The sequence below is a fragment of the Paenibacillus glycanilyticus NBRC 16618 genome (assembly GCF_004000805.1).
Taxonomy (GTDB): Bacteria; Bacillota; Bacilli; order Paenibacillales; family Paenibacillaceae; genus Pristimantibacillus; species Pristimantibacillus glycanilyticus.
The window spans coordinates 1-56744 of sequence record NZ_BILY01000024.1; the positions used below are offsets into that span (position 1 = coordinate 1).

At 53.8% G+C, this 56744-nt stretch carries 54 protein-coding genes (1 of these 54 running past the window's edge); 22 read left to right on the forward strand and 32 right to left on the reverse strand.

The features are described 5' to 3' along the window. Positions 1–108: 108 nt before the first annotated feature. The 6 genes from PGL01S_RS18755 to cls form a co-directional block, all read right to left on the reverse strand. Positions 109–594: a CcdC family protein gene (locus tag PGL01S_RS18755; RefSeq protein WP_127496118.1), complete on the reverse strand. Its 486-nt coding sequence runs from the start codon at positions 592–594 to the stop codon at positions 109–111. A gap of 109 nt (positions 595–703) precedes the next feature. After that, positions 704–1684 (reverse strand): aldo/keto reductase, encoded by a 981-nt coding sequence (locus tag PGL01S_RS18760; RefSeq protein ID WP_127496119.1) that lies wholly within the window; start codon positions 1682–1684, stop codon positions 704–706. 104 nt (positions 1685–1788) lie between these two features. Further along, entirely contained in the window at positions 1789–3246 is a 1458-nt protein-coding gene (locus PGL01S_RS18765; protein ID WP_127496120.1) for a catalase, read from the reverse strand. A 138-nt stretch (positions 3247–3384) separates the two neighbouring features. Further along, positions 3385–4152, reverse strand: a complete 768-nt coding sequence (locus tag PGL01S_RS18770) for a winged helix-turn-helix domain-containing protein (protein WP_164775511.1) — start codon at positions 4150–4152, stop codon at positions 3385–3387. Further along, the gene (locus PGL01S_RS18775; RefSeq protein WP_127496122.1) at positions 4137–4523 is read right to left on the reverse strand and encodes a Fur family transcriptional regulator; all 387 of its coding nucleotides are present in this window, start codon (positions 4521–4523) and stop codon (positions 4137–4139) included. Before PGL01S_RS18775 ends, PGL01S_RS18770 begins: the two co-directional genes overlap by 16 nt. 449 nt (positions 4524–4972) lie before the next feature. Continuing rightward, positions 4973–6421, reverse strand: coding sequence for a cardiolipin synthase (gene cls, locus PGL01S_RS18780; protein ID WP_127496123.1), 1449 nt, complete (start codon positions 6419–6421; stop codon positions 4973–4975). 155 nt (positions 6422–6576) lie between these two features. On the opposite strand from cls, the gene PGL01S_RS18785 reads away from it, so the two are divergent. Further along, complete coding sequence (locus PGL01S_RS18785) at positions 6577–7893, forward strand: deoxyguanosinetriphosphate triphosphohydrolase family protein (protein WP_127496124.1); 1317 nt, start codon at positions 6577–6579, stop codon at positions 7891–7893. Here PGL01S_RS18785 and PGL01S_RS18790 read toward each other — a convergent pair whose 3' ends face one another. Continuing rightward, positions 7894–8859, reverse strand: coding sequence for a nucleoside hydrolase (locus PGL01S_RS18790; RefSeq protein WP_127496125.1), 966 nt, complete (start codon positions 8857–8859; stop codon positions 7894–7896). A gap of 135 nt (positions 8860–8994) precedes the next feature. Between PGL01S_RS18790 and PGL01S_RS18795 the strand changes: the two genes are divergently transcribed. Further along, positions 8995–9150, forward strand: coding sequence for a DUF1540 domain-containing protein (locus tag PGL01S_RS18795; RefSeq protein ID WP_127496126.1), 156 nt, complete (start codon positions 8995–8997; stop codon positions 9148–9150). An 81-nt stretch (positions 9151–9231) separates the two neighbouring features. Here the strand turns inward: PGL01S_RS18795 and PGL01S_RS18800 are convergent, their stop codons facing one another. Next, a complete protein-coding gene (locus PGL01S_RS18800) occupies positions 9232–10164 on the reverse strand; it encodes a D-alanyl-D-alanine carboxypeptidase family protein (RefSeq protein ID WP_127496127.1) in 933 nt (310 codons plus the stop codon). A gap of 252 nt (positions 10165–10416) precedes the next feature. Here PGL01S_RS18800 and PGL01S_RS18805 point away from each other — a divergent pair, with 252 nt between their 5' ends. The 3 genes from PGL01S_RS18805 (at position 10417) to PGL01S_RS18815 (ending at position 14770) form a co-directional block, all read left to right on the forward strand. Beyond that, a complete protein-coding gene (locus PGL01S_RS18805) occupies positions 10417–12270 on the forward strand; it encodes an LTA synthase family protein (RefSeq protein ID WP_127496128.1) in 1854 nt (617 codons plus the stop codon). Between the two features lie 180 nt (positions 12271–12450). After that, a complete protein-coding gene (locus PGL01S_RS18810) occupies positions 12451–13545 on the forward strand; it encodes an S-layer homology domain-containing protein (RefSeq protein ID WP_127496129.1) in 1095 nt (364 codons plus the stop codon). A 136-nt stretch (positions 13546–13681) separates the two neighbouring features. Further along, on the forward strand, positions 13682–14770 hold the full coding sequence (locus PGL01S_RS18815; RefSeq protein WP_127496130.1) for an S-layer homology domain-containing protein: 1089 nt from the start codon (positions 13682–13684) through the stop codon (positions 14768–14770). 41 nt (positions 14771–14811) lie between these two features. Here PGL01S_RS18815 and PGL01S_RS18820 read toward each other — a convergent pair whose 3' ends face one another. Beyond that, complete coding sequence (locus tag PGL01S_RS18820) at positions 14812–15771, reverse strand: aldo/keto reductase (RefSeq protein WP_127496131.1); 960 nt, start codon at positions 15769–15771, stop codon at positions 14812–14814. Positions 15772–15923: 152 nt separating this feature from the next. On the opposite strand from PGL01S_RS18820, the gene PGL01S_RS18825 reads away from it, so the two are divergent. Then, positions 15924–16307 (forward strand): VOC family protein, encoded by a 384-nt coding sequence (locus PGL01S_RS18825; RefSeq protein ID WP_164775512.1) that lies wholly within the window; start codon positions 15924–15926, stop codon positions 16305–16307. A gap of 61 nt (positions 16308–16368) precedes the next feature. Here PGL01S_RS18825 and bcp read toward each other — a convergent pair whose 3' ends face one another. The 5 genes from bcp to ggt form a co-directional block, all read right to left on the reverse strand. Then, entirely contained in the window at positions 16369–16830 is a 462-nt protein-coding gene (gene bcp / locus PGL01S_RS18830) for a thioredoxin-dependent thiol peroxidase (protein WP_127496133.1), read from the reverse strand. 25 nt (positions 16831–16855) lie between these two features. Further along, on the reverse strand, positions 16856–17929 hold the full coding sequence (locus PGL01S_RS18835) for an asparaginase (protein ID WP_164775513.1): 1074 nt from the start codon (positions 17927–17929) through the stop codon (positions 16856–16858). Between the two features lie 109 nt (positions 17930–18038). Then, positions 18039–18893 (reverse strand): fumarylacetoacetate hydrolase family protein, encoded by an 855-nt coding sequence (locus tag PGL01S_RS18840; protein WP_127496135.1) that lies wholly within the window; start codon positions 18891–18893, stop codon positions 18039–18041. 3 nt (positions 18894–18896) lie between these two features. Beyond that, the gene (locus PGL01S_RS18845) at positions 18897–20084 is read right to left on the reverse strand and encodes an amidase (RefSeq protein WP_127496136.1); all 1188 of its coding nucleotides are present in this window, start codon (positions 20082–20084) and stop codon (positions 18897–18899) included. Between the two features lie 30 nt (positions 20085–20114). Continuing rightward, complete coding sequence (ggt, locus tag PGL01S_RS18850; protein WP_127496137.1) at positions 20115–21695, reverse strand: gamma-glutamyltransferase; 1581 nt, start codon at positions 21693–21695, stop codon at positions 20115–20117. A gap of 211 nt (positions 21696–21906) precedes the next feature. Here ggt and chrS point away from each other — a divergent pair, with 211 nt between their 5' ends. The 3 genes from chrS to chrA are packed head-to-tail and all read left to right on the forward strand — an operon-like array spanning position 21907 to position 23586. Continuing rightward, positions 21907–22389 (forward strand): chromate efflux transcriptional regulator ChrS, encoded by a 483-nt coding sequence (chrS, locus tag PGL01S_RS18855; RefSeq protein WP_127496138.1) that lies wholly within the window; start codon positions 21907–21909, stop codon positions 22387–22389. 1 nt (position 22390) lies between these two features. Further along, the gene (gene chrB / locus PGL01S_RS18860) at positions 22391–23050 is read left to right on the forward strand and encodes a chromate efflux transporter ChrB (RefSeq protein ID WP_507763297.1); all 660 of its coding nucleotides are present in this window, start codon (positions 22391–22393) and stop codon (positions 23048–23050) included. After that, positions 23050–23586: a chromate efflux transporter ChrA gene (gene chrA / locus PGL01S_RS18865; RefSeq protein ID WP_127496139.1), complete on the forward strand. Its 537-nt coding sequence runs from the start codon at positions 23050–23052 to the stop codon at positions 23584–23586. Before chrB ends, chrA begins: the two co-directional genes overlap by 1 nt. 65 nt (positions 23587–23651) lie before the next feature. Here the strand turns inward: chrA and PGL01S_RS18870 are convergent, their stop codons facing one another. Then, positions 23652–26846, reverse strand: coding sequence for an MMPL family transporter (locus PGL01S_RS18870; RefSeq protein ID WP_127496140.1), 3195 nt, complete (start codon positions 26844–26846; stop codon positions 23652–23654). Beyond that, positions 26843–27319 carry a MarR family winged helix-turn-helix transcriptional regulator gene (locus tag PGL01S_RS18875; protein WP_174806578.1) on the reverse strand — a complete coding sequence of 159 codons (477 nt, stop codon included), beginning with the start codon at positions 27317–27319 and terminating at the stop codon, positions 26843–26845. Before PGL01S_RS18875 ends, PGL01S_RS18870 begins: the two co-directional genes overlap by 4 nt. 206 nt (positions 27320–27525) lie before the next feature. Between PGL01S_RS18875 and PGL01S_RS18880 the strand changes: the two genes are divergently transcribed. Further along, positions 27526–28089 carry an FAD-dependent oxidoreductase gene (locus PGL01S_RS18880; RefSeq protein ID WP_127496203.1) on the forward strand — a complete coding sequence of 188 codons (564 nt, stop codon included), beginning with the start codon at positions 27526–27528 and terminating at the stop codon, positions 28087–28089. Positions 28090–28593: 504 nt separating this feature from the next. On the opposite strand, the gene PGL01S_RS18885 is transcribed toward PGL01S_RS18880, so the two are convergent. Continuing rightward, positions 28594–29499, reverse strand: a complete 906-nt coding sequence (locus PGL01S_RS18885) for a hypothetical protein (RefSeq protein ID WP_127496141.1) — start codon at positions 29497–29499, stop codon at positions 28594–28596. Positions 29500–29789: 290 nt separating this feature from the next. Between PGL01S_RS18885 and PGL01S_RS18890 the strand changes: the two genes are divergently transcribed. Further along, entirely contained in the window at positions 29790–31538 is a 1749-nt protein-coding gene (locus tag PGL01S_RS18890) for a methyl-accepting chemotaxis protein (RefSeq protein WP_127496142.1), read from the forward strand. Positions 31539–31652: 114 nt separating this feature from the next. Here PGL01S_RS18890 and PGL01S_RS18895 read toward each other — a convergent pair whose 3' ends face one another. From PGL01S_RS18895 to nirB, 6 genes are all read right to left on the reverse strand, one after another. After that, positions 31653–33677 carry an ABC transporter ATP-binding protein gene (locus PGL01S_RS18895; protein ID WP_127496143.1) on the reverse strand — a complete coding sequence of 675 codons (2025 nt, stop codon included), beginning with the start codon at positions 33675–33677 and terminating at the stop codon, positions 31653–31655. 22 nt (positions 33678–33699) lie between these two features. Next, the gene (locus tag PGL01S_RS18900) at positions 33700–35448 is read right to left on the reverse strand and encodes an ABC transporter ATP-binding protein (RefSeq protein WP_127496144.1); all 1749 of its coding nucleotides are present in this window, start codon (positions 35446–35448) and stop codon (positions 33700–33702) included. A 393-nt stretch (positions 35449–35841) separates the two neighbouring features. Then, entirely contained in the window at positions 35842–36618 is a 777-nt protein-coding gene (cobA, locus tag PGL01S_RS18905; RefSeq protein WP_127496145.1) for a uroporphyrinogen-III C-methyltransferase, read from the reverse strand. Continuing rightward, the gene (locus tag PGL01S_RS18910) at positions 36618–37493 is read right to left on the reverse strand and encodes a formate/nitrite transporter family protein (protein ID WP_127496146.1); all 876 of its coding nucleotides are present in this window, start codon (positions 37491–37493) and stop codon (positions 36618–36620) included. Before PGL01S_RS18910 ends, cobA begins: the two co-directional genes overlap by 1 nt. Before the next feature lie 90 nt (positions 37494–37583). Beyond that, on the reverse strand, positions 37584–37898 hold the full coding sequence (nirD, locus tag PGL01S_RS18915; protein WP_127496147.1) for a nitrite reductase small subunit NirD: 315 nt from the start codon (positions 37896–37898) through the stop codon (positions 37584–37586). A gap of 13 nt (positions 37899–37911) precedes the next feature. Continuing rightward, positions 37912–40350: a nitrite reductase large subunit NirB gene (gene nirB, locus PGL01S_RS18920; RefSeq protein WP_127496148.1), complete on the reverse strand. Its 2439-nt coding sequence runs from the start codon at positions 40348–40350 to the stop codon at positions 37912–37914. Between the two features lie 342 nt (positions 40351–40692). Here nirB and PGL01S_RS18925 point away from each other — a divergent pair, with 342 nt between their 5' ends. After that, positions 40693–41274, forward strand: a complete 582-nt coding sequence (locus tag PGL01S_RS18925; protein ID WP_127496149.1) for an ANTAR domain-containing response regulator — start codon at positions 40693–40695, stop codon at positions 41272–41274. 13 nt (positions 41275–41287) lie between these two features. Beyond that, a complete protein-coding gene (locus tag PGL01S_RS18930) occupies positions 41288–42346 on the forward strand; it encodes an anthranilate phosphoribosyltransferase (RefSeq protein ID WP_127496150.1) in 1059 nt (352 codons plus the stop codon). A gap of 472 nt (positions 42347–42818) precedes the next feature. Here the strand turns inward: PGL01S_RS18930 and PGL01S_RS18935 are convergent, their stop codons facing one another. The 4 genes from PGL01S_RS18935 to PGL01S_RS18950 all read right to left on the reverse strand — a co-directional run bounded on the left by PGL01S_RS18935 (position 42819) and on the right by PGL01S_RS18950 (position 45675). After that, entirely contained in the window at positions 42819–44036 is a 1218-nt protein-coding gene (locus PGL01S_RS18935) for a multidrug effflux MFS transporter (RefSeq protein ID WP_127496151.1), read from the reverse strand. 114 nt (positions 44037–44150) lie between these two features. After that, complete coding sequence (locus PGL01S_RS18940) at positions 44151–44381, reverse strand: cold-shock protein (protein ID WP_127496152.1); 231 nt, start codon at positions 44379–44381, stop codon at positions 44151–44153. Positions 44382–44582: 201 nt separating this feature from the next. Beyond that, positions 44583–44918 (reverse strand): hypothetical protein, encoded by a 336-nt coding sequence (locus PGL01S_RS18945; protein WP_127496153.1) that lies wholly within the window; start codon positions 44916–44918, stop codon positions 44583–44585. A 58-nt stretch (positions 44919–44976) separates the two neighbouring features. Further along, positions 44977–45675 (reverse strand): pirin family protein, encoded by a 699-nt coding sequence (locus PGL01S_RS18950; protein WP_127496154.1) that lies wholly within the window; start codon positions 45673–45675, stop codon positions 44977–44979. Positions 45676–45866: 191 nt separating this feature from the next. On the opposite strand from PGL01S_RS18950, the gene PGL01S_RS30900 reads away from it, so the two are divergent. Continuing rightward, positions 45867–46043, forward strand: a complete 177-nt coding sequence (locus PGL01S_RS30900; protein ID WP_164775514.1) for a hypothetical protein — start codon at positions 45867–45869, stop codon at positions 46041–46043. A 142-nt stretch (positions 46044–46185) separates the two neighbouring features. Here PGL01S_RS30900 and yidC read toward each other — a convergent pair whose 3' ends face one another. Next, the gene (yidC, locus tag PGL01S_RS18955) at positions 46186–47004 is read right to left on the reverse strand and encodes a membrane protein insertase YidC (RefSeq protein ID WP_127496155.1); all 819 of its coding nucleotides are present in this window, start codon (positions 47002–47004) and stop codon (positions 46186–46188) included. Beyond that, positions 46970–47299, reverse strand: a complete 330-nt coding sequence (locus PGL01S_RS18960) for a hypothetical protein (protein ID WP_127496156.1) — start codon at positions 47297–47299, stop codon at positions 46970–46972. Before PGL01S_RS18960 ends, yidC begins: the two co-directional genes overlap by 35 nt. A gap of 261 nt (positions 47300–47560) precedes the next feature. Between PGL01S_RS18960 and PGL01S_RS18965 the strand changes: the two genes are divergently transcribed. Further along, on the forward strand, positions 47561–49654 hold the full coding sequence (locus PGL01S_RS18965) for a multicopper oxidase family protein (protein ID WP_127496157.1): 2094 nt from the start codon (positions 47561–47563) through the stop codon (positions 49652–49654). Between the two features lie 158 nt (positions 49655–49812). On the opposite strand, the gene PGL01S_RS18970 is transcribed toward PGL01S_RS18965, so the two are convergent. Continuing rightward, positions 49813–50697, reverse strand: coding sequence for a LysR family transcriptional regulator (locus PGL01S_RS18970; protein WP_127496158.1), 885 nt, complete (start codon positions 50695–50697; stop codon positions 49813–49815). A gap of 131 nt (positions 50698–50828) precedes the next feature. Between PGL01S_RS18970 and dapA the strand changes: the two genes are divergently transcribed. Further along, on the forward strand, positions 50829–51695 hold the full coding sequence (dapA, locus tag PGL01S_RS18975; RefSeq protein WP_127496159.1) for a 4-hydroxy-tetrahydrodipicolinate synthase: 867 nt from the start codon (positions 50829–50831) through the stop codon (positions 51693–51695). Between the two features lie 3 nt (positions 51696–51698). Here dapA and PGL01S_RS18980 read toward each other — a convergent pair whose 3' ends face one another. Then, positions 51699–52112, reverse strand: coding sequence for a glycosyltransferase (locus tag PGL01S_RS18980; protein WP_164775515.1), 414 nt, complete (start codon positions 52110–52112; stop codon positions 51699–51701). A gap of 211 nt (positions 52113–52323) precedes the next feature. Between PGL01S_RS18980 and PGL01S_RS18985 the strand changes: the two genes are divergently transcribed. The 5 genes from PGL01S_RS18985 to PGL01S_RS19005 all read left to right on the forward strand — a co-directional run bounded on the left by PGL01S_RS18985 (position 52324) and on the right by PGL01S_RS19005 (position 55524). After that, positions 52324–53298, forward strand: a complete 975-nt coding sequence (locus PGL01S_RS18985; protein ID WP_127496161.1) for an aldo/keto reductase — start codon at positions 52324–52326, stop codon at positions 53296–53298. A 96-nt stretch (positions 53299–53394) separates the two neighbouring features. Next, complete coding sequence (locus PGL01S_RS18990; RefSeq protein WP_127496162.1) at positions 53395–53964, forward strand: TetR/AcrR family transcriptional regulator; 570 nt, start codon at positions 53395–53397, stop codon at positions 53962–53964. Positions 53965–54054: 90 nt separating this feature from the next. Further along, positions 54055–54597 (forward strand): NAD(P)H-dependent oxidoreductase, encoded by a 543-nt coding sequence (locus PGL01S_RS18995; RefSeq protein WP_127496163.1) that lies wholly within the window; start codon positions 54055–54057, stop codon positions 54595–54597. After that, positions 54594–55226 (forward strand): DsbA family oxidoreductase, encoded by a 633-nt coding sequence (locus tag PGL01S_RS19000; protein ID WP_127496164.1) that lies wholly within the window; start codon positions 54594–54596, stop codon positions 55224–55226. The genes PGL01S_RS18995 and PGL01S_RS19000 overlap by 4 nt, the downstream gene beginning before the upstream one ends. A gap of 49 nt (positions 55227–55275) precedes the next feature. Next, a complete protein-coding gene (locus PGL01S_RS19005; protein ID WP_127496165.1) occupies positions 55276–55524 on the forward strand; it encodes a tautomerase family protein in 249 nt (82 codons plus the stop codon). 71 nt (positions 55525–55595) lie between these two features. Here the strand turns inward: PGL01S_RS19005 and PGL01S_RS19010 are convergent, their stop codons facing one another. Beyond that, entirely contained in the window at positions 55596–56492 is an 897-nt protein-coding gene (locus tag PGL01S_RS19010; protein WP_127496166.1) for a LysR family transcriptional regulator, read from the reverse strand. Positions 56493–56619: 127 nt separating this feature from the next. Here PGL01S_RS19010 and PGL01S_RS19015 point away from each other — a divergent pair, with 127 nt between their 5' ends. Continuing rightward, positions 56620–56744 carry the 5' portion of a YeiH family protein gene (locus PGL01S_RS19015; RefSeq protein WP_127496167.1) on the forward strand. It continues 925 nt past the right edge of the window, so the window shows 125 of its 1050 coding nt (coding positions 1–125); it begins with the start codon at positions 56620–56622; its stop codon lies beyond the right edge, outside the window.

Here is a 56744-nt window from a genome sequence, read left to right on the forward strand (position 1 = left end):
TTACAGGACTACAGCACGGAAGGACTGTGTCCATGAATCGAAAATAAACGACTGCATCTTGATTGCGGTCAAAAAAAAAGAGCGTGCACGCGGCACGCCCCCCACTCCTTACATTTCTGCCTTTTGCAATCGCATATAGTCGCCAACCATGGCGAAACGCCACGGGAGAATCATCCCAAACGCGAGCAGGTAGAACAAAGCACCGGTCTGCGGGATCGACATATATTGCTCGACTACGCTGTGCAGCTCCAGCCGGATGGCCAGCAAGGTCAGCATGATAAAAATAAACGCCTTGGAACGGCGAACGAATATATCGGATTCGACTCTCTCGAGACGTGTCGTGACGATAAGCGGGAACGAGAAGATTAAGAGCCCCGTGCCGAAAGCCGATAACCCCCACAACCAGTGGATATGGGTAACCGGAAAAGCAAACATGATAAAGCCCGTCGACATGCCAAGCGGCGGTGCGATGATTTTACGCAGGTTCGTCGGCTGTTTGCCCGCCCGCATGCGAAGAATGATAAGCGTCAGACCGGCACATACCGAAAAAACGATGGACGCCACTTGAATGAGATGTGTATTTGCAGATAGCATCGTTATCTATCCTCATTTCAAAATAGGTTAGCTAGATCCATCGTACTGCAAAATTTTCAACAGTGCAAACGTTCCGCGCCCGCAAGTTATTGCTTGCCGGACGATCCAATCAGTACGATCCGCGGATAAACGGATGGACCTGTTCGTTATAGAATGCCGCCAGACGCTCGCGCTCTTCCGCCGTAAACGAAGGCACGTCCAAAGCCGCAAGATTGTCTTCCACCTGACGGACGTTCCGGAAGCCCGGGATCACGCAGGTGACGGCTTCATGGTCAAGCAGCCAGCGCAGCGAAGCGCGCGTCATATTGCCGCGGCCCTCCTCAATCCAGCGCAGCTGGTCGGCCAGCTCGACGCCTTTGGCAAAGCCTAGTCCGGCAAATGTCTCCCCCACGTTAAACGCTTCGCCGTTCTCGTTAAAGCGGCGGTGGTCATCCGCTTCGAAAGTGGACGAAGCCGTGAACTTACCGGTCAGCAGACCGCTCGCAAGCGGCAGGCGAACCAAGATTCCCACTCCGCGCCGATGCGCTTCATTGAGCAGCTCAAGCGGCTTCTGGCGGAAAATATTATAAATAACCTGAAGCGCGCGCACATTCGGCTGCTCCAGGCAGAAAAGACCTTCCTCCACCGATTCCACGCTTACGCCGTAATGACGGATTTTGCCTTCCTGCTGCAGCTTGTCCAGCACCTCGAACACGCTTCCATCCTTCAAGATCGACATTGGCGGGCAATGGATCTGGTACAGGTCAATCCGCTCGCGCGCGAGACGCTTCAGACTGGCTTCGCAATAAGCGCGTACCGAAGCCTCCGAGTAAGTCGTAGGATCATGAATATCTCCAGCGCGGCAAAATTTCGTCGCAATGTAAATCTGATCTTCGCGGCCTTTGGTCGCCTGCGCGAGCAGCTGCTCGCTGTGGCCGTCGCCGTACACGTCGGCCGTATCAAAAAAGTTGACGCCTTTATCGATGGCAGCCTCAAGCGCCAAGAGCGATTCCTTATCGTTGACGTTGCCCCAGGCACCGCCAATCGCCCATGTTCCGAAGCTGATCTCGCTAACTTTCAATTCCGATGAACCTAACCCGCGATATTGCATCCTCTCACCTCACTATGTAATCGGTTACGAGGATAGTGTAACAAAAATAACGGCCGAAGCTCAATCGTCAATCGATCGGCTTCGGCCGCTTAACTTTTCTATGATTAACGCTGGTGCTGCATATATGCGCTGATATCTACGCCAAGCCCTTTCGAAAGGCGGATACCGAATTCCACGTTAGCGCGGAAGAAGTTGCATACGGCACGCAGCTGGATATTTTCGCTTGTTTGCTTCAGGTCGTTTACCAGATTGCTGACCAGATGATCCCGCTGCTCCGGCGGCAGCGACAAGTAACGCTCCCCTGCCTGCGTGAAATCGTCGGTCTTGTCGATCTTCTGACGTCCGGCATAGCCATGCAACCGGGTGCTGCTGTCCTTGTACTCTTGAGCTTCCCGCGGGCTGCCGGAAGAGCTGCTTGGCTCATAGTTAACGGTTGAAGGATCGGCTTTCATCGTCATCGCGCCATCACGCTGATGGTTGCGAACCGGCGCGTAAGGGCAGTTGACCGGAATATGAAGATAGTTGGCGCCAAGACGGTAGCGCTGCGCATCCGGGTACGAGAACAGACGGCCTTGGAGAAGCTTGTCTTCCGAAGGCTCAATGCCTGGGACTACGGCGCTAGGCGAAAAAGCGGACTGCTCGACTTCGGCAAAATAATTGTCCGGATTGCGGTTCAGCTGCATAGTGCCGACAAGCTGCAGCGGGTACATATCCTCCGGCCAAATCTTCGTGGGATCAAGCGGATCGAACGAGTAACGGTCCAGATGCTCGACCGGCATCAGCTGTACATGCAAATCCCATTCGGGGTAGCGGCCTAGTTCAATGGAATCGTACAAATCCCGTGTCGCATGGTTGAAATCCTTGCCTTGCATCTCGCCGGCTTCGGCAGCCGTGAAGTTGCGGACTCCCTGCTTCGACTTCCAATGGTATTTCACATACGTTATTTTGCCATCCTCATTAATCCACTTGAACGCGTGAACGCCAAAGCCATCCATTTCGCGGTAGGAAGCTGGGGTACCATCATCGGAGAATAACCAAGTGAGCATATGGGTCGATTCCGGCGACAGCGTCATGAAATCCCAATAGCGCTCCGGCTCTTGAATATTCGTGCGCGGAGACGGCTTAAGCGAATGCACCATGTCCGGGAATTTAATCGCATCGCGGATGAAGAAGACCGGCAGGTGGTTGCCGACGATATCCAGGTTGCCTTCCTCCGTATAGAACTTTACCGCGAAACCGCGAGGATCGCGTGCCGTCTCCGGCGAACCCGTTCCGTGGATAACGGTGGAGAACCGGACAAATACATCCGTTTCTTTTCCCGCTTCCCGCAGGAAAGCTGCTTTCGTATGGGCACTCATGCTGTTTGCGGCCCGGAATACGCCATGTGCGCCAGCTCCGCGAGCATGCACGACTCGCTCCGGAATACGCTCGCGGTCAAAATGGGCAATCTTCTCGATCAGATGGTAATCCTCCAAAAGTGTCGGGCCGCGTTGTCCCGCTGTCCTGGAGTTTTGGTTATCGCCAACTGGCGTGCCTTGATTAGTCGTTAAACGGTTGATCATATCGGTACCTCCGGATTATTTATATTTAGACTTGATCTAAATCTTATAATCCTATTGTACGTTTACGGATCAACGCTGTCATGAACGTTGGATGAAAACCTAATGAAGAACAGATGAAGAAGGTCCCTGCACTCCCTCTTAATTGCCCCGCTCTTCTACCAGCCGATAGCCGACTCCGCGAACGGTCGCGATATAATGAGGCGCTACCGCGCTGTCCTTCAGCTTGCGGCGGAGCGTCTTGATATGCACATCCACGACATTGCTGCCCCCGAAATACTGGCTTCCCCATACCGCGTCAAACATCGCTTCGCGCGTGAGCACCGCTCCGCCCGAGGTTAGAAACATAAGGAGAAGATCGTATTCCGTCTTGGTCAGCTCAATCCGCTCGCCGCCGCGGAACACCGTCATTTTCTTCAGGTCAACGGTCAGGTCCTTGAACCGGTAGCTGGACAGGTCGGGAGCCTTCCACTCGCCGAGCATCCGGTTAATCTGGTTAAGGGCTTCCTGCGGATTCGAGGGCCATACAAGCAGCTCGGCGTGTTTCGGAATAGCCGCTGCCATAACCCGGGCATCCTCGTGAACCAGATACAGAAGGGATGCGCCGTTGATGGGAGAAGTCTGCGTCATCGCCGCATGAAGGGCATCTACGGCATTGGGAATAAGCGGGTGCGGTGTGGCATCGTAAATAATCAGCTCCGGCTGCAGGCTGCTGACGAAAGCCTTGTTCAAATCGTGGAGCGAGAACAGATCGAAGCATTCCGCCGTAAGTAGATGCAGAAGGCTGCTCATCCGTTCGGGAAAAGGACTAACCGTCATAATCCGCTTGGTCAGGGAACAGGCCTTCCCCGCTATCGACTCGCCGGATGGCGGCCCCTCCATACGGTTATCCTCTACTTGCTGGCGCATAATTCGCATACCCCCTCTAATACAACGTGTGCATCCTGAACTTTAAAATTGGTTTCCGCGGCGATTTTCTTCAGCCATTCCTCGGGCAGCTCGGTCAACACTTCCTCTACGCGTCCGCACTCTTTGCACATAATATGATGGTGATCGTCCATTCTGGCATCATAGCGGCTGACGGCCTCGCCTAGCTTAAGCTCGCGAATAAGTCCGGCGTCGGTCAAATAACGGAGCGAATTGTATACCGTCCCGTAGGCAAAGCTGACGCCCTTGTCGCGTAGTCTTTCAATAATATCCGCCGCTGTCGGGTGATCATGAGACTCCTGAATCGCCTCGAGAATCGTTTTGCGCTGTACGGTTAAATTTAGCTTGGTCATCATCATTCATTCCTTTAATACAAGTTAATTTAGACTAAGTATAAATCTAAGAGTTAGGAAGATCAACCGGAACTCACTGCCTATATGCGCTATTCTCCCTCCTTAGAAGGAGTAGCCAAACTTTACGAAAAATAATTATCAGAATATTTACAAAATTGAAATAATAGTTTATGATAGACCTACACCACACGAGAGGGGATAGACCATTGAAGTAAGTTAGCGATGCATGTCCTCACTATTTCCGGAAAGGAGATCGCAAGGTAAACCGGACATGCGGGAACTCAAATTCGTCTCTTGTCACTTAGGTCCGATTAATACTTATTCGTTAGCAAGATTAAGGCAACGCAAGTTGTAGAATGGAGCGTTACGGAATTGAATAATTGCGATTCAGAAAGGTAAAGGGATTCCGGTTATCATTGATAAGCGGAATCCCTTTTTGCGTGCGTATTTTATAGAATAGGCGATAACAGCCGGGCAATGGACTCTTTGAACTTGTTCATAAGAGGCCGCTTCAAATAATCCTCGAAGGTTAATTCATGACAATCCTGCAGGTCAAGGTCGAACAATCTTTCCAGCTCGCCTGCCGTTGCGCTGTCATAGATAAAGGCATTCATCTCGAAGTTCAGCTTAAAGCTCCGGTTGTCGATATTGGCCGTACCGACGGAAGCAAGCTGACCGTCAATGACAAGCGTCTTCGCGTGCAGGAAGCCCCGTTCGTAAATGTAGCATTTGCCTCCCGCAGCAAGCAGCTCGTTTAAATACGAATGGGTTGCCCAATACACGAAGAAATGATCGGGCTTGCCCGGCAGCATGACCTTCACTTCAATCCCCGACATAGCCGCCGTCTTGAGCGCGGTCATCAGACTCTCGTCCGGGACGAAATAAGGCGTCTGCAGACAGATGCTCTTTTTCGCGAAATAAATCATCTTGATGTAAGCATCCTTAATCTGCTGGGATTCCGAATCCGGTCCGCTCGCCACGACCTGCATGCCGATCGTCCCCACGGCTTGGAAGTGGCGCGGGAAGTAATGATAATCAAGCTCCACCATTCCCGAGGAAGCCAGATTCCAGTCCATCAGGAACTGCGCCTGCATTTGCAGAACAGCTCTTCCCTCGAGACGCAGATGCGTATCCCGCCATTCGCCGAAATACTTGTCGCGCCCCATATACTCATCCCCGATATTGAAGCCCCCGATATAGCCGATCCGCCCGTCCACGATAACAAGCTTGCGATGATTCCGGAAATTGATCTTGAGATTCAAGTATGGAATCCGGGAAGGGAAAAAGGCTGCCGCCTGCCCGCCTGCTTCGCGCAGCTCCTTGAAAAACTTCCGCGGAAGACCCTTGCTGCCGATATGGTCGTACAGGAACCGAACCTGCACCCCCTGCTTCGCTTTCTCCACCAGCGCCTGGATCAGGCGGTTGCCAAGCTTATCGTCACGCACAATGTAATAGACAAGGTGAATATGATGTTGTGCGGACTCGATATCGCGCAGCAGCGCATCGAACTTGCTTTTCCCCGTCGTGAAGATCTGTACCGCATTGTTCTGCGTATACAAGGAATAGCTGCCTACCAGATTCATATGAATCATGCTCTGATAATTAATGGTAGCGGGATCGTTAAAAATAATGTGCCGCTCCTCTAATTGAAGCTTCTGAGCTTCAATCGAATCTTCAATAATACGCTGGCTTTCGAGCAACATCTTGTTCAGCTTCCGCTTGCGCAGCCGCTGCCCGAGAATAAGATAAAGCACGAATCCGACCCCTGGCAGGAAATACAGCACCATCAGCCAGGCCCACGTCGATCTCGCATCCTTCCGCTCGAGGAAAATAACGGTCAATGCCAGCAATATATTCAAGACGATAAAGACCGTGGAAACATCCTGTAAGACATTCATAGCTAGACGAGCCCCTCAATATATGGATAAAAACATTAACTAGAGCATACCTCAAGCAGGAAAGATGTTCAAACCTTACACAAACATTCTTATTAAGAAACAAATATGTTACAATTTTCAGAAAAAAAAGTGCGGGCGGCATAGGAGGAAAAACCATGGACTTACGCAAATTTCGATTAGACGAACCAGCGCTCGGCACATTCAGCGAAGAACGCGACGAATACGAACGGGATTACGCCAGACTTATTCAATCCCCCGCTTTCCGGCGGCTGCAAGGCAAATCCCAAGTGTTTGGCGCCGGATCGGGCGACTATTACCGGACGAGATTAACCCATTCCCTGGAGGTATCGCAGATTGCGCGCGAAGTGGCGAAACGCCTGGGGAAGCAGTACCCTTTTCTGAGCAAAAAAGAGCATCCCGGCCTCATCATGGATCCGTCCGTCGTGGAAATCGCAGCGCTTGCCCATGATCTCGGGCATCCGCCGTTTGGCCATAAAGGCGAAGAGGTGCTGAACCGCCTATTGCTCGAGGAGCATGGCCTTGCCTACGAGGGCAACGCGCAAAACTTCCGCATCCTTATGTTTCTGGAGAAACGCGCCGGCAGCGGCAGCGGCCTGGATCTGACGGCAGCCGTGCTGCTTGCGGTCAATAAATACCCTTATTCCCTTGACGAACCGGGCAGGCTGAAGGGGTTGTACAGCTCCGAATGGCATGCCATTCATCATATCCGCCAGCAATGGGCAATGCCCGCGGGCTGCTCCACCTTGGAAGCTCAACTGATGGACCTATGCGATGACATCGCTTATTCCACCCATGATATTGAAGACGGCATCCGCGCCGGCAAAATTCAAATGAACCGCACCTTCTTTGAGGATCAGCGTCTGATCGACAATCTGGTGCAGGAAATCGTGGAAGATCAAGGCAACATGGACGTGGGCTGGGATCAGGTGGATATTCCGGCGATGGTCAAGCGGGTGCTTGCCGCTTATTTGCAGCAATGGGAAGAGCTGTATGCCCTTTACGATCATGAATCGTCCAGAACGCGCAGGGAGATGAAAGCGCGGTGGGTCAGCGTATTTGCCGGGCGCGTCGGAATTATCGAGGATCCGGTAAAAGGCTGGAAGAAGGTAACGTTCGTGCTGGATGGCCAGCAGGATATCGACCTGCTGCGCACGATGGAAATATTGAAGAAGCTTGCGTGGGTAACGCTGATTAAGGATTTCCGCGTACAGCGGCTGCAAATGCGCAGCGAAATCATGATCCGCCGCCTGTGGGACAGCTTCAAAAGGCCCGAGCAAGGCCGCTTGATTCTGCCGCCGGACTGGGTGGCAAGCTTCGAGCAGCACAAGCACAGTTGGACATGGGCCCGCTTTATCGCGGACTATATTTCCGGCATGACCGATGCGTATGCGGAGAAGGTCTATGCCGAGCTGTACGCGAGCAAATCCGGTTCGATTTATGAAATGGACTAACTATTCCGCCGGATTCAGCACAGCGTTCTGCGACAGCGAAGTAATGTAATCGAAGAACCGTTCCGGCTCCACATCGTATACAAGGCTTACGGGCCGTCCATCCGCCGTCTCGACTGTTCGCCCTTGACTAGGGCCGTCAGCGATAACGGCGCTATGGACGGTCTTCATTTCGACTAGGCTAGGATCGCCTACGACCGCGGTCGTCAGAACATCCCACAAGTAGTAAGTGGAGTTGGTTTCCATAAAGACAAGCGGCGGACATGCGGCATAACATTGCCCCACGAAATCCAGCCCGGCATGCCTCCGAAGCGAGGCCCAACGGTTGCGCACCGGCACGGTAAGCGGCACTTTATTGGTGCTTTCCAGCGCTACGAGCTCGATCTTGATCCCGCTGTTCCATACGCGATCCACCGCTTCCGGATCCCAGAAGGCGTTCCACTCCGCCGTACCGTCATGCTCCGGCTCTTGAACGTTTCCTTTTTCGTTAAAGGTACCGCCCATCCATACCAGCTTATCGATCTTCTCCTCAATCTCCGGCGCTTCGTCAAGCGCTCTCGCCAAGTCCGTCAGCGGACCGGTGAACAGCAGAGTCACTGGCTCATCGGACGCCAGAAGCTGCTGAATCATATGCTTATGGGCAGGCAATCCCGCCTCGCGCGTATGGATAACGCCAGGTTCGTTCAGTATCGGCAGCGCATCCACGAAAAACGTATGCATCCGCCATTCCGCCGGAAACGGATTGCGTCCTCTCGAATTCGAGCGGGCCACTTCCACTTTGCCGCTTGCTCCCGGCGCTCCAAAACGGTCGATGATTTTGCGGCTTGCCGCCATCCCCGGCTCCAAATATCCGTCTGCCGGAATTACCGACACCCCGATCAATTCGACATCCTTCATCTGCAGAACGAGGAACAGCGATACAAGATCGTCAACCCCCGCGTCATGATTAAAATAAAGCTTTTTTCCCATTGTTGTTCCATCCCTTCATAAGTATAAAACGGCTTTGCGTTTGTCCATCCTAAGGCTAGAGCCCAAGCTTCCGAAGTATGAATTATCATATAAGGCCACTTGGGTGACATTTCATTTTAGGAGGTGATGATCATCATGGCTAAAGATGTACTGTGCGAAGTAAACTCCTGCAAGTATTGGGCTGCAGGCAATCATTGCGCTGCTTCCTCCATTTATGTAGTGAACAACCGTTCCAAACAAGCTAGCAACTCGGCAGAAACCGACTGCAAAACGTTTGAGCCAAAGATCTAAAAGAACGGGTAACGGCGCACAGCCCTTTACCGTGTATGAATTACACGCAATGGATACTGAGCGCCGTCCCATTCGGCTTTATTATTTTGATACCGGAACCGCGTTATAATACTCCTCCAGAGTCAAGTCCTTCTCGTCAATCTCCTTCGCTAATTCCTTCCCTACATAACGAATATGCCATGGCTCGTATTTGTAGCCCGTAATTGCATCCTTGCCCTCTGGATAGCGGATAATAAATCCGTACTCCGGCGCATGATCAGCCAGCCACTCGGCTTCTGGCGTACCGCCGAAGCAATCCTCGGCCGCGCATTTGCCATCACTGCCGGATACGTCAATCGCAAGACCGGTCTGATGCTCGCTTGTACCGGGGAATGCGCTGTAAGTCAACGCCTTCTCCAGGCCGTCTTTCTTCACATAGCGGTTAAAGAGCGTCTTCTGCGTTGCCTGCGAACGGTAAGCCGAGACGCCGGCCAGGTAAATGCCATCTTTCTCTGCGCCGGCAAACAGATCTTCCAGGGCGCCCGCCGCTTCCTTGCGCATTTTGCGTTTGTCGATCTTCTCGCTGAACGTAAAGCGGACATCCGGATAAACCAGATCCTTAGGCTCGTAATTGTCCGGCAGCTTGTATTGCTTGTCCACCAGCACGGCTATGCTTGCAGGCTGAGCGACAACCGCGTAGCCATCCTCTTCCCCTGCCGTAGCAATTGCAGGCTTGTCAGCCGGCGTATCGGAAGGCTTGTCCGACGGTTTCTCAGACGGGGTATCGGTAGGCGTGTCCGATGGTTCGTCGGACGGCGTATCCGTTGGTGTATCCGTTGGCTCGTCCGAAACCGCAGGTTCATCCGATGCCGCGGGAGAAGGTTGTTCTGAAGTCTGGCTATTAGCCGCTGTCTCTTCCGGAGCCTCGGCCGTCAAATTTTCGTAGCGGATAAACAGAATGACTGCTATAGCAACCACGCATACCGCCAGAAAAGCTAATCCGCGTCTTTTTCGTCTTTGTACGTTTCTTCTCATGCTGCTCTCCTTATTGTTGCTTGTTTTGTTTAGGAACGCGTACGTTCTTTCCTCTCTACTATAAACGAATAGACTCGATAATGTCTTAAAAAGTTGCAACATTTGTTTACGTCATTTTGACATCCCTGGCAGACCGCCGCGCCTTTGACATTCCTCTTCCAGCCAAGCATAATGATTACAATAGAGATATAAGACATTATGGGACAGGCTGCTTAGTGAGAAGCCTGTTTTATTGTGAAGGGCGGCGAAAACGTGTCAAATCTAGCACCAAAAAGGCTTTTCAGCAAACGACCCATTCTCGCATTCTCACTGATTGTTCTGCTTAAGAGCTTTCTAACCTGGATGGTCGTCTTTGGTGGTCCTAACTGGACAACTCTGCTCAAGGAAGTCCCGTTTGCGTTAATCGTGTTCTGTCTGATTGAATGGTTCGCTACCAAACGAAAGCTCGTCTATTATTTAAGCGCCAACCTGCTCATGACCGGCATCCTGTTCGCGGTTCTTATGTATTACAAATATTACGGCGTTATCGTTACCTACTCAGCCCTTAATCAGGTCAACCAAGTTACGGCCGTCAGCAACAGCGTCTTCTCTCTGATGGACCCTTACTATCTGCTTGTCTTTATTGATATCGTTGTCATGGGTTATTATTTGATCCGGCGCCGAAAGGGACAGTATTGGAAGGCGGCCAGCCAAAAACGCGTCAGCAGAAGCGTGCTTGCTACCTTGTTTGGCGTATCCCTTGCGCTTTGCCTGTTTAACATTTTACCGAACCGCGCAAGCATGAACGAGATCGTCAAAGCGGAGCAGATGGGCATTCTTAATTACGAGGCTTATACGATTTTATCCAATAAAAAGCAGGAGCTCATCAATCCTTCCGAAATTACGCAGGCTAAGATCGATGAAATTAAGCAGATTCAAAAGCCGGCTTCCCCCAAGCTGGGGAATGCGGCCTCCGGCAAAAATCTGATCATTATCCAGATGGAATCGTTCCAAAACTTCCTTATCCATCTGAAGATCGACGGCCAGGAAATTACGCCTAACATGAATAAACTGGCCAATGAAAGCTACTACTTCAACAACTTCTATCAAGGCGTTGGGCAAGGCAATACGTCGGATGCCGAATTTGTTGTTAATACCTCTTATTATATACCGCCAAACGGCGCTGCTACTCAGGTCTACCCGAAGAAAGAGCTGCCCAGCCTTCCGAGATTAATGCAGCAGCATGGCTATGATACGGCGACCTTCCATACGAACGTCGTGGAGTTCTGGAACCGCAGCGAGCTGTACAAAGCGCTTGGCTTCAACCGTTACTATGACAAAGAGTTTTTCGGCGACGAGGATTCCGTTTTCTTCGCGGCTTCCGACGAAGTGCTGTATGCGAAAACCGCTGCCGAGCTGGAGAAAATGGATCAAGGCGACAAGCCGTTTTATGCGCAGGTCATCTCCATGTCATCCCATCATCCGTTCACCATTCCGGAGCGGAAATATAAGATGGAGCTTCCGAAGCGCTACGAGAATACCTTCGTGGGCGATTACATCCGCGCCCAGAACTATGCGGATTACGCGCTTGGCTTGTTTATTGACGATCTGAAGCAGCGCGGCATTTGGGATAACAGCGTGATCGTGCTCTACGGCGATCATCTTGGCTTGCCGATTTACTCGCTCGACCGGGATGACAAGGAATTAATGAAAGAAATTTACGGGCATGACTACGGCTCTGCCGACATGATTAACATTCCACTTATTATTTCGGCCTCCGGCATCACCGAGCCGAAAGTTTTCAGCCAGCTGGGCGGCCAGGTCGATATTCTGCCTACGGTTGCGAACCTGTTAGGCTTCCCGCTGGACGACCAGATTCATTTCGGTCAGGATATCCTGAACAACACGTCGGTTAACCTGCTGCCGCAGCGTTATTATCTGCCGACCGGTTCATTCGTGAGCAGCGACGAGCTGTTCCTCTCCGGCAGCGGTTATGAGGACGGCACGCATCTTCCGCTCTCGGGTGCCAGCACCGTGTCTCTTGACTCGGCGGACGAATTTAACCGCGCGCTGGAGCTGCTGAAGCTGTCAGACAGCTATGTGAGCCAGCTTCCCAATTGGAAATGATTCGACAGAAAAAACCGTTCCTTAGTTATTAAGGATCGGTTTTTTTGCGCACTGGTTCCAAGGATTTATTTTAGCTATTTCCGGCTTAATCTACTAATTTTCTCTAGTACAATCCTCTCGCATCTGATAGTATCAGTAAGGGTCTATTTCCAAAATTCTTACATAAGAGAGGAATACGAAATGAAAACTTTTTCCCGTAGTTTTATTGTTCTTCTGGCGGCCGTCGTGCTGCTCGCGCTTCCGTTTCAGGCTTCCACGGTAAACGCTGCGTCCGCGGAAGAAACGCTGAACACGTACTTCCCGGGTGATATCAACGAGCATTGGGCTTATGATGAGCTTGACAACTTCGTTAATGCCGACTTGCTTAAAGGTACCGTTGATTCGGAAGGCAATACGATGATCAAACCGGATCTGTCCGTCAGCCGTGCGGAGTTCGTAGCCATTCTGGTTCGCGCTCTTGGCCTGACTACCACTGAAACAGGCAAAACCTTTGCTGACGTTCCTGCAGGCAAATGGTTCTCCGAGCCGGTTCGGATCGCAAGCTCCCTTGGTATCGTTAACGGCCTGACCGAGACGACCTTTGGTCCTAACGAACTGATCAAACGCGGCGAGATCGCTACCATGGTCGTTCGCGCGTTCGAATCCTCCGTTAAGTTTGAAGGCGAAGCGAAGACTTTCTCCGACGTACCGGAATACTTCGCAACACCGTTTATTGCAAAAGCAAGCCAAGCGGGCATCGTTCGCGGCGCAACTGCGACAACGTTTAAGCCGTACGCTAACGCAACCCGCGCGGAAGCAGTCGTTATGGTTCAACGCGCGCTTGATCTGCAAGCGAGCAACCTGCCTGAAGACGCGGCTCTTACCGCTCTGATTGATGAATTCGAGGCAAAAGAAACCGAGGTCGTTAACTCGCAGGACTTCGCTAAGCTTAGCGGCGTGCTGGATAGCTACATGACGGGTTACGCTAAGGCTGAGAACGCCTTTGAATACCAGGATTATTCGGAGCTGGCCAAGGAAGGCTACACGCTTACTTTGGAAAAGCTGACACCGCAAAAGTATGATATCGAATTGAAGACAGACCGTTTCGCAACCATTCATGCAACAGGCAGTACGTACAAAGTAACGGTTAAAGGCAAAACCGATGCCGATACGCAAACGCAGACCGTTCCACGAGACGGCTATTATCTGCTGAAGAAAATGGAAGACAACAGCTGGAAAATCTATCTGTTCGCTTCGGATGCTGACGCATCCGGCACGGACGAAATCACGAAATAAGAACAAAGAAGGCTTGCGGATACCCGCAAGCCTTCTTTTTTGTATTCCAATTATTCTCTCTAGTACTAAAACCTCTCATCTGATAGTATCAGTAAGGGTCTATTTACAAAATCTTTACATAAGAGAGGAATATGAAATGAAAGCTTTTACCCGCAGTCTTATTGTATTTCTTGCGGCGGTACTGCTGCTCGCACTTCCGTTCCAGGGCTCCAAGGCTAGCGCTGCGTCCGCGGAAGACACTCTGTATGCTTATATGCCGATGGATATCGACGAGCATTGGGCTTACGAAGCGCTGGACAACTTTGTTTCGGCGGATCTGCTTAAGGGCTATACGGACTCCTACGGTGATACTTATCTAAAACCCGACTTATCCATCAGCCGCGCGGAATTCGTATCCATCCTGGTACGCGCGCTTGGTCTCGCAACCGAGGAAGCAGGCAAATCCTTTGCCGACGTTCCCGCCGGCAAATGGTACTCCGAGCCGATTCGGATCGCAAGCTCCCTTGGCGTTGTGAACGGTCTGACCGACACGACTTTTGGGCCTGATGAACTCGTTAAACGCGGCGAGATCGCTACGATGGTGGTCCGCGCCTTTGAATCTACCGTTAAATTCGAAGGCGAAGCGAAGTCCTTCTCCGACGTACCGGAATACTTCGCAACGCCTTTCATTGCTAAAGCAAGCCAAGCCGGCATTGTCCGCGGAGCTACCGCAACAACCTTTAAGCCTTACGCAAACGCGACCCGCGCGGAAGCCGTTGTGATGATTCAGCGCGCGCTTGATCTGCAGAAGAGCGATCTTCCCGTGGATGCCTCGCTTACGACTGTTATTGACGAGGAAATCGCTAAAGAGTCGGAAGCCATCAATGCGGGGGAATACGGCAAGATTGGCGAGATCCAGGCGCAATATTATACCGGTTACCAACTGGCAGCCAGCTTCTGGGACAGCGAGAGTTATGCGGCTTTAAAAGAAAAGGGTTATAAATTGGCATTTGAGCTGACTGCGCCAGCAAGCTTTGAAGTCGTCTCCAAATCGAACCGTTTTACCGTTATTCATTCAACTGGCGGCAAGATCAACATGAAATTGGAAGGCCCGGACATGACGCATACTCAGCTTATTCCTACGGATGCCACTTACTATCTGAAAAAAATGCCGGACAACAGCTGGAAAATCTATTTCATGTACGAAGATGATCCCGAATACAGCGAAGATGAATTCGGATTGTAATAATAAACAAAAGGCTTGCGGATATCCGCAAGCCTTTTGTTTTATATGACGTATGACGAGTCCGGCTCAAACAAACGGCTGATCTGCTCATAATCCTCGCGGGTCAGCTTCCAGCGCGAAGCGGCGGCATTTTCCTGTACCTGGGCAATCGTCTTGGCGCCCGCGATAACCGTTGTAACCGCCTTGTTGTAGAGCAGCCAATTGATCGCAACTTGGCTAAGCGGCTTGCCAATGGACCTCGCGATTCCTTGCAGCAGCTCCACCTTCAGCACATTCCCCTCGAACTGGCCGCGTTTGTAGAGCGGATTGCCATAGGAGCGGATATCGTCATCCCGGAACTTCGTAACCGCGCTGAATTTGCCGGTGAGCAGCCCTTGCGCCAATGGACTATAAGGGATAAAGCCCAGCTGCTGCTTCTCGGAATAAGGAAGCTCGGCGTACTCGACCTGCCTTTGCAGCAGGTTGTACGGGGACTGAAGCGAGACGATGGGGGCAGCGGACTGCGCCGCCACAAGCTGATGAACGGAGAAATTCGATACGCCGATGCTGCGGATTTTGCCCGCCTGAACAAGCTCGTTCAGAACCGAAAACGTCTCCTCGATGGGCACCTTGCCTTTAGGATCCGGCCAATGCACCTGATACAGATCGATATAATCGGTATCCAGCCGAAGAAGACTGTCATCCACCTCTCGGATAAGGCTTGCTCCGGACAGGTCGATATCGACCTGGTAACGGTCATCCCAGACAAGACCGCATTTGGTGGCGATAATCACCTTATCCCGTACGGCCTTAAGCGCTTTTCCCAGCACTCTCTCCGATTCCCCGAATCCGTATACCGGAGCCGTATCGAAAAAAGTAATCCCCAGATCAATGGCTTTATCTATCGCCTGCCGGATCTCCTTCTCCTCTACAACTCCCCAGCCGTTTCGGCCTGCAGCCCATGCTCCAAAACCAATAACCGACGGGTACAGCTCACTTTCGCCTAGCCTTCTTGTCTCCACTCCTCTGCCTCCTTTTATCCGTTACCTTTTATCATATAATACCTATTTACTTACTTGGAATTATTTCTCATTATACTCTCCCCTTCGTTGCTTGACAACGAAAGAATGAATGCCTATGATGGGGTCAACCTAGAGGAGAAGGAGCAATGCAAATGGCACGCAAACGCGTCGATCACGTTGGAATCATGGTAAGGGATATGGAGGCAACCATCCGCTTCTACGAGGAGTTTGTGGGACTGACCCTGAAAGGCCGTCTGACTCATACGAATGGCGTTATTGAACTGGCTTTCCTTGGCTTCGGGGATTCCGACGAGACGGAGATTGAATTAGTTCAGCATTATAACGGCGAGCTGCCCGTTGAAGGCCGCGTTCACCACTTCGCGATTCATGTGGACGATGTGGATGCGGAATTCGCGCGTTTGAAAGAAACAAGCGTAACGTTTATCGATGAGGACATTACAACGCTGCCTAACGGTTACCGTTACTTCTTCATCAGCGGTCCGGAAGGCGAACGAATCGAATTTTTCCAGCGTTAATACATAAGAAGAAGCCTCCATTTCCACGGTTTGCGGATTTGGAGGCTTTTTTCATCTTTGCTTATTTTACTGCTTCGAGCACTTCAAGAACGTGGCCGTCTACCGATACGCTGCGCCATTCGCGCGCCAGTACGCCGTTCTCGTCGATCAGGAACGTCGAGCGCTCAATTCCCATGAACGTTTCGCCGTTCCAGGAGCGCTCCTTCCATACGCCAAACAGCTCGGATACCTCATGCTCCGTATCGGCTAGCAGCGGGAAAGGGAGTTGAAAATCGTTAATAAAGGTGTCATGCGACGCCAGATCGTCCGGACTGATGCCGATAACCTCCGTATTATACGATTTGAACTGCCCGTTGTAATCGCGGAAATCGCAGGATTCCACCGTACAGCCCGGCGTATTATCCTTCGGATAGAAATAAATGACCAGCTTTTTGCCCTTGTAGTCGGACAGCGAGATATTGCCGCCCGTAGAAGCCGGCAGGGTGAAATCCGGTACAGCTTGTCCTACTTGCGCTTGCGTCATAAATGAACACCTCTCCTCAAACGTTTTATACGCCCAGTTTACCACGATTAGCCACAAATTCGTAGAACAGCGGCTGCTCCATAACGAAGGCTTGAATCTCTTCTTTGCCAAGCGGCAGGGAGTAGGCCAAAGTCAGCTTCATAAGCGCGGCTTCGACGGACATGTTCTCGATAAAGACAGCTCCCGCTTCCTTCAGAAGAATAGACGAAGCATACATCGCTTCGCTGCTGTCCTTGAGCGGACATAGATACAGGTCCACCCCTTGCTCCGCGCAATATTCGGCAAACTGCAGGAGAGAATGGGAATCCGCCCCGCTTGCATTCGCCGTTCCGGAGTGGAACAGGTCATGCAGCACGGCTTTTGGCTTATGCACGGAGAAATCGTAATACGAATAATTCAGCCCCGGAAAAGGACGGATATACAGCATGCCGGACTGGATGCCTTCGCCGTCTTCCAGCCACGGACTGCTCTCCGGCTTACGCGTGCGGAGCTCATCGTGAGCGGGGTTAAACGGATGGTCGTAACGGACCAGTCTTCCGCCTGTCATGGTGCCGTAAGGCACGCTGTAAGGGCTGTCGAACTGGTCGGTGAACGACTCGCATTGCGTAATGCGGCTGCCGAGATAAACGACCGATTCCCCTTTATCATTGCGGTAAATGACGAATACGCCCGGCGCCGCATCCTCCGAAATAAAGTCCACTGCTGCCGCAAAGTTGCTCAGACCGTTCGCCCGCTTGTCCCCAAGCGGATAATTGCTGGCTACAAGAACCAGCGGGATCGTCAGGTCGCATAAAACAAAGCTGAGAAGCGCCGCTGAGAAGGCCAGCGTATCCGAGCCATGCGTCACAATAATACCGTCGTACTTGGATTGATCAACAGCTCGGATGGCCGCAATCAATGTATTCCAGTCCGACGGCACGATATTTTCGCTCAATATATTCATCGGTTGAACCGTTTCAAGATCTGCATCCCGCTTCAGCGCGCTCGCCATGTAAGCATCAATCAAATGGTAGGAGCCTGCTTCATTCACCGAAATCGCGCCGTTATCGTTCTTGCTGCCGATTGTTCCTCCGGTGAACATCACAAGTATTTGGCTCATCTGTAACTCCCTCTCCGTTTCAGCAATTGGCATATGGTTCTTGTACTCATTCGTCTCCATATGCACCCTAAATCATACTAAACCGGACTTGAAGCTTGCAAGCAAACGATTAGCGAACCCCGCTCCGCAGCGGCGATAGACCGTTGATCCGGCATTCGACGACATCGCCGCCCCGAATGACGGCCGCACCCGGCGTACCGGTCAGGATAACGTCTCCCGGCAGCAGCGTCATCACCTGGGAGTGGAAGGCAATCAGATAAGCAGGCGGAAAAATCATATTCGCCAGCTTGGCGGCATACGCCAGCCCGCCGTTATGCCACGTCTCCACCTGAAGCTCCTTCAGCTCTCCCGCTTCATCCGGCGTGATCAGCTCGGAGCCAAAGGTGAAGAACGTATCAAAGCTTTTTGCCCGGGTCAAATACCGCATATGCCGGGCGTGAATATCTGCCGCCGTCGTATCGATTGCAGCCGCAAAACCGGCGATCGCAAGCAGCGCTTCGTCTTCCGATACGTTCCGGCATGACCGGCCGATAACAATCGCCAGCTCCGCTTCGGCGGTTACCCGCTCGGATTGGGCAGGCAGCACAATAGCCTCGCCGTCGCCGATTATGGACGTATCCGGCTTCATGAAGCTGACGGGCTCTTCTTCGCGAAGGACAGCAAGCTGACTCGCATCCGCGGTGTAATTCATGCCGATTCCCCATATTTTGCGGGGATGGCGGTACAGCGGCGCGGCGCTTACTTCCAGTGCCGGAATGAACGGCAATGTCGCCAGCTTCTCTTGACCGCCTTCGTTATACCAGGCCGTTAGCTCCGCCAGCTGGCCGCTTGTGATCAAGCTAAATACATCCGGCTGCCAATCTGAACCCGTGACGCGATTCAGCTCCGCCAGCGTTACATATCCATCGGGCACAGCTATGCTGCCCTGCTCTAATCCGTCATGCACAATCGTTGCCAGCTTCATCGCCTACCGCCCCTTCTCGAATTGTTCCGCCCAGCGCAGCAGCTTAAGGTCCTGTTTCGCGCCTGCTATCACCGACAACGCGATTGGCGCGCCGTCAACCTCGCCCGACGGAATCGTTACCTGCGGAAGCCCCGACAGCCCCGCAATGCAGGACAGCTGCATCGTGCGGAACCGTCGTTCTTCAACGGCAGGCCCATGAATCGTCCGGCTTGGAGCGGTGCCCGGGATCGTAGGAATGATGAGTAGCCCATCGTCGCCAAGCAGCTCCCCCAACCGTTTCCGGATAATTTCCCGCAACGCTCCGTCCCTCTCGGCTTCCGCGACCGATATCGTGCTTGCCGAAGCAAATCTCGCGCCAATGCTTTCGCCAAACACCGGCTTCTCCCTAACAATCCATTCGCCATGCGTTTGCCAGATTTCCCTACCTTGCGTCGTGCGGAACGCATGGCTCCAGGCTTCCAGACCTTCCGTCGCGACCGATCGCCACTCCTGCGTCATGCCTTCTGTCTGTACAAGCTGTATGCAGACGCTCTCCAGCGCCTTGCGGCAGGAAGGCTCCGCCTTCTCCCACGCTTCCTCGGCAAAGATCAGTCTGCGCAAATCCTGCCGAGGCGTTTCCTCATCGGCAGCCCCGGCTAACAAGACCTCGCCTACTTGGCGAAGCAGAGAGATGTCTCTTGCCATCCAGCCGACGGTATCGTAGCTTGGGGCAAGCGGAATAACCCCGTCTATGGAAACAAAGTCATGCGTCGGACGGAATCCGTAAATCCCGCAATAAGCGGCGGGCACGCGGACCGAGCCGCCCGTGTCCGTGCCAAGCGCAAAGTCGACGGCGCCCGCCGCCACCGCCACCGCCGAGCCGCTGGACGAGCCGCCCGGAATCCGGTCCGGGGCCTTCGGATTAACCGGCGTGCCGTAATGTTCGTTTTGACCGTTAATGCTGTACATCAATTCATCCGTATGGGTTGTGCCGGTGAGGCGCGCGCCCGATGCCAGCAGCTTGCTGATCGAGGAGGCCGTCTTCTCCCAAGGCGAATGCGTACGCAGCCAATCCGGATTGCCGGCCCCGCTCGTGTACCCTTTTATCGCAAATACATCCTTTACCGCAAATGTCAGGCCGCCAAGCGGCCCTTCTCCAACCGGTGGCAGCTCTAGCTCCGGCTGTACAAACGCTTTGTACGTATCGATCATGGAATAATCCCTCCCTCTCTATCCATCCGTCTACCAGCCGATGGCCGAACCGTCGCAGCGCGGGTCCGCGCCTCCGCTCAGCAGGCCGTCCTTATTTATCGCAATGGCATGAGCATGCCCCATTATCCCATCGAAATCAGGCAGCCTGCGGACAAGATGTCCTGCCTTCTCCAGCTTCTCGGCCGTCTCTTCCGAAATCCGTCCTTCCAGCTTCAGCTCCTGCGTAGGCGCTCCCCAGGTGCGTCCCCATACAAAACGCGGCTCGCTGACCGCCTGCTGAGGATTCATGCCAAAATCGATCATGCGCGTCAGCATCAGCGTCTGGGTCTGCGGCTGTCCTTCCCCGCCTTGCGTACCGTACAAGAAGCCCGGCTTGCCGTTCAGGCAAGCCATTGCCGGCATCAGCGTATGGAAGGTCCGCTTGCGCGGCTCCAGCCGGTTAATATGGTTCGGGTCAAGCGAGAAGAACGAACCGCGGTTCTGCAGCAGCACTCCTGTATTACCAGCGACAACACCGGAGCCAAATTCAAAGTATAAGCTTTGGATAAAAGAAACCGCGTTGCCGTCCTCATCCACAACGGCCGCATAAGCGGTATCGCTGCCAACCGGCTGGCTGTTGATGTCTGCGGCAGCATCCTTTTTAATCGAAGCCGCAAGCTCTGCCGCGTATTCCTTGCTGAGCAGCCGGTCAAGCGGAACGGCCGAGAAGGCGGGATCCGTCAAATACCGGTTGCGGTCGCGGAAGCTCTGCTTCAGCGCCTCCGTCAGCACGTGATAATACTCATAAGAACCATGCCCCATGGCGGCCAGGTCAAACTGTTCCAGGATTTGCAAAGCCATTATGCCGGTGAACCCCTGCGAATTCGGCGGCACCTGATAAATATCGTAACCGCGGTAGGAGCCGCGGATGGGCTCCACCCATTCGCCGCCATGCGCGGCGAAATCCTCCTCCGTCAGCAGCCCGCCTTCGGCCTGCAGGAAACGGGCAATCTCTTCAGCCACATCTCCGCGGTAGAAGCCGTCCCTTCCTTTTTCCGCAATGGTGCTTAAGGTTGCCGCAAGCTTCGACTGGACAAACCTTTCTCCAGCCGGAATGGCGCGCCCGCCGGGCATATAGATCTCAGCCGTATTTGGCTGCTCCCCCAGCATGGCGGCATGCTGCTTGGTGTGTTCATATTGATCGGGCGACATTGGGAAGCCTTCCGACGCATACGATATTGCCGGCTCCAGCACTTCCGCAAACGTTAAGCGGCCGTACCGGTTCTGCACCGCATACCAGCCGTCAACCATGCCGGGCACCGTAATGGCGCTTCGCGGTCCTCTTGTCGGAATAGATTCCACATCGGCAAAAGCTTCAATGGTTGCCTCAGCTCCCGACCGGCCGCTTGCATTGTAAGCCCGCACTTCCCCGTCCGAAGCGTGATAAGAGAGGAAAAAAGCATCTCCCCCAACGCCCGTCATATGAGGATAAACAACCGCAAGACAAGCGCTGACCGCAACCGCCGCGTCAAACGCATTGCCTCCCCGCTCCAACACGCGCGCGCCTGCCGCCGTTGCCAAGTGATGCGGACTAACAACCATTGCTTTTGTACCCGTAACCGGCTTCTTCATCCCCATGCCACCTCGTAAGTCAGGTTTACTATCCTTAATAGATTCAACATAACACGCCCCCATGCCTCCGGCAACGAAAAAGAAAGCCATTCCCACGTTTTTTGTTGATGATGAACAAAAAACGCTATATATTTATGCATATGGTAATGAATCTTTCGATTTTACATACCTTTTGCATATACAGAAGCAATAGAAAGGAGATAGACTAAGCATGCAGCACCGCACTTCAAGTCCAATCGAGAACGTACAGATCGACGAAATCGATCGCAAAATCATTTCTGCCCTGCATCAAAACGGCAGAATTTCTTACACCGACCTGGCTAAAGACATCGGCTTATCCCGCGTCGCCGTGCAGGCCCGCATCAATACGTTAATGGAAGAGGGCGTCATCGAGCGCTTCACCGCCGTTATTAATCCGGAGAAGATCGGCATTACGGTCAGCGCTTTTTTTAACGTGGAGGTAGAGCCCAAATATCTTCATGAAGCTGCGGACCGCTTAGCCGACGAACCGGTTGTGACCAGCCTGTATCATATGACGGGCCCTAGCAAGCTGCATATGCACGGACTGTTTACGAGCAATCAGGAAATGGAGACCTTTATGCGGGAGAAGCTGTACCCGCTGCCCGGCATAATGGGCGTCGACTGCCAGGTGCTGATTAACCGATACAAAAGTCGGATGGGAATGAGGCTGTAGCATGCAAACAACAACGTCTTTGGAGCCGGGCAAGAGCCCGCCTCAGACCGGAAGACCTTCCGGCTTAACCGATTACGGCCACATTGTGTGGGCCATGGTCAAAACCGGTGTATTAGGCTATGGCGGCGGACCTTCGGTTATTCCGCTTATCCGCTATGAAGCCGTTACCCGCTATCATTGGATCGACGATGATGAATTCGCCGAAATTTTGGCGCTGGCTAACGCTCTCCCGGGACCGATCGCCACCAAAATGGCCGCCTATCTCGGCTACCGCCGCAAGGGCTGGCTTGGCGCTGTCGTCTCCGTTCTTGCCCACATCCTGCCCTCGGCCATCGCCATGATCGCGCTGCTGTCGGTGGTCCAATATTTGAGCGGTTCGGCCGTCATTCAAGGGATGATCTCCGCCGTTATTCCGGTCATTGCCGTTATGCTTGGCGTTATGGCTTACGAATTCGCGAACCGTGCCGTCAAAGGACTAGGCAAATGGATGGGCTTCGCCATGTTTGCGGTCGCCTTTCTCCTTCTTCAAATTATTAATATTGAGGATGCGATCGTTATCGTCGCCTTTCTTGCGTACGGAGCGGTCCATTTCAAGGCGGCAGGCTGGGTTGCCAAGTGGAAAAACAAACGGCGCGTACGCTCTGAGGGAGGCGGCGAATAATGGACTGGCTTGACCTTATTATCGGCTTCTTCGTTGCCAACGTCCTTGGGTATGGCGGCGGTCCTGCTTCCATCCCGCTGATGTACAACCAGATCGTTACGCACTACGGCTGGACGAACGATGCCGAATTCTCGAATATTCTTGCGCTGGGCAACGCCTTGCCGGGACCGATCGCGACCAAGATCGCCGCGTTTATCGGCTATGACGTTGCCGGCTGGCCCGGCCTCGTCCTTGCGCTTGCGGCTACGATCATCCCTTCCGCCGTAGCGCTGATTTTCCTGCTTAAGCTGCTGCAGAAGCACCGCCAGTCCCCGATTGTGAAAGGAATGACGCTGCTTGTTCAGCCGGTTGTCGCCATCATGATGGTGCTGCTCACCTGGCAGATGGTCGATACGTCGATCCATTCCACCAACCTGTGGCAGACGCTAGGCATTGCGGCCGTGGCTTACTGGCTGATGGAGCGCAAAAAGATCCATCCCGCCATCGTCATCTGTATCGCCTTTGTTTACGGCGGTACGGTGCTGGCGCATATCTAATCAAACGAAGCAAGCCACTAGAAAAAGCGGCTGTGCCAGGGTTATCCCCGGCGCAGCCGCTTTTTTTACATATCATTAGAATGCGTATGGACCTCTTGCCCTCTCAGAGGAACACCCCGCTCACCATCCTCTTTCATAAACGGCCAGTAATTCGCTTTGCCGAACATCCGCACCATAACCGGAATGAACAGAGGCAGCATCACCAGCGCGTACAGGAACAAGCCGCAAAGCACGATTGTGGCGATCTGAAGGAGCGACATAACCCCCGAAGGAAGCATCGCCGCAAAGGTACCGCCCAGAATAACGGCTGCCGACATAATGACGGTGCCCATGTTTTTCATCGCCGCCAGAATCGCTTCGGTTGGAGACAGCTGATCGCGGTACTCCTTGAAGCGGTCCATCAGGAAGATGCTGTAGTCGATACCCAGCGCCACGAGCATTACGAAGCCGAAGAACGGAACCGCCCAGCTGATGCCGGTATGCCCCAGTATGCGGACGAAGATGACCTCGGTGATTGCCATCGACGTGTAGAACGTCACGAGCAGCGAAGCGATCATATACAGCGGCATGATGACGGAACGGAACAAGATAATGAGAATAATCGCGATGCCGATAATCATGAGCATAACCGTACGGGAATAGTCCGCGTTCGAAATATTGCTCAGATCGTTGTTCATGCTGGAGACGCCGCCAACCGCGTAAGTAACGTGGCCGTCATAAGGAGTTCCCTGCACGCCGCGTCCTACGGCCGCCTCCAGATCATCAATCCGCGACATCGTTTCCTCTTCGTACGGGTTACCGCTGAAGACGACGTCAAACTTCGCCGATTTGCGGTCTTCGGACAAATAAACGTTCAGCGCTTGCTGGAAGTCGTCATTCTTAATCGCTTCATCCGGAATGAACCAGCCCGTCATCTGCTTGTTTGGCGAGGAAGACAGTTCATTCAAATACCCTTTCGCCGAAGACAGTCCGTCCGTCACTTGCGTCAAGCCCTCGACGCTTTGATCCAGTCCATCCGTCAGTTGACCAAGCTGGCTGTTCAGCTCCGTAAAGCCGGATTGCAGCTCCTTCTGCCCATTCGACAGCTGATCCAGACCTTGCGTAACGCCAGGCAGCTTCGAGACGATCCGGCCTTGGCCGTTCGCCGCCTGCTCAATTCCTTTTTGCAGATCGGAAATGCCGTTTGCCAGCTTGGCGAGTCCCGCCGCAAGCGCCGCTTGCCCGTCAGCGGCTTGCTTGTAGCCGGCATTTGCTTTGTCCAGCCCGCCGCTCACGCCGGTAAGCTGGGCATTAAGCTGGGACATCTGCCCGCTCAGACCGGAAGCTTGCTGCCCAAGCTGCTTCACCGAGCTTAACGCTTGCTGGTAAGCCGCATCCTCCGCCAGCTCCGGGTGGGTTGCGCTAAGTCCCGAAATGCCTTGCTCCAGACTCGACAATCCGTCCGCAAGCTTCGCCTGCTCGGATGCAACCGACTGATAAGCCTGCGTAAGCTGCGTTAATCCGCCGCCCGCCTGCTGGTAGCCCTTCAGCAGATCCCGGCTTGCAGCCGCTAGCTGATCGGCGCTTGCCCGGGCCTGCTTCAGCCCAGCCGTTAATTCCTTGGCTCCCGCCGAACCGTCCTGCAGACCGCGTTCAATCTGCTTTAGCCCGGTACCCAGCTGGTCGATGCCGCTCTTCAGCGCATTGGTGCCATCCACCAGCTTGCCGGCGCCGGCCGCCGCATCGTTCAGCTTTGGCCCGTTTTTGCTCAGCTCGGAGCTGGCGTCGGAGAGCCCGGAGCCGATTTTGCCAAGCCCGTCATTGCTTTGCCCAAGTCCGTCCTCCAGCGTACCGACCTGGTCCGACACGAGGAAATCGTCCATTGCATCGCCGGTCGGGCGCGTTGCGCTGCGGACCGCTTTTACGCCGTCAACCTTGCCAAGCTCGCGGCTGATCTGCTCAAGCGCCGCAAGTCCGTCAGAGGTATCCAGCGGTTTATCGGATTTCATGACAACCGTCGTTGGCAGCGATTCGCCTGGACCAAAGCTGTCCGCAATGATGTTAAAGGCCTTGACCGAATCATATTTATCGCCAATTTCGTCGAGCGAGTTAAATGACAAGGAGCCTTTGTATGCGGTAAGGAAAGGCACAACCAGCACCGCCAAAATAACGAGCGCCCAGATCGGGCGTTTCAGCGAGAAGCTGCCAACCGCTCCCCACAAGCCGCTCGGCTTATGCTCCAGCGAGCCTTTCGAAGGCCAGAAGAGCTTAGGCCCAAGCGTCGCCATGAAGAACGGCACGATCGTAAACAAGGCCAGCAGCAGCACGGCGATCCCGACGGCTACCGCCACCGCGGAGCGGTATAGAATAAAGGTCGAGAAGCCAATGGAGGCAAAGCCGACCAGTACGGCCAAGCCCGAGAAAAGCACCGTTCTGCCTGCTGTTTTGTAAGTAGCGACAATCGATTCCGGAATATGGCCGCCGCGGTGCGACAGCTCTTCCTTAAACCGGCTGATCAACAAAATGCAGTAGTCGGTCCCGATCCCGAACAATACGGCAACGAGGAAAATCTGCGTAAAGTTGGAGAGCGGGAAGTCCATGTATTTGACGAGAAAAGCAACGATGGACTGCGTCACCATGTAAGTAAAACCAACCGTCAGAAGCGGCACAATCGGCGCCACCGCCGAACGGAACACCACGAACAGAATGATGAGAATAAAGCCGACGGTAATAAATTCGGTTTTCTTCAGCCCTTCCTGCGAGCTTGTGACAACGTCCTCCGAAATAAGCCAGTTGCCCGTGTAATAGTGCTCAATCTTGACGTCTTTAAGCGCGTCGTACAAATGATCGCGAACCTCGGCAAGCTCCGCTCCGTCCAGATTCACGTTGACGAGCGCCAGCACGGTGGAGGCGTCTCCCGCCACCATTTGCTTCGCCAGCTCCGGCGTATCGAAATGCGTGGTGAGCGAAGTGATGCGCAGCTCGTCTTTTTCCTCCTTCAGCTTGTTGATGCCGCCTTGTATGCTGGCCAGATCATCATCCGATAATCCGCCGTCCTTATGGAAAACGAGTACCGTAGAGGCACCGCCGCCACCGGCGTCCTTCGTGCCGATTGCCTTCTCCATGTCAGCAGCGATTGTGGAGGAATAGCCGTCGGGCACATTCACCTGCCCTTTCTCGCGGACAAGGTCCTGCATATTGGGTGCGCTTAGCATAAGCCCAACCATTACCGCGATCCAGACAACAAGCAGAATCCATCTTGCTTTGATTACCGTCTTCATTTTTTCTCTAGCTCCTCTCCATCTCCCAGCGGCTGTGACATAACCATGGCCAGCTTCTCATAAGTCTCAATAAACGCAAGTGCTTCCTGCTGGTCAAAATGCTGCAAATACTTCGCGATCAGCTCCTGGATCTTGCGTTCCACCGCATCGGCCATCCGTATGCCTTCGTCGGTCAGCCGAAGCAGCGTGACGCGGCGGTCCTTCTCGTCCGGCATTCTTTCCAGCAGCTGTTTATCGAATAAGCGCGTAATGATGGCGGTAATCGAGCTTTTGCCTACGCAAAAGGCATCCGCAAGCTCGGTAGACGTACACACCCCCATAGTGCGCAAATAACGCAGCGTCGAGGATTGATCAAAAGTCAGATCCTCCGGCATCAAATCGCGGAACATGGCCGTCAGCCTGCGTTCAACGGTAAAATGCGCCCCTTCGTATCGGCGGATGATCTGCCCCAGCATTTCGTTGTCTATAACCATAGGTGTATTCCTCTCGTCTTAATTATTTAGTTTCATTATTGAACTATTCGATAGTTGAACTATATCAAAAGGATTAGTCTTCGGTCAACCAGAATACAGCCATTAATTTGAAAATTTTATGAAAAAGCCGGAGCGATTGCTTGTCCCCATCGGCCGGACTTATAATATTGGTGAAACTTACTAATGTTACGTAGGAGGCTGGAATGATGTACGATATCATCGTTATTGGCGCCGGTCCTGCCGGTGCAAGCGCAGCAATCTTTACGGCAAAAGCGGGCAAACAAACGTTATTGCTCGAGAACAACAAAGGCATGACCAAACGGGCATGGTTCGAGAATTATTACGGCATTACCGAGATCGGCGGCCCCGATCTAGTGGATACAGGCAAGAAGCAAGCCGTCCGGCTTGGCGCAGAGTTAAAAGAAGAGACCGTTACGGGCGTATCGCCAATCGAAGGCGGCTTGTCCGTTGTAACGGACCATGGAACGTACGAGGCGAAGCATGTGCTGCTGGCAACCGGCGCTTTGGTTGATCTGGCGCAGCATATTGGGGTAGCGACAAAACCGGGCACGGAGCCGCGCATCAAAACCGTGGCGGATGTGGATCCGGCGGGCCGCACCAATATCCCTGGGGTATGGGCAGCAGGTACGGTTGCAGGCGTCAGCGTGCATGCGGTTATCACTGCAGGCGACGGCGCCAAAGTGGCAATCAACATCATCAGCGAGCTGAACGGCGAGCGTTACGTCGACCACGACGTATTGAAAGCCTGAATAAGCGAAAAAAAGGACGGAGCAGCTTCTGCTCCGTCCTTTTTTGTGCGCTCCCATAGTGGTGGTTGGCGTTCGCCACTACTATGGGGCTGTCGCTGCAGCACGGAAAAACCGTCTTATTGAGCTGCTTCGACCCCATGTGACCACTCACCACCCACTGCAACACGGATTTTTCCTCTTATTTGGTTCTCTGCAGCCTGCACGCTACCACTCCGGCCCCTGTAGCACGGAAAAACCAACTTATTGAGCTATTTTGGACCCACGTGACCGCGCTAACCCCACTGTAACACGGTTTTTTCCTCTTATTTGGCTCTTCACAGCCTGCACGCCACCATTCCAGCCTCTGTAGTACGAAAAACCGTCTTATTGAGCTATTTTGGATCCACGTGGACACTCATCAACAGCTACGACACAGTTTTTTCTGCTATTTCACCTCGCAAGCCACCAGCAGGAAAAAAAATGCGGCACTCGCATTCCCTGCGCGTACCGCATTCCACATTTCTATTACGCCATGGTCGAGCTTGAAGCCGCCGGCACTGCCTGTTTGCCGGCTTCGCCTTGCAGCTTGCCGCCGTGACCGCCGCCGAAGTGGGCGCCGCCCCCAAAACCGCCGCGTACGCCTTTAGGCGCTCCCCACTCGCCGTTTACTTGCTTCGTCACCTCATCCGTGACCGCTTGCAGCTTAGCATCGTACTCCTCCTGCGTAAGCTTGCCACTCGCGAGCGCCTCCTCAAGCTTGGCCTTCGCGGCGTTTACCCCTAGGTCGATCACGCTTTGCAGGCTTACGCCTTGCTTGTCCGCAATAGCAGCAAGTGTCTGACCGTCTTTCAGTGCCGTTTTAAGCTCCGCCGACGTTAATCCGAGCAGCTTGGCGAGTGCTTCCTTATCGCCAAATGCGATAGCGCCACCATGCCCATGCCCTTTGCCCGCAAAGCCTTTCTCGGCTGCCGCAAACCCTTTCGAATCCAGCAGCTTATCGGCAATAGCCGAGCTGTCCGGCTTTTTGACCGAATTACCTTCTGCCGCCGTATCATCCTTCTTCGGCGCGGCCGCTGCCGCAGCGTCGATCCATTCCACCAGCTTTGCTTTCAAATCCTCGCGGCCGATACCTTGCGCCGCTCCAACCTCAGCCAAGGTAGACGCCTCAAGCTTGGTTTTAAGCTCTTCCGCAGACAGCTTCAAATAATCCGCCATCTTGCTCTCCAGACCCGCCAGCTGGGCAAATCCGCCGCGCTTTCCGGCAAATTTTCCGTGCTTATCCTGCTGCACTCCGGACGACGATGCCTGATCCGATGCCACAGAAGAGGAAGCCGATGCAGACGAGTCGGAGCCAGCCGCGTACGCCAATCCTCCTCCAAGCGCCAGGGTAAGGGCCATTAAGCTTGCCGCAATCGCTTTGCTTCTACGCATAACATTCCGCCTTTCCATCCAGGATTTACAATTACGCTTCCATTGTATCTCTCTTCTATGAACAGATTTTGAACATCGCTATTAATTAGCAGATTGCCAAAGATTAGAATTGTCTCAGAACTAAACTCCGGGTCCCCATTCGCCGAAAAAAAGAGTAAGTACCGATGCCAAATACTTTTCTAACATGGCCTCGCGAACTTACCTAATATATGGCTGTTATAGTTGGTTATAAGATGAAGACATCTTTGCTCAGGCAGCCGATCAACTACATAAAGAACGAGGGATAATGAATGTTCAAGAAGAGAAAAACCAGTTTAGCGCTCGTCCTTTCCGTTGTGCTCGCCCTTCTGTTTCTGGCCACTATCGGGGCAATGGTATCGATGACGACAAACAATCAGAAAGATGCCTATTTCGATGAAATGTCCCGTACGGTCAACACCCTTGGCAATATTACCAGCGCCAAAATCGACCTGATCACCTCTGCGCAGGAGCAGCTGAATAAAGGAAAAACGCAGGGCTCCACGGAATTTTACAATCTATCGCTATTTTTGGAAGCCATGAACTCCAACGACCAAGTCTCCAACGTCTATGTTCTGCAACCGGACAAGCTTGAAAAAGAAGGCAAAACTTATCTCACCACGCTGCAGGGTACCGGAGCTCTTACGCAGGCTGGACTTACGCCGGGCACTCCCTACGAGCTGTCACCGGCATTTCTGAAGGGTTACGATAAAGCGATGAAAGACGGATTTGCCCGAGTTGCTACCTACAAAGACGAAATGGGAACTTGGGTCAGCTATCTGATGGCCATCAAAGACAACTCCAATAAAACGGTTGCGATATTTGGAGCCGATTTCGACTATGACAACGTGCAAGCGGAGCTCGACCGCAGAATGTGGCAGGTCCTTAACGTCGGGATTACTTGCGATGCGATCGCCATTATCCTCATCGTATTGATCGTGCGATATGCCATAAGGCCTTTGAAGCGTCTCAGCCAAGTAGCCGCCCTTGCCGCAAAAGGCGATCTGACCGTCACGGTACCGGTCACTACGGGCAACGAGATCGGCCAGGCTTCCCATGCCTTTAATGAAATGATCGCGAGCCTTCGTCAGCTGGCCAGCCATATTCGGTCTACCGCGGGCGAGGTTGCAGGCTCATCCTCCATCATGCAGGAAAGCGCCGAGCAGACCTCGCGTGCTACCGAAGAAGTCGCTCACGCCATTCAAGAGGTTGCCGCCGGAGCGGATACGCAGCTGCAAAGCTTCCAGGAATGCCAGCGCGCGATGAACGAGATGACCGTTGGCATCCAGCGGATTGCAGAATCCTCCGCTTCCGTATCTGAGCTGGCTACCGACGCTTCCGAGCTTGCCAATGCAGGCGATACGGTTATTAACCGGACAGTCAACCAAATGCAGGTGATTGAGCAAAATGTCGGCGAAACGGTAACCGTCATGCAGGAGCTGCAGCAAATGAACAGCCAGATCGGTTCCATTCTCGAGATGATTGGCGAAGTATCGAAGCAGACGAACCTGCTCGCTATTAACGCATCGATTGAAGCAGCCCGGGCAGGCGAGCATGGCAAAGGCTTTGCCGTTGTTGCCCAGGAGATCCGCAAGCTGGCCGAACGCTCGAAGGAGTCATCGGATCAAATCAGCGAAATCCTGAGCGGCATCAGCAGCCGGACAAGTGAAGCCGTTGTCTCGATGGAAAAAGCGGCCGAAGGCGCCCGCGAAGGCAGCTCCGTCTCCCATCAGGCAGGCGAATCGTTCCGTTCCATCCACGAGGCTATCCGCCAGGTTTCCGCGCAAATTCAGGAGGTTTCCGCGGCCTCCGAGCAAATGTCGGCAGGCAGCGAGGAGATCGCGGCTTCGCTTGACCAGCTGGAGCATATTGCCGAAGCATCCTCCATCCAGTCCCAGCGCGTAGCCGCGGCTTCCGAGGAGCAGCTCGCTTCCATGCAGGAGGTGGCAAGCTCGTCCGCGCAGCTTCGCAACCTCGCATCCGAACTGAACAAAGCGATCGACACGTTCAAGACGGAATAAAAGCCAAAACCAAAAAGCCAAGCAAAAAGCACCTCCAGCAAGCCAACCGGCTGCATGGAGGTGCTTTTCTCATAACCGGAATCGGGGAGAACCCTTCCCCGATCCCGTCTTCGATTAAGATGCGGTAACAGCCGAGCCTTGCTGCAGCTGATACATCGCGAAATATTTGCCGCGGTGATCCATCAGCTCATCGTGGTTGCCGCGTTCGACGATGCGGCCGCGGTCCAGCACCAGAATCTGATTCGCCTGGCGGATGGTTGATAGACGGTGGGCAATAACAAACGTCGTACGGCCCTTTTTCAGCACATCCAGCGCTTCTTGAATGATGGCCTCTGTCTCTGTATCGATGCTTGCGGTTGCTTCGTCAAGAATCAGAATCGCGGGATCGTAAGCGAGCGCCCGCGCGAACGAAATCAGCTGGCGTTGGCCGGCGGACAGCGTACTGCCCTTCTCGATCACTTCCGCATCGATACCGCCCGGAAGCTGCGCGAACATGTCGTAGGCGCCAACGTCGCGGAGCGCCTGCTCCACCCGCTCCCGGCTGATCGCCGGATTGTTCAGGCTGATGTTCGAGGCAATGGTACCGGTGAACAGGAACGGATCCTGCAGAACGATGCCCATATGCTGGCGCAGATGCTGCTTCGGAATATCCAGCACATCCTTGCCGTCGATAATGATGCTGCCCTCATTGGAATCGTAGAACCGGAACAGCAGGTTCATAATCGAGCTTTTGCCGGAGCCCGTATGGCCAACGAGTGCCACCGTATCGCCTTGACGGGCGGTGAAGGAGATGTTTTTCAATACATACTCATCCTTCTTGTAGGCAAACGAAACGTTATCGAATTTCACTTCGCCCTTGTAACGCTCCATCATGCCCGGTTCAACCTCAACGCCCGGCTGATCCATCAGGGTAAACACCCGCTCCGCGGATACCCTTGCCGTCTCCAGATTGGACAGCTGGTTTACTACACCAACGATTGGCTGGAACATCCGGTTCATCAGATCGACGAACGCGTACAGTACGCCTACCCCGATGGCAGCGCCAAACCAGTCGCCCCAGAAGAACCAGATGACGATAAGGAAGATGATGTTGCGGACGACGTTGACCAGGTTATGCGACGTAATCGAGTTCAAGCTCAGCAGCTTGTTCTGATACGTAAAATAATGCTCGTTCAGCTCGTCGAATTCTTTAAAGGTCTCTTTCTGACGGCGGAACGCCTGGATAATCGCCATCCCTTGGATGGATTCGTTGATCATCGCGTTAATCTCGCTCAGCTTCGTCCGGATAATCCGGTTGTAACGGGCCGCAAAGCGGCGGTACAGATTAATCCAGACGAGCAGGATCGGCACAAGCGGCAGCGCAAATAGCGCAAGTCTTGGATCCAGCAGGAACAACGCTCCGTAGATCGCCGTCATGTACACGATCGCGGAGAAGAAGTTAGCGAGTACCGCGACATACAGCTCACGGATCGCCTCCGTATCGTTCGTAATCCGGGAGACGACCTGGCCTGCGGCCAGCGTGTCGAAGTAATTCACCGGAAGCCGCTGCGTATGGGCGAATACGTCATTGCGCATGCGCCGGACAATCCGGTTCGCGGACGTCTGCAGCAGGAGCCGCTGTCCGTAAGTGAATACCGCGCCAAGCACAAGCAGTCCGACATAGAGTCCGGCAAGCTTCATCAGGCTTGGAATTTCCGGCTTGTAGAACTGATATAGCTCCTTAGCCGAAATCAGGGCAACCGGGAACGCGGCATTTTCTCCGGTTGTTTTGTCGGTGACGGTCATCTGGCCGTCCGTTACCTTGCGCACGCCTTCCACGGCGGGAAGGGTGCCTTCATACCAGTAAAATTTTCTGCCGGCCTGAAGCAGATGCACCTCGGCGCCTCTGGCCTCACCGGCTGCGAAGTGGTCTTCGCGCTTATACCATTTATCTTTATAAGAAACTGCGTACGGCTCATCCGCCGCAACCTCGTACCAGCTCTTCTCGATGCCGAGAATATTCTGATCGATCATCCGCTTTGCGATAAACGGCCCCGCCAGCTCCGCGCATACGGCCAGCAGGAGAAGAACTAACGCTCCAATGATCGGTTTTTTATAAAGCATGGCGTATTGAAACAATCGTTTACCCGTTTGACCCATTGTTCGTAAACGCCTCTCTTTCCTATGATTCAATCAGCGACTCCAGTTGCTGCCGCTCGTACTGCTCTCTGTACCAGCCATCCTGCTTCACAAGATGATCATGGGTACCCTGCTGAACAATACGTCCTTCATCCAGCACGATGATATGATCAGCATGCTGCACCGCGGACAACCGGTGAGTCGTAATTAGTGTCGTTTTGCCGGCGCGTTCCGTCCGGATGCCTTCGATAATCTCGGCTTCGGTCCGTCCGTCTACCGCGGACAACGCGTCGTCCAGCATCAAGATTTCCGGATCGGCGATAAGCGCGCGGGCGATGCTGACCCGCTGCTTCTGACCGCCCGAGAGCGCAACGCCTTTTTCGCCGACCATGGTTTCCAGCCCGTCAGGCAGGAATTGAATATCCTTGGCGAAGGAGGCCCTTGCAAGCGCGCGCTGCATATCCTCTTCCGTCGTTTCGCCTTTCTTGCCGAACATAATATTCTCGCGAATCGTCTTCGAGAACAGGATTGGCTGCTGCGGCACGTAGCCGATCCAGCCAAGGAGCCGTTCCATCGGCAGCTTCTCAAGCCGCTGCCCGGTAATCTTGATCTCGCCGGCGCCAACCGGATATTCGCGCAGCAGCTGCTTGAGCAACGTTGTTTTGCCGCTGCCCGTACGGCCGACTATACCTAGCGTCTGCCCTTGGCGCAGACTGATGTTTACATCGCTCAAATTGTCTACCACCGACGACGGATAACGGAACGTTACATCGTCAAAAGCTATCGTTGCCGGGGTGGTCACATCAATGGTGTTCTCCGCATCCTGCACATCCGGCTTGTAGCCAAGCGTTTCTTCTACCCGGTCAAGCGAAGCGTTGCCCCGCTGCATAATGTTGATCAGCTCGCCGATCGCGAACATCGGCCAGATCAGCATCCCGAGGTAGACGTTGAAGGAGACCAGCTCGCCGAGCGTAATTTCGCTGTGGAATACGAGATAACCGCCATAACATAAGCCGATCAGATAACTGAGGCCGACCAGAATTTTGATCGTTGGCTCGAAAAGCGCATCGATCTTGGCCACCTCGATATTTTTCTGAAAGACCTCGTCGGTTTTCTTGCGGAATTGATCCTGGCTTGCTTCCTCCTGCACGAAGGCGCGGATAACCCGTACCCCCGATACCGATTCCAGCACCTGGTCGTTCAATTCGCCGAAAGCGTCCTGCGACTGCATAAAGCGCTCATGGATTTTACCTCCGAAATGCTTCATCGCAAGCGCGATGAACGGCAGCGGCAGAAGCGCCGCCAGCGTCAGCTTAACGCTGATCATCGCCGCCATAATGCCGAGAATCGTCAGCATGAAGAAAGTGGAGTCAATCAGCGTCAGAATGCCGAATCCGGCCGTTGTGGCAACCGCATTCAGGTCATTCGTGGAACGGGCCATCAGGTCGCCCGTCCGGTTCCGTTCATAAAAGGTTGGCGACATCTTGAGGAAATGACGCATCAGCCTCGAGCGGAGCAGCCGCTCCAGTACGAAGGCACCGCCAAACAGCTTATAGTGCCACACGTAAGTGATCGCGTAGCCGACCACCGTTACGGCGACCCAGCCCGCCACGACCTGCATAAAGCCCGTAGCGTCCAGCCTGCCCTGATGAATCCCGTCAATTGTATGGCCGATCAGCCAAGGCGGAATGACATCGAGAAAGCCCGTGATGATCAGCAGCACGCAGGCTAGCGTATATCTTTTCCAATTCATTGCGAAAAACCATTGAAGCTTCTTAAGTACGATAAACATAGTTTCTGTTAGACACCTCCCGTTTCCATCCAAGCATCTTCCCCCACAAAACCGCAAAAAAAGGAAGCGCACCGTTAGATAACGATACGCTTCCTTTGGCAGTAATCGGGCACAAGTTGGCCCGCTGCATCAAAAAAGGCGCACGGTTACGGTTACGTAACCATGCGCCTTTGATTCTAATGGGATACCCCTAAAGATCAAAGAGATTCGACGCGCGGATGGATTACGCTCATAAATTTAGTATGCATTTGGTTAAATTGTTGATGAACGCCTACAATTGGATTCATGCCGTAATCCTCCTTTCGATTTGTTTAAGATATTTGTCACTTTACCATCCGAAGAAATAACTGTCAATCCGTTTTTTTGTAAAACCCCGCCTATTTTGGAGGATGATCACATGACCCAGGCTTCCGCCTGCCGCTCCGCCAGCAGAAGCTGCTCGCGAACCCTGACCACTTCGCCCACAATGATCAGCGCCGGGTTGACCACTTTAAAAGACACCGCCAGCTTATGAATGTCGGCAAGCGTTCCCGTAATTACGCGCTGCTTGCTTGTTGTGCCGCGCTCAATAATCGCAACCGGCGTAGCTGCTGCCTTGCCATGCTTCAGCAGCTCCTCCCGGATGACGGCGAGCTGGCTGACGCCCATGTAGATCGCCAGCGTATCCACGCTATGCGCAAGCAAATCCCAGCGCACCGGCTCCTGGTCGCCGTGGCAGCGATTGCCGGTCACGCAGGCGAAGGACGCCGCCTTTCCGCGATGCGTCAGCGGAATCGCCGCCGAAGCCGCCGCGCCTATGGCCGACGTTACGCCCGGCACGATCTCCCACTCGATGCCGTGCTCCGCCAGCTCCAGCGCTTCCTCGCCGCCGCGCCCGAAGACGAAGGGGTCGCCCCCTTTCAGGCGGACGACCGTCTTCCCTTGCTTGGCGTAAGCGACAAGCGCTGCGTTAATCTCCTCCTGCGGCATCGCATGTGCATTAGGCGCTTTGCCGCAGTATACGAGCTCCGCATCCGCGCGGGCGTAAGCGAGAAGCTCTTCATTCACGAGCCGGTCGTACAGGATTACGTCCGCCAGCCCGATTCGCCGCATCGCCTTCACCGTGATCAGCTCCGGATCGCCCGGGCCCGCTCCAACAATGTATACCTTACCCGCTGACGCCGCCCGCATTACAGGCCGCTTTTCTCGGCAGCAAGCGCCGGCTTGGCTGGAAGTCCCGACTTTGCGGAAGAGGAGGAGGAAGAGCTTTCGGAGTCCTTCTCCTTCTTGTTATGCGACCAGTAGAACATAAAGCCGGTAAACAAAGCGCCGCCAACAAAGTTGCCGAGCAGCACCGGAATTTGGTTCCACAGCCACCAGTCCGCTATCGATACGTCTGCGCCAAGCATCATGCCGGCAGGGATGACGAACATATTAACGACCGCATGCTCGAAGCCTTGCTCGAAGAACATCAAAATCGGCAGCCACATCGCAACGATTTTGCCCAAAGTCGATTTGGAGGTCATCGCCATGACGACGCCAAGCGTTACCATCCAGTTGCACAGAATCGCCTTAATGAACACGAGAATGATCCCGTCGAAGCCCATTTTTTGATAACCCAACGTCTTGGTCTCGCTGACTTGAATAAGCATTTGGGCAAGCGGATTCGACATATCCGTCCCCATCTTCGTAACCGCCATGCCGTATAAAGCCGCGTATACCGCGCAGCCGATCAGGTGGCCGATAATGACAAGCCCGTAGTTGGCCAGCATCCGGGATAGGGAGGTTTTCCGTTTGAAGACCGATAGAGGAATAAGCGCAAAGCTGCCGGTCACAAGCTCAAGCCCCAGAAGAACGATGATGACAAAGCCGATCGGGAAAATAATAGCTCCGGTTAGAGCCAGTGAAGTTTGCGTTGTGGCCGTATAGGCGAGCGTAGTTGCGAATGCCAGAATGCCGCCGCCCAAAAATCCCCTCATCAGCATTTGCGAGGCGCTCATTTCCGCCTTTGCCGTCCCTGCCTCTACCATCGATTCCAGTACTTCAGCCGGTTTCACGTAGTCCATATTCTATTCCTCCTGAAATAACCCGCGTGCGGGCTATCGTGATGATGATTCACACTTCGAAAGCGTCGGGCTTGTTGTCTCTATTCCGCTTTACAAGGTGATATAGATCTCGCCGCTGCCCGGGTCAATCTCCGTCTCGAACGTCTTGATGCAGCCGTCATCCGGCTCATGCACGCGTCCGCTCTTCAGGTCAATTCTCCAATCATGCAGCGGGCAGTGTACGGCCGTGCCGCACACCATTCCTTCCGAAAGCCTGCCGCCCTTATGCGGGCATTTGTTCTCGACTGCCTTCACGCTGCCGTCTGCCAAGCGGAAAATAGCAACGTCCGTGTTGTCGATCTGCACCGTTCGAGAGCCCAATACGTCGATATCCGTCAATTTCGCCACAAGCACCTTTGTCACCATATAGTAGCTCCCCCTATCCTTGCGCCGGCTGCGGAGCGGATAATTGCTCGAAGTTTTTGCGCAGCTCTTTGTTCTCTATAATTTCTTTCCAAGGGTCCGTTGTATAGCTGAGCGTCTTCTCCAGACGCTCCACCAAGGCCAGGCGGTCTTCCCGCTTCTCGAGCGCTTTCTTGACATGGTCCAGGCCAACGCGTTCAATCCATTGCGCGGTACGTTCGTTCCAAGTCGCATTCTCGCGGTAATATTGCAGGTAAGCCGAGGACCATTCCATCACTTCATCCTCCGTCTTCACGGTACAGAGCAGCTCGGTCGCACGGACATGGATACCGCCGTTGCCGCCTACGTGAAGCTCCCAGGCGCCGTCGATCGCGACAATGCCAAGATCCTTGATCGTTGCTTCCGCGCAGTTGCGCGGACAGCCGGATACGGCTAGCTTTACTTTCGCCGGAGCCGTCATTCGCTCATAGGCTTTCTCCATCCGGATCCCCATGGCGATCGAGTCCTGCGTGCCGAATCGGCAGAAGGTGTTGCCGACGCAGGTTTTTACCGTGCGGAGCGTCTTGCCGTAAGCATGGCCGGAAGGCATGTCAAGCTCCTCCCAAATCTTCGGCAGATCCTCCTTCTTCACGCCCAGCAGGTCAAGCCGTTGCCCGCCGGTGAACTTCACCATCGGAACCTCGTACTTCTCGGCGACGGTAGCGATTTTGATCAGATCGGACGGCGTGGTTACGCCGCCGTATACGCGAGGCACAACCGAATAGGTGCCGTCCTTCTGAATGTTCGCGTGGTAGCGCTCGTTCGTGAAGCGCGATTCCTTCTGATCCTCGTATTCACCCGGCCACAGCATGCCAAGGTAGTAGTTCAGCGACGGACGGCATTTCGTGCAGCCCCCTTCGTTCTTCCATCCCAGCACGTTCATGACTTCCTTGACCGTCATGAGGCGCATTTCCTTGATAGCCGCAACGATCTCGTCACGGGAATGCTCCGTACAGCCACAGATGCCTTCCTTCACCGGCACGCCCGCCGCATCGCCGGCGTACAGCTTCAGCAAGCCTTCCACTTGAGGCTTGCAGCCTCCGCAGGAAGCGGAAGCTTTCGTGCAGCCTTTGAGACTGGCCATCGTATTGCAGCCTTTATTTTGAACGGCATCGGCAATGGCGCCCTTCGATACGCCGTTGCAGCCGCAGACGATTTCATCGTCTGGCATCGCAGCCAGCCGGTCCGCCGCGGAGGAAGTACCCCCGTCTGCAGGAGAGAAGCCAAGCAGCAGCTCCTTCTCCTTGCCTTCGATCGATTCGCCCTTCTTCATAATCGAGAACAGCTCGGCACCGTCGGAAGTATCGCCAAACAGTACGGCTCCTACAAGCTTGCCGTTCTTGATTACGATCTTCTTGTACGTACCCGCTACGTCGTCCTGAATGCGCAGGGCTCTCGTGCCCGGCCCTTCGTTGAATTGGCCAGCCGAGAATACGTCAACGCCGGATACCTTCAGCTTGGTTGAAGTAACGGAGCCCTGGTAGCCTTCCGTCTCTACGCCGGCCAGGAGCTTTGCCAGAACGGCGCCTTGCTCATACAGCGGAGCAACAAGGCCGTAAGCGATTCCCCGGTGCTCGGCGCATTCGCCAACCGCGTACACATCCGGAATATTCGTCGCCATGAAGTCGTCAACGATAATCCCGCGGCCTACTTCGATACCGGAAGCTTTCGCTAATTCAACGTTCGGTCGGATCCCCACAGCCATCACGATAAGATCCGCTTCCACCTCGCTGCCGTCCGCGAATTGCAAAGCCTTCACGCGGCGTCTGCCCGTAATGGAGGCCGATTGCTTGCTGAGCAGGAATTTCATTCCTTGCGCTTCGAGCTCGCGCTGCAGCATCCGTGCCGCCGGCTCATCCAGCTCGCGGTTCATCACAATGCCGTTGATATGGACAACATGCACGTCCATCCCCAGATTCAGCAGCCCCCGCGCCGCTTCAAGCCCAAGCAGGCCGCCGCCGATGACGGCTGCTTTTTTGTATTTTTGGGAAGTCTCCTGCATAATCTCGGTATCGCGGATATCCCGGAAGCCGATTACGCCCTCTTTGCTGGCGCCAGGCAAAGGCAGCATAAACGGATTCGAGCCCGTTGCCATAACCAGCACGTCATAGTCCGCTTCTACCCCTTGCTGGGAGTACACTTTTTTCCGTTTCGTATCAATTTTCGTGACCGTATGCCCGGCATGCAGCTGAATATGATTGTCCGCGTACCAGTCCCAGTCGTTAATGATGATATCCTTCATGTCCGTTCCGCCCGCAAGCACCGAGGATAACATAATCCGGTTGTAGTTCGGGTACGGCTCCGCGCCAAAAATCGTAATGCTATATGCATCCGGAGCGAGCTTGATCAGATGCTCGATTGCCCGTACCCCCGCCATTCCGTTGCCAACCAGCACCAATTTCTTCCGATCCGCCATTGTCATTCTCCTCTCCACTCTCTCTAGCTCTTATCTGTATGGAAAAATAAAAAAAGCCTGCTTCGGATTCCGCGAGGACGCACTAGTGCATTCCCGCAAAAGACGAAGACAGGCTTCATTGCCGCTTCAAATGAATACGCCATTGTATTCATGAAAGTTTAAATTGTAGTACCGCAAAGCCGGAAGCTTTGTCGGTGTGTTACCGCTACTATACAATGCCGAAACATTCATGTCAACATACTTAACATAAAAAATGAACATTTGTGCGTATCGACAGTTTTGCATAATACATGTTATATATAATAACAAATGAGATTCGTTCGTAGGGAAAAGGAGGATGACATGCGTTCTCTGTTAGTGATCGACAATCCCGGAGGAAAAGCGGAAGCGTTGCCGCTGGAACAAATGCTGGAGTCATACGGTTATTCCTTATTGTATGCAAGCTCGGATGAGACAGCCAAAAACCATCTAACGAAAGCCGATGCGGTCATTTTTCATCTACCGTTAGGCGAAGTGAAGGCATGGGGTAACCGGCTCCTGCAGCGCAAGAGGCTTCCTATATTCTGGTGGTGCAGCGCGGATACGGCAACGATGTCCGCCGCCTTTTGCGAGGATGATCTGCCGATCGACGGCATGCTCACGCCTTCAATGAGCGAGCAAGAGCTGCACTGGGCGCTTCACTTCGGCTCGAAGGCCTGCTTCGAGCGGCAGCAGTGGCTGAACGAGCGAAAGCAGCTGGAGGCGCGGCTGGAAGAGCGGAAGTGGATTGACATGGCGAAGGGTATCCTATGTAAAATAAAGCAGGTATCCGAAGCGGAAGCCTACGACCTGCTGCGCAAGCAGGCGATGAATGAGCGGAAGCGGATCGTGGATGTGGCGACATCCATCGTGAAAGTCTATCAACTGCTGCAAGAGCAGAAATAAAGGGGTGCTGACGATGTTTACTACACTATTAAAAGAAGTCGGCCGCGGAAAAAGAGGCGCCAGGGACTTAACCTATGAAGAGGCGCTGGAAGCGGCCGACTGGATCATGAGCCGGAAAGCGACCCCTGCCCAGATGGGCGCCTTTTTTATTGCCGAACGGATTAAGATGGAAAGCGTAGAGGAGCTGGAAGCGTTCGTAACCGTATGCCGGAACAGCGCCTACCGCGCTCCCATTCAGGAAGGATTGGACTGCGCGGGACCTTACGACGGGCGGGTAAAAACCTTCTTCGCTTCCTTCGCTACAGCCTTCCTGCTCGCTTCGGCCGGTCTTCCCGTTACGCTGCACGGCGCCAAGTCGCTGCCGCCGAAATGGGGCGTAACGCTGCTGGATATGCTCGCCGAGCTGGGCATCGGCAAATCCCAGCTTACGCGAGACCGCGTTGTGCAGGCGGCAAAAGCAACCGGCGTGCTGTTTGTGGACACCGAGGAATGGTGCCCGCCGCTGGGCGAGCTTCGGGGCATCCGCGAGGAGCTTGGGATGCGTACGGTACTGAACACCGCGGAGAAGCTGATCGATTTCTCCCACTCGCCGTACCTTGTCTTTGGCGTTTTCCATAATACCGTCTTTGACCGGATGAGCAAGCTGCTTACCGATTTGAAATACCGCCGCGCCCTTATCGTGCAAGGGACGGAGGGCTCCGAGGATCTGTTCATCGAGCGCCCTACCCGCACCTATATCGTTGAGGATGGCGAGGCGCGGCTGCACGTCATTGATCCGGAGGAATTCGGCTTGGAGGCGACGCTGCCGGAGAAAACCGAATGGAGCGCTGCCGAGCAGATCGAGACCGTCGAGGCCGTCCTGCAAGGCAAAGCCCACATCGGTTACGTGAACCAGGTTCTGCTAAATGCAGCGGTTCGGCTCCGTCTGGCTGACCGCGCCGAATCCGTCGAGGAAGCGTTGTACCAATGCAAAGCGCTGCTCGACAGCGGGGCTGCGTGGGAACGTTACGCGGCTTGGCGCAGCTGCTTGCTCGGCGAAGGAACACCCTCCCCGATCGGCAGTGTGAAGTAAGGTAACATGCGCGCTGGCGCTTCAGCTAGCAGCCTCCCACCTTCCTCTTAACCTAAGATGAACATAATCAAGAGCTTCTGACGGGTCGATCGTCCCGTCAGAAGCTCTTTTTCTATATCCTTAGCTACGTCCAACGCAGCCGGAAGCTAACGCTAATGGTAGGTTAAGTCCCTAAGGACTTTAACCTACTAGAAAAGTCGCAAGAGGCGGCGGATTTCTGCAGTTAGAGGCGGCTTAAGGTCCCTAGGGGACTTTAACGTCCAGAAGAAGTAGCTAGTTTTCATGGTTAAGGTCCCCAAAGGGCCTTAACGCAACGATTAGCACCCCCGTAGCGGCATAAACTGCCACATGCGAGAAGATAAGGCCCTGCGAGGGAGTAAACGCCAGCACCAGGGCAAAAAAAGGCCGATAAGACCTCAACAGGGGTCCTATCGCCGCCCAACAATGGCGCCACGCCTCAACCCGCGCAGTCCTAGCGCGAGCGCGCCCGCCGTACGAGCAGCACATAGCTGAGCACGGCCGCGGTCTCCGCCGCAGCGATAACCATCCCCATCGGCAGAGCGGCTTCGCTGCCGCCAAGCCCCACAAGCGGCGCCATGAAGGCGCCAAAAACAAAGGACAGCAAGCCAAGCAGCGCCGATGCGCTGCCTGCCGCCTGCTGCTGGTTCTGCATCGCAAGCGAGAAGCTTGCCGTCTGCACAATCCCGACGCTGGCGACGACGAAGAATAAAGGCACCAGCACGGCGAACAGCCCCCAGCCGGCTATAATCGACATCAGCAGCGCCAGCCCGCCCGCAAAGGCGAGGCTAAGCCCGGCAACAAGCAGCTTTGGTGCGCTCACCTTGCCGGCAAGCCGCCCGGCGATCTGGCTGGCCGCGATAATACCAAGCCCGTTAATGGCAAAGCATAGGCTGTAACCCTGCGGCGAGACGCCAAACAGGTTCTGGATCACAAACGGCGACCCCGAGATGTAGGCGAACATCGCCGCTACCACAAAGCCCTGCGTCAGCGCGTAGCCCATAAAGACGCGGTCCGTCAGCAATCCGCGGAATTTCGCCATCATATTGCGGACTCCGCCCTGCGAGCGGTTCCTCTCCTGTAGAGATTCCTTCATCCCGAACCATACCGCCGCAAACATCACCGCGCCAATCACGGTCAGAACAATAAACACGCCGCGCCATTCCGTCCATTTCAGAATTTGTCCTCCGGCAATCGGAGCCGCGATTGGGGCTACGCCGTTCACCAGCATCAGCATCGAGAAGAACCTTGTCATTCCCGCTCCCTCGAACAAATCCCGGACAACCGCACGCGAAATAACGATTCCCGCCGCGCCGCCAAAGCCCTGCACGAAACGCAGCAGGACAAAGGTCTCAATGGACGGCGCCGCCACGCATAGAATCGAAGCCGCAATATAAACAATGAGTCCAATTAATAAAGGCTTGCGCCGGCCTCTGACATCGCTGATCGGGCCAATAAACAGCTGTCCCAGCGATATGCCCAGCAGGCAGGCCGTTAAGCTAAGCTGGGACATCGACGTCCCCGCGCCGAAATCATCCGCAAGCTCCGGCAAAGCCGGTAAATACATATCGATCGATAGAGGAGCAAACGCAGACAACGAGCCAAGCAGCAACGCCATCCCTAACACCGCTCTCGGTGCCTGCGCCTGCGCCGAATCCTTATCTTTTCCCATTTATACAACCACTCCAGAACCGTTTTATCGCAACCATTCTAATGACGATTCCGGGCCCTGTCAAGGAAACAAAAAAAGAGGATGCCCCTATAGGCATCCTCCCGAGCGATCCAGCTATTCGGCCGTATTGACGACAGCGCTCAGCTTCACAGAATCATTCAGATTCACGATCAGAGGAAGCATCCTCTCCCCGCTGATCATTGGGGATTGGCACAACACGCAGGTCGGCGTTTGGTCAAAAGAGAAGTTGGCCCGCATCCAGCCATTGCAGTCCTCGCTTGCGCATGACCAAATTTTCGTGATGACCTCCGGAATATCTTCCTGAATTTTTTTTCTGTTATACATAGGTATGTATGCCTCCTTCTGCACATTAATCTGGTACGGACTCCATAAACCCCGTCACTTTAGAGTGCCTATAACCGCCAATTTCATACATACAATTTCTAAGCGGAAGAGCAGGCGCAAAAAAAGCTCTCCCGCCTCCGTCAGGAAGCGAAAGAGCTTGAACTATGTAAGATTAAACGTCGTTTATCCCTGGTACTTCATTTATAGCTTATAGCCGAATTCATTCGGAATATATTCAATGCAGGATACCGCAATAAACGTCAGCTTCTCCCCGGCTGCATCGTAATTGACCGTATCCGCCGCAACCGAATACCAGATCTTCAGCGTCGGGCGACCGTCGTCGTATGTCCGGAAAATAAACACGTTCAGCTCCTGCTTCCACTTCAGAATCTCTTCTATTCCGGCATGCTTTGGCGTATGCACGTTGAATTGCCACTGCCCCGCTTCATGCGTCACCTCGTAAGCCACCGATTGCTTGGATGAATCCACAAAAGTCCTGCCGCCTACGGCGTGTTTGATAAGTAACTGTTCTTTCATGGTTGAACCCTCCTAAAAAGCATATAGCTCTCTTTCAGCCGCATTTCGCAAGCATGCCTTACGGCAGATCAATCAGCATTACAAAGGCGGATTCTTCGGCGGACAGCACGAAATCGGGCTCGAATTCCGCGCGGATCGAATCTTTGGGTCCCATCGCAATGCCATTCACGTTCAGATTTCCTTCCAGCACCATAACAAAGGCGCGGCGTCCGGTTTTCTGATTAAAAAAGATCCTTCTGCCCGGCTGCAGCCGGCCCAAATAGATCGTCATATCCTGATTGATGCTTGCCGTATCTCCCGCGCCATCCGGCGTCACAACCGGCAGCAGCGCATTCTGCAGCTTCGCTTCATCGTAGCTGGCCATTTCGTAGGAGGGAGCGAGCCCCCGTTCTTTCGGCATAAACCACAATTGCAGGAAGGTGCCTTCCTCTGTATCTGAATCGTTGTATTCCGCGTGAATAATTCCCGTTCCCGCCGACATGCGCTGAACTTCGCCAGCCGATGTTACTTCGATATTGCCAAGGTTATCTTCATGCTTCAGTCTTCCCGTCAGCGGAATCGTCACGATCTCCATTTCGCTGTGCGGATGAGCGCCAAAGCCGCGCCCCGGTGCGATCGTATCATCGTTTAATACCCGCATGACGCCAAAGCTCGAGTTATCGGGATCGAAGTACTCCCCAAACGAGAAGCTCATCGCGCTGCGGAGCCATCCCAAATCGACAGAATGGCGGGCACTTGCCGGAAAATGTTTCATCATCGAAAAAACGCCTCCTTTTTCAATCAATATTCCGAGCCATATCCTCCTTTTATTGTAACCTCGGGCAGACAGGTATACCAAAAAAATATACCGGACAGGCTCGTACAAACACCTTATGTAATCGTAATGGTAAGTGAAAATATAGGGCAATCTAACGACAGGAGCTGAAAAATAGGGAGTGTGAACGGGCGATGGACAATAAGGATGATCTCGTTACGGAGAGAGATATCGATCCGAAATTCGGCTTATTTACAGAGGAGATGCCGCAAATCGTCTTGCCGGATGCAACAAGTAAACTGATCGATAGGTATCCGAAAAAGGGCGCAGCAGCGCCGCCTCCCAGCGGACCGGCTGACGGCTCGCGGTAAGGAGCTATAACAAGTATAGCATTTACGGAGTGAGGTATACAGCCCCTTACGGCGAAATATCGCCAAATACGGGAAAATAAAAGGACGCATCGACCTGTGCAAACAGGCAATGCGTCCTTCTTCTTTTAACCCGCACGGGATATTATTTTGCCGAAACCGCCGGCGAATCGTTAACCCCCGCTGCAGGCAGCGTCGGATATAGCTTCTTCGATACAAGCGTCTGAATGATCATAAACGTTCCCCCGACAACCCAATACAGCGGAACCGCAGCCGGAGCGCTGAAGGAGAAGATCCCCATCATCACCGGCGAGAGCAAGCCTAGCATCGCCATTTGCTTCTGCTGGGCAGAGTCCACGCCAATCTGCGACACGCGGAACTGCACGTAATAAATCGCTGCAGCCAGGAACGGCAGAATGTGATCCGGCGTGCCGAGCTGGAACCACAGGAACGAATGCTGGGCTAGCTCCGGCGTCATCTTAATCGCGTAATAGAGGCCGGTCAGGATCGGCATCTGAATCAGCATAGGCAGACAGCCTATCGCCATCGGATTAAACTGGTGCTTGCTGTAGAGCTCCATCGTTTCTTTTTGAAGCTTGGCCTGGTTCTCAGGCGTCTTCTCTTTGTACTTCTCTTTCAGCTTGTTCAGCTCCGGCTGAATAACGCTCATCTTCTGCTTCATGCCTTGCTGGCCTTTATACTGCCGCAGCATCAGAGGCAGAAGGACGATCCGCACGAGCAGCGTCATGACGATAACGGCCATGCCGTAGCTGTCGCCAAAGAAGGAAGCAATGTGCTGAATCAGATACGAGAACGGAAACACGACATAGTGGTTAAAAAAGCCCGGCGTATCGGAATCAATCGTTCCTTTGGCGCCGCAGCCGCTGACGATCACAAGGATCGCGATCGCTGCGAGAATTCTGTATTTTTTAGTAAAAGCGGTGAATGCATTGTTTTTGCTCATAATAGCCTCCTCGTTTGTGTGCGTGCTCGGTAATCTCCACAAACGAAGCGCGACAATCCGCAGATTCACCATCCGGTGCTTCTTTACGCTTAATCCTTCGGGCCAGCCAATGCTGGATCCTCTCCAGCCTGCTGATGACCACGACAATCGGAACAATCGGCTCCCATACAACCCGCTTCTGCAAGGTATTAAACTCCGCGTCAACGCTCTGATGGGCGAAATACGCCAGATAAGCCATCGAACATAAAATACTGATCGAGAAAAAATACGGGATTAAATCCTGCAGCTCTAACAATGCATTCACCTCCTTATCGTAATTAGCATTGTAAGCATTGCTGCTTGCTTTCCTCTAATACGGCTGCAGCCGGCATACGTTTCTTCTCCCGGTCCAAAGTCCAGTGCAAATCCCATCTCGGGACGGTTAAGGCGAATGTCCGCCGGCGCTACAATGAACTATGACTATATTATCACATCGCGGACAGGATAGCTTCCTTGGCTTCTTGGAATCCGATGCACTATTTTCCGCGGCAAAGTCCGGGACGGAGGAATCGATTGTATGTATTTTGCAGCTATTAGCGTGGCAAGGGGCTTCCTGCTTCTTACCCTGCTGCTCGCCTGGATTGCCGGCAACAAGGCGTCCGCCCTGCTATTCAGCGGTTCAGAGGCGAATTTAAACCGAAAAGCGCGTAAATTAATACCCTGGGCCGTCTTCTTGTCCATTTCCTCAGCGGGCGTTCTTGCAGGCATCATCTGGCTTATGGCGGTTACGGATTCCGTCTTCTGGCGGGACCGCCTGCTCATCCCGCCCGTCCTGATTGTTCCGATGCTGATGATATGGCTTGGCGCGTTCCCCCGCCTTCGCCGCATCCGGCAAGCGACGATGCGCAGGACGGAAGCGCCGCTTGACGTCAGACTGCTGAGCCGGGCTTCGCAGCCCGCGCTTGTTGCGCCTTACCAATTCGTAGCGCTTGGCTCCCTGACCGGCCTGTATTGGACGTTCACGACCACGATTCCGTTCGACGTCATGAACGGAACCATCCCGCTGGTACTGCTTCTTATCGCCGGAATGGTTCTCTGGCTGACGCATCTTAACCGTAGCTCAAGAGTAAGCTTGACCGGAACAAAGCCGGTTAACCGTCCCCTGATGCGGTTCCTGCGACGGATGGCCGTATTCGCGGTTGTCCTGGCAATAGGAAGCATCCCGTTTTACGGCGGGTTAGAAGCCAGCAAGCTGCCCGAGAAGATCTCCATGACGGATGGTCCGATGGATAACGGAACGGGTACGGCACTTGCCCATGACCATCACAGCGGTGCCGTTACGGCATCGGCAGAACCGGTGAAGGAGATCTCCGTCGATAGTCTGACAGGCCCCGCGGAAGGAAAAGCCGATGTTTCGTTTACGCTAACCGCCGAGAAGAAGACCATTACGCTGGCTTCCGGACGAACGGTAGAAGCCTGGACCTATAACGGTCAGACGCCCGGACCGGAACTGCGCTTCAAGAAAGGGCAGCTGGTCGAGGTTAAGCTGATTAACAAAGATATCGAGGAAGGCGTAACGCTGCACTGGCATGGCCTTGACGTTCCTAATGCGGAGGACGGCGTGGCCGGAGCAACGCAAAATGCCGTCATGCCCGGCGATACCTATACGTACCGGTTCGTAGCCAATCAGGTCGGCACCTTCTGGTACCATTCCCATCAGGATTCGCAGGAAGCCGTGGAAAAAGGGCTGTTTGGCCCGCTGGTGGTCGAGCCGGAGGAAGGAATGCCTCCAAATACAAAAGACATCACGGTGATGACCCATATCTGGGATAACCGGGGCGTTGCCATCGGGGATAACGAAGGCATCCAGCATACAAAGATCGCGCCGGGAACTCCGGTACGTCTACGCCTCATCAATACGGATGACTGGGTCCGACAGTCTTATACGCTGCTAGGTGCCTCCTTCAAAGTGGCGGCCATTGACGGGACGGAGCTTCATGAACCGCAGGATCTGAAAAATGTTAGACTTGATCTGATTACGGGGGGCCGATACGACGTGACCTTCACCATGCCGGACACGCCGGTAACCTTAAACGTGGGGCCGGGCGGCAAGCTGGGCATCGTGATGAGTCCGGACGGCCAAGGCGATTTGCCTAAGCATGAGGCTAACCTGCAGATTTTTGACCCGACCCATTACGGGACGCCCGCTGCAACGCCTTTTGACGCAAACAGCCATTTCGACCGGGAATTTACGATGGTGCTGGATAACCAGCTTGGGTTCTTTGACGGCAAGCTTGCGCTCAACTATACGATTAACGGCAAAGTGTTCCCGGATACGCCGATGTTTATGGTCCGCGAAGGCGAGCTTGTGAAAACAACGATTATAAACCGCGGCGCCGTTGAGCATCCGATGCATCTTCACGGGCATCATATGCTGGTCCTGTCGCGGAACGGCGAAGCCGCAGACGGCAGCCCCTGGTGGACCGATACGCTTGATGTAGCTCCCGGAGAAGTCTACGAAGTCGCTTTTTCAGCCGATAATCCGGGACTGTGGATGGACCACTGCCACAACCTCGCCCATGCGGCGGCAGGCATGACGATGCATTTGATGTACGAAGGCATTACATCTCCGTATACGGTAGGTACGGCTACGCATAATCATCCCGAATAATAACGAATGAGAAAACCTCTATCGAGGCCTCTCCAAGATGAGCGACCGTGTTTATAGGTAGGTTTTATCGCCAAATAGAATTTAACTCATAAATTCTATTGTGGTAAGAAAGACGCGAGGCTGCTCCTGTGCAGGAACAGCCTCGCGTCCTTTATTTATTATTTATGATCTTCCCCTTCGCGGAGCAGAGCGATAAACGCTTGAAGCGGCTGCGACATCCATTTGCGGGGATGAATCAAATACTGCAGGTCAAAACGGATTTCCGGATGGATGAACGGGAGAGCCGCTAATCGGCCCTGCTTCATATCTTCCGCAACAACCATGCGAGGCAGCAGCGCGAGGCCCAGCCCGTTCACGACGCATTGCTTCACCGCCTCCGGATTGCCGAGCTCGAACAAGGCGTTAAAGGCGATCCCGCCCTCCCGCAGCACCTTCTCGAACATCCCCCGGTACACGCAGCTTTCCTCCGACATGATAAGCTCCATGCCGCTTAAATCTTGCAGCTCAATCCTGGAGCGATTGGCAAGCGGATGACCTGCCGGCGCAGCTAGTACCAGCGGTTCTTCGCGCAGCGGCCGGCATTCCAGCGACGCAGCGGCCGGCTTGGCATCAAGCAGCAGACCGATATCGTATTCACCGTCCTTCACCTTGCTGATAATGTGCGATTCGCGGTCCGGCTGAAGCTGGATGGTCAGCTCGGGAAACAGCTGTCGCAGCTTCTGCAGGTATGGAGGCAGGAAATAAGCCGCCAGCGAATCGATAGCGCCGATCACAAGCGTACCTCCCGCATAACCCGCGACCGTTTCCTTGGATTGCTCGTACAGCTCCAGCATTTGAACGGCCAATGCATACAGCTTCTCGCCGGGCGGCGTCAGGCGCATTTGTCTGCCGAACCGTTCCAGCAGCGGCGCTCCGTATTCCTTCTCCAGCTTCTGAATCTGAATGGTTACGCTGGACTGCGCATAACCAAGCTCTTCCGCGGCACGCGTAATACTCCGCCTTCTCGCTACCTCGCAAAAGGTCTGCAAATAAACCAGCTCCATGCTCCCACCTCGGCTTTTATCTAATTATTAAAATTATTGATGTCAGTCATGAATTATTATAGATAACTGTAATACTTCAGTCATGCTACAGTAAAGACAGAATTCATAAATCCAATCGGGAGGCGCTGGAAATGCTAACGGAAATGAAAGGAATTTACGTACCGGTGGTAACACCTATGGGGGCTGGCGGTGAAGTGGATATCCGCTCATTCGAATCCTATGTGAAGCAGCTAGTTGAGGATGGCGTGAACGGGATCGTGGTAAACGGAACAACGGGGGAATCCCCGACGGTCACGCTGGAGGAAATGGCGGCTCTTACGGCAGCCGCACGCTTGGTCTGCGGGCCTATGAACCGTACGGTCATTGTTGGGACGGGAACGAACGATACGGCTTCCACCGTGAGGAAAACCGCAATTGCAGGAGAGCTTGGCGCGGATGCCGCCCTTGTTGTTGTGCCCTATTACAGCCGTCCTTCCCAGGAGGGCATCATTGAGCACTACAGACAAGCAGCAAGCACGGGCCTGCCGATCGTGGCTTATGAGATTCCTTCGCGCACGGGAATACGCCTTGCTCCGGATACGGTACGCGCCATTCTGGACCTGGACGGCGTCATCGGGATCAAAGACAGCTCCGGCGGAATCGAACTGATGATCGAGCTAGCAAGCAGCGGGGATCACAAATCGGTCTTATGCGGGGAAGATCTTTACTTCCATGCTATGCTCTGCTGCGGCGCAGCCGGCGGCATGCTGGCATCCGCTAGCGTTCGGACAACGGCTTTCGTAGAGGTGTATGAGCAGTTCATGCTGGGCCAGCTTGAAGCAAGCAGGCAGTCCTTCGGCGCTCTGCTTCCCTTGATCCGTCTGCTGTTCCGGGAGCCAAATCCCGCTCCGTTAAAATATCTTCTTGCCCGGCAGGGCAGCATAGCCTCTGAGCATATCCGCTTGCCGCTTACTCCAGTGTCGGAGGAGCTGCGGCAGCAGCTGAATGCCTGGCTGTAGCCTCTAGCCGGCAGGAATAGCTTCCCACAGCGGGGAATGAGTAAAGCCTTCCATCGACCGGATCGTGTAAGCCGGATGCGGGCTTGCCAGCTCGGCCATGTCTGCTTTGCGGTCAACCGGCTTTACTTCCATAACGGCGATTCCCGAGCCCACCGCATGGTCAATGCCTGCCGCGATCGCGGCGGCATGGCCGCAGCGGGCCGACAAATAGATCGCTCTCACGCGGATATCCGCCGCGCAAAAGACGCGCAGCATATCAGCCGACCGGTCTGTGCTGTAGTTATCGACAAAAATAAATTCGTAGCTGGCGGCGGCAGGCTTCATGATTTGCTTCAGGCGCTTATAAGCGCCAAACAGCGATTCCTCGTCATTGCAGACCGGCACGATAATCGAGTAGGTAACTGGCAGACGCGTCATTTTCCCCATCCCCTTCGGACAAAATGTTGCTCTATACTGCTACTATAATCGATACAGCTTAAATTCCCCTTAATTTAAGTATAAGTAAACGCTTTACTTTTATGTCAAATATAGCACGACAAGCCTGATTCGCATATAGCTTGTAATGCCCACATTTTGCTATACTAACTGCAACATTCATTTGATCCAAGAAAAGGGGATGACCTTAACAATGTTATACAACCGGCTGGGAGGAAGCGGACTGAAGGTATCCGCGTTAGGCCTCGGTACGAACTCCTTTGGTTCGCGGGCAGACGAAGCCGCTTCGGCGCGCATTCTTCACGCGGCCATCGACCGCGGAATCAATTTTATCGATACGGCTAATATTTACTCGGCAACGGCTTCGGAAGCCATCATCGGCGCAGCGCTTGCGGGCAGACGCCATGAGGTTGTATTGGCAACCAAAGCCGGGCTCGTCAGAGGAGAAGGTCCCAATGCACAAGGCTCCTCCCGCTACCATCTGATGCTGGAGCTGGAAGACAGCTTGAAACGGCTCAAGACCGACTACGTTGACCTGTATCAAATTCACACCTTTGACCCGGAGACACCTCTCGAGGAAACGCTGCGGGCGCTCGAGGATATGATCCGATCCGGGAAAGTCCGGTATATCGGCGCCTCCAACTATGCCGCCTGGGAGCTGATGAAGGCTCTTGGACTTAGCGACCGCCTTGGCCTGAACCGGTTCGTTTCCACTCAGACTAGCTATTCGCTGGCCGACCGGACGCCGGAGCGCGAGCTTGTGCCCCTGTGCCTCGATCAAGGCGTAGGCATTATTCCTTACTTCCCGCTGGCAGGCGGAATCTTGACGGGCAAATACCGCGCGGGCGAGGAAGCTCCTGAAGGTTCCCGTGCTGCGACCAACCCGGGCTTCACGCGTTTCTTCGGCGAGAGCAATCTTGCGCTTGGAAGCCAGGTCAGCGAGCTGGCAGGCAAGCTTGGCTGCTCTGCCAGCGTCTTGTCCCTGGCTTGGCTGATGAAGCAGCCTGCCGTCTCCACCGTTATCGTTGGCGCTACAAGCACGGAGCAGCTGGAGCATAATCTGGGCAGCGTGGAGCTTCCGCTTGATGCGGCGGCGCTGGACGAGCTGGATACATTAAGCCGTTCATTCCGTCATGGCGAACCGTTTGCGCTATACCGTTTGCCTTAGGCAAACGGATTCGCACGGGCAGGCATCAAGAAGTCTTCAGTTTTTGGATGAAACAGGATATTGACTTTTATACCTACTGAAAGGTAGAATGCGTACATGAACAGTAACAAAAACACGGCTGATTTGATCCTTGATACCGCCCAGGCGCTTGTGCAGGAAGTCGGCTTTAACGGCTTCAGCTACGCTCACATTGCTGAGAAGGTTGGTATCCGCACAGCAAGCATCCATTACCATTTTCCGAATAAGGAGGATCTAGGGGAAGCGTTGATTACCCGGTATCATAAGGGATTCCTGGCTACCGTCGCTCAAATTGACGCCGATACGCAGAACAATCTGGACAAGTTACGCAAATACATCAATATCTTCAGTATCCCGGTCGATAGTTATTGCACCTGCCTGAGCGTTATGCTTTCTTCGGATCTGGCTACCCTTTCGGAGAAGGTTGGAGCAAAGCTGGCGGATTTCTTTACCGCCAACTTAGCGTGGGTGGAGCGCGTTCTGGAAGAAGGCCGCCGTGAAGGTCATCTGCGTTTCGAAGGCTCGGCCAGCACGCGGGCGCATCTGATTTTGGCTTCCCTTCAAGGGGCGCAGCTGCTTGCAAGAAGCTACCGGGATGCAAACCGGTTTGCGATTATTGCCGATGGAGTTCTATCCGCTTTAGCTTAACGGGCAAAGCGGATCTTTTTCACTACACTACCTACCTTTCAGTAGATAGACAAAAGCATTTATACCAACAAACGAATGGAGAGAAAATCAATGAAAACACTCGTAATCGTAGCGCATCCTAACCTGGAAGCATCCAACTGGAACAAAGCATGGGTCGAGGAGCTGAAGAAGCAAGGCGATATCACGATTCACGATCTTTACAAGGAATATCCAACCGAGAACATCGACGTTCAGCGCGAGCAGCAGCTTGTGGAAGCGCATGACCGCATCATTTTCCAATACCCGCTCTACTGGTACAGCACGCCGCCGCTTCTAAAAAGATGGTTCGATTCCGTGCTGCAGTACAATTGGGCTTACGGTCCTGAAGCTACCGCAACGAAAGGCAAAGAAATCGGGGCCGCGATCTCGACTTACGGCACGGCGGATTCGTATCAGCCAACCGGTTCCAACGGCTTTACGCTGGAGCAGATCTTAGCGCCGCTTCAAGCGAGCGCGCGTTTCATCAGTGCCGTCTACCTGCCGCATTTCACGGTCAACGACACATCCGATGTAACGCCGGAGCGTCTGGCCCAGAGCAGCAAAGCCTACGTCGAACACCTTAGAACGGTTAAACCGCTGGCGGTGGCCAAATGAAAAGCGTAACGATCGACGTTTTTATGGATACGGTATGTCCTTGGTGCCGAATGGGGGATGCTAGCCTCAGAACCGCGCTCAAGGAGCTTCCGGAAGGCGTAAACGCTACGGTACGATACCATGCGTACCAGTTAAATCCGGGCATTCGCAAGGAAGGCGAGGACTACCGGAAGGTGATGATCGGCCGATTAGGCGGAGAAGCGCAATTCGAAGCGAGAATGAAGCAGTATAACCAGACCGGCGCTCGTTTCGGCCTGAATTACAATATGGATCTCGTAAAACTTACGCCAAATACGGAATTGTCGCATCAGTTGATCGCGATAACGCCGGAGCACCTGCAGTCGAATTTGATTTTGAACCTGTATACGGCTTATTTCGAACAAGGATTGGACATTGGCAATGTGGACACGCTTGCGGAAATAGCGCAGGCAAGCGGAGTCGCGTATGATCGCGAGGATCTGAAAACCCGACTTGTCAAAGGGGAAGGACTTGATAAGGTAGAGGAAGGACAGCGCGACGCGCAGCAGCTTGGTATCCGGGGCGTTCCTTTTTACGTGATAAACGAGAAATATGCCCTATCCGGTCTGCAATCCCCTTCTGATTTGGTCCATGCCTTCATGCAGGATTAATAGATCAAACAATAGCCTTAAAAATTGAAAAGGAACGGAGAAGATGATTATGCCTATCGTAAACATTCAAGTCACGCGCGAAGGCACGTCGCCCGAACGAGATTCGATTACCGCGGAAGAAAAAGCCGCCCTTATTAAAGGCGTCAGCGAATTGCTGCTGAACGTACTGAATAAGCCGCTCGAGTCCACCTTTGTCGTTATTGAGGAAGTCGATACCGATAATTGGGGCTGGGGCGGTCTGCCCGCTCTGGAGTATCGCCGCAAGGTAGCTGCCGAGAAGGCTGCCTCCAAAGAATAAGAATTAAGAATGAGCTTCAAACCGCAGGCTGTTCACCCCGCAATCCCATGACGAGGTGGACAGCTTTTCTATTAAGCCTGCTCCGGCCAGCCCTTTCGCTCCCGCAAAATTTGGATAAACACCTCGGCCGCCTTCGTATGCTGTTGATGCATTCCGGTGAGAAGCGAGAAATCGCGTTCCACCGGCCTGCCGCCAACGGTCAGCCTGCTGACGGTGCCAAGCGCGATCTCTTTGCGCACCGCCCAATGGGACAATAACGAGATGCCAAGGCCCGCCTCGACGGACTCCTTGATAATCTGCGTGCTGCCAAATACCATGCGGTTCTCCGGACTCAAACCCTGCTCGAGAAACATCCGCTCGGTCACCTCCCGCGTCCCCGAGCCCTCTTCCCTGACGATCCAGGTCTCCTGCTGCAGCCTTACGGCATCAATATCGTCAGCCGCGGCAAAAGGATGGGACGAAGCCGTCACCACGTACAGCCGATCCTTGGCTAAAGACTCCGCGTACAGCTTCCCATGCTCCAGCTCGCCTTCCACAATGCCGATATCCAGCTGCCCTCCGGCAACTAGAGAGCTGATCTCCTTCGTGTTGCCGATTGTAATGGTCGGCTTAATAAGCGGATAGTGCACCTGCAAATAAGCAATGGCATGCGGCAGCACGTATTCCCCAAACGTATAGCTGGCGCCAATGGACAGCATGCCGCTGGCGTTGTGCATCAGATCGTCCACCAGCCGCTGCATGCGGGTATACAATGCCTCTATTTCTTTGCCATGCTTATACACAATCTCCCCTGCTTTGCTTAACCGGACATGCTTGTTGCTGCGGTCGAGCAGCTTGGTTCCGATGTTGCTCTCTAGAGCTTGAATATGCTGGCTGACTGCCGGCTGGGTCATATGAAGCGCCTCTGCGGCACGCGTAAAATGACGCGTCTCCGCAACCGTCATAAACACGAGTAACGACTGATCCACGTTTTTAACCAACCCCCTATCATAAGTAATTTCTTATTATAATGATTATAACTATTTATTTTTCTTATCGTAAAGATCTGGTTAAACTAAACTCATCAACCAATAACAAACGTCGAGGTGACGACAGATGAGTACGTTAACCCATTCTACCTTTACTCCTAAAAATAAACGTTTCCTTCAGCCGCTGAACTGGCTGTGCGGCCTGCTGCTGACGGCCGCGGTTGCAACAGCCGCCTATGAGCTGGCCCGCCT

Excerpts from the sequence above, each read along its gene's own strand:
- PGL01S_RS18980 (WP_164775515.1), bottom strand. The coding sequence starts at position 52,112 with ATGACGCGTCTGCCAGTTACCTACTCGATTATCGTGCCGGTCTGCAAT.
- PGL01S_RS19000 (WP_127496164.1), top strand. The coding sequence starts at position 54,594 with ATGAAAAGCGTAACGATCGACGTTTTTATGGATACGGTATGTCCTTGG.
- PGL01S_RS18965 (WP_127496157.1), top strand. The coding sequence starts at position 47,561 with ATGTATTTTGCAGCTATTAGCGTGGCAAGGGGCTTCCTGCTTCTTACC.
- ggt (WP_127496137.1), bottom strand. The coding sequence starts at position 21,695 with ATGAAGAAGCCGGTTACGGGTACAAAAGCAATGGTTGTTAGTCCGCAT.
- PGL01S_RS18935 (WP_127496151.1), bottom strand. The coding sequence starts at position 44,036 with ATGGGAAAAGATAAGGATTCGGCGCAGGCGCAGGCACCGAGAGCGGTG.
- PGL01S_RS18800 (WP_127496127.1), bottom strand. The coding sequence starts at position 10,164 with ATGAGAAGAAACGTACAAAGACGAAAAAGACGCGGATTAGCTTTTCTG.
- PGL01S_RS18900 (WP_127496144.1), bottom strand. The coding sequence starts at position 35,448 with ATGTTTATCGTACTTAAGAAGCTTCAATGGTTTTTCGCAATGAATTGG.
- PGL01S_RS18810 (WP_127496129.1), top strand. The coding sequence starts at position 12,451 with ATGAAAACTTTTTCCCGTAGTTTTATTGTTCTTCTGGCGGCCGTCGTG.
- PGL01S_RS18950 (WP_127496154.1), bottom strand. The coding sequence starts at position 45,675 with ATGATGAAACATTTTCCGGCAAGTGCCCGCCATTCTGTCGATTTGGGA.
- PGL01S_RS18815 (WP_127496130.1), top strand. The coding sequence starts at position 13,682 with ATGAAAGCTTTTACCCGCAGTCTTATTGTATTTCTTGCGGCGGTACTG.
- PGL01S_RS18875 (WP_174806578.1), bottom strand. The coding sequence starts at position 27,319 with ATGGTTATAGACAACGAAATGCTGGGGCAGATCATCCGCCGATACGAA.
- chrB (WP_507763297.1), top strand. The coding sequence starts at position 22,391 with ATGCAAACAACAACGTCTTTGGAGCCGGGCAAGAGCCCGCCTCAGACC.
- PGL01S_RS18925 (WP_127496149.1), top strand. The coding sequence starts at position 40,693 with ATGCGTTCTCTGTTAGTGATCGACAATCCCGGAGGAAAAGCGGAAGCG.
- chrS (WP_127496138.1), top strand. The coding sequence starts at position 21,907 with ATGCAGCACCGCACTTCAAGTCCAATCGAGAACGTACAGATCGACGAA.
- PGL01S_RS18970 (WP_127496158.1), bottom strand. The coding sequence starts at position 50,697 with ATGGAGCTGGTTTATTTGCAGACCTTTTGCGAGGTAGCGAGAAGGCGG.
- cls (WP_127496123.1), bottom strand. The coding sequence starts at position 6,421 with ATGAATGTCTTACAGGATGTTTCCACGGTCTTTATCGTCTTGAATATA.
- nirB (WP_127496148.1), bottom strand. The coding sequence starts at position 40,350 with ATGGCGGATCGGAAGAAATTGGTGCTGGTTGGCAACGGAATGGCGGGG.
- PGL01S_RS18845 (WP_127496136.1), bottom strand. The coding sequence starts at position 20,084 with ATGATCGATACGTACAAAGCGTTTGTACAGCCGGAGCTAGAGCTGCCA.
- nirD (WP_127496147.1), bottom strand. The coding sequence starts at position 37,898 with ATGGTGACAAAGGTGCTTGTGGCGAAATTGACGGATATCGACGTATTG.
- PGL01S_RS19005 (WP_127496165.1), top strand. The coding sequence starts at position 55,276 with ATGCCTATCGTAAACATTCAAGTCACGCGCGAAGGCACGTCGCCCGAA.
- PGL01S_RS18985 (WP_127496161.1), top strand. The coding sequence starts at position 52,324 with ATGTTATACAACCGGCTGGGAGGAAGCGGACTGAAGGTATCCGCGTTA.
- bcp (WP_127496133.1), bottom strand. The coding sequence starts at position 16,830 with ATGACGCAAGCGCAAGTAGGACAAGCTGTACCGGATTTCACCCTGCCG.
- PGL01S_RS18890 (WP_127496142.1), top strand. The coding sequence starts at position 29,790 with ATGTTCAAGAAGAGAAAAACCAGTTTAGCGCTCGTCCTTTCCGTTGTG.
- PGL01S_RS18840 (WP_127496135.1), bottom strand. The coding sequence starts at position 18,893 with ATGAAGCTGGCAACGATTGTGCATGACGGATTAGAGCAGGGCAGCATA.
- PGL01S_RS18765 (WP_127496120.1), bottom strand. The coding sequence starts at position 3,246 with ATGATCAACCGTTTAACGACTAATCAAGGCACGCCAGTTGGCGATAAC.
- PGL01S_RS18775 (WP_127496122.1), bottom strand. The coding sequence starts at position 4,523 with ATGACCAAGCTAAATTTAACCGTACAGCGCAAAACGATTCTCGAGGCG.
- PGL01S_RS18825 (WP_164775512.1), top strand. The coding sequence starts at position 15,924 with ATGGCACGCAAACGCGTCGATCACGTTGGAATCATGGTAAGGGATATG.
- PGL01S_RS18790 (WP_127496125.1), bottom strand. The coding sequence starts at position 8,859 with ATGGGAAAAAAGCTTTATTTTAATCATGACGCGGGGGTTGACGATCTT.
- PGL01S_RS18995 (WP_127496163.1), top strand. The coding sequence starts at position 54,055 with ATGAAAACACTCGTAATCGTAGCGCATCCTAACCTGGAAGCATCCAAC.
- PGL01S_RS18870 (WP_127496140.1), bottom strand. The coding sequence starts at position 26,846 with ATGAAGACGGTAATCAAAGCAAGATGGATTCTGCTTGTTGTCTGGATC.
- PGL01S_RS18755 (WP_127496118.1), bottom strand. The coding sequence starts at position 594 with ATGCTATCTGCAAATACACATCTCATTCAAGTGGCGTCCATCGTTTTT.
- PGL01S_RS30900 (WP_164775514.1), top strand. The coding sequence starts at position 45,867 with ATGGACAATAAGGATGATCTCGTTACGGAGAGAGATATCGATCCGAAA.
- chrA (WP_127496139.1), top strand. The coding sequence starts at position 23,050 with ATGGACTGGCTTGACCTTATTATCGGCTTCTTCGTTGCCAACGTCCTT.
- PGL01S_RS18880 (WP_127496203.1), top strand. The coding sequence starts at position 27,526 with ATGTACGATATCATCGTTATTGGCGCCGGTCCTGCCGGTGCAAGCGCA.
- dapA (WP_127496159.1), top strand. The coding sequence starts at position 50,829 with ATGCTAACGGAAATGAAAGGAATTTACGTACCGGTGGTAACACCTATG.
- PGL01S_RS18835 (WP_164775513.1), bottom strand. The coding sequence starts at position 17,929 with ATGAGCCAAATACTTGTGATGTTCACCGGAGGAACAATCGGCAGCAAG.
- PGL01S_RS18795 (WP_127496126.1), top strand. The coding sequence starts at position 8,995 with ATGGCTAAAGATGTACTGTGCGAAGTAAACTCCTGCAAGTATTGGGCT.
- PGL01S_RS18945 (WP_127496153.1), bottom strand. The coding sequence starts at position 44,918 with ATGAAAGAACAGTTACTTATCAAACACGCCGTAGGCGGCAGGACTTTT.
- PGL01S_RS18990 (WP_127496162.1), top strand. The coding sequence starts at position 53,395 with ATGAACAGTAACAAAAACACGGCTGATTTGATCCTTGATACCGCCCAG.
- yidC (WP_127496155.1), bottom strand. The coding sequence starts at position 47,004 with ATGAGCAAAAACAATGCATTCACCGCTTTTACTAAAAAATACAGAATT.
- PGL01S_RS18760 (WP_127496119.1), bottom strand. The coding sequence starts at position 1,684 with ATGCAATATCGCGGGTTAGGTTCATCGGAATTGAAAGTTAGCGAGATC.
- PGL01S_RS18785 (WP_127496124.1), top strand. The coding sequence starts at position 6,577 with ATGGACTTACGCAAATTTCGATTAGACGAACCAGCGCTCGGCACATTC.
- PGL01S_RS18940 (WP_127496152.1), bottom strand. The coding sequence starts at position 44,381 with ATGTATAACAGAAAAAAAATTCAGGAAGATATTCCGGAGGTCATCACG.
- PGL01S_RS18895 (WP_127496143.1), bottom strand. The coding sequence starts at position 33,677 with ATGGGTCAAACGGGTAAACGATTGTTTCAATACGCCATGCTTTATAAA.
- PGL01S_RS18930 (WP_127496150.1), top strand. The coding sequence starts at position 41,288 with ATGTTTACTACACTATTAAAAGAAGTCGGCCGCGGAAAAAGAGGCGCC.
- PGL01S_RS18910 (WP_127496146.1), bottom strand. The coding sequence starts at position 37,493 with ATGGACTACGTGAAACCGGCTGAAGTACTGGAATCGATGGTAGAGGCA.
- PGL01S_RS18770 (WP_164775511.1), bottom strand. The coding sequence starts at position 4,152 with ATGCGCCAGCAAGTAGAGGATAACCGTATGGAGGGGCCGCCATCCGGC.
- cobA (WP_127496145.1), bottom strand. The coding sequence starts at position 36,618 with ATGCGGGCGGCGTCAGCGGGTAAGGTATACATTGTTGGAGCGGGCCCG.
- PGL01S_RS18885 (WP_127496141.1), bottom strand. The coding sequence starts at position 29,499 with ATGCGTAGAAGCAAAGCGATTGCGGCAAGCTTAATGGCCCTTACCCTG.